We start from the raw sequence: 56,307 nt of genomic DNA on the forward strand, positions 1-56,307 counted from the left end.
GGCGGGGAGGGAGGCGGCCTGACGGGGCGGGGACCGGCCGGAGGGGGAGCGGAGCGGCCCTGGGACCGGTGCCCGAGACGGCCAGGGCCGCGTGCCCGAGAGGGCCAAGGGCCGGTGCCCGGTCGGGGTTTCGGAGCCGTGGCGGCAGCCGGCCGGTGTCCGTTCCCCGAAACCCAGTTCGCACCGGCGGCGTCCGCCTGGCACCATGGGGCGCTGCTGTGCGCGTGGGCGTGAGTCGAGCGTCCTTACCGAGGGGAGAGCCGTGGCGGACTGGATCTACATCCTCAATCCTCAACTGGACATGCTGGACGGTGAACCGACCGACCGGGAGGCGATACGCCGGCTGGCCGAGGAGGAGCCGGAACTGGAACTCTGGCTCAGCCGCCGCAACCGCATGGTGCGGGGCGACCGCCTGTGGTTTTTCTTCACCCAGCCCGACGCGGTGGTCTCCGCCGTGGCCGAGGTCGACGAGGAACCCTGGCAGGACCCCGACGACCCCGAGGTGTCCTACCTCGTCGCGGCCACGCTGCTGACCGAGGCGACCAAGGCGCTGCACCGGGACCCGGTGGGCCGCGACGACCTGGGGCTCGGGCAGGTGCGGACGGTGCAGAAGGTGAAGCCGCAGGCGCTGCCCGTCCTGCTGGAGAGAGCCGGCCTCTGACCCTCCCCGCCCGGATCACACGAAGGAGAGAGAGCCCCACGTGCCGCACGCCAAGGACGCGCAGCGGAGTCTGTTCGCCCGGCAGTCCCGCGTCCGCGGGCTGATGCTCGGCCTGGCGCTCGGCGACACCCTCGGTGCGGCCCGGGGCACCCTGCCCGCCACCGGGCCGCTGCCGGCCGGTGTCAGCACCCAACTGGCCTGCTTCACCGCCGAGGGCATCATCCGCGCCCAGGTCCGCGGCAACCACAAGGGCATCTGCTACGCCCCCGGCGTGGTCCTGCACGCGTACAGCCGCTGGGCCTACCTGCAGGGCATCGCGCCGGAGAAGATGCGGCAGCGCTGGAACCCGTACGACACCAAGGGCTGGCCGGACGGCTGGCTCGCGGGCGTGCCGGCGCTGGCGCAGCGGCGGGGCAGCGCGCCCGCGACGGTGACGGCCCTGTCCCGGATCGAGCAGGGCGAGCCGGACATGGCCACGCCGAGCCGGGGCTGCCACGCGCTGACCCGGGCGCTGCCGGTCGCGGTCACCGGCCCGGTGGGCGTCGGGCAGGCCGCCCCGCTCGCCGCCCTCACCCACGGTGACAAGGCCGCGCAGAACGCCACCGCGCAGGCGGCGTTCCTCGCCCACCACTGCCTGAGCCACCCTGCCCCCGGTTCCGCCGAGGCCGTCCGGGAAGCGCTGCACGCGGGCCTCGCCGCCCTCCCGGTCAAGGGCGTGCCGGTCACCGAGCAGGAGCAGGGGCGGCTGGCGGAGGCCCTGCGCTGCGCGGCCGCCGAACCGGCCCGGCCGGGCCACCTGATGCGCCTCGCCCCCGATCCCACGGCCCCCGCGGCCCTGCTCGGCGGCGTGTACGCGGCGGCGTCCTTCCCCGCCCGCGCCGACCTCCGCGCGGCGCTCGCCTTCGCCGCCGCCGCGCCGGACGGAGACTCCGTCGCGTGCGTGACCGGCGCCCTGCTGGGAGCGGTCCACGGCGTGGAGGCCCTCCCCGCGGACCTGATCAGCCGGCACGAACTGGCCTGGGTCCTGGACACGTTGGCCCGCGACATGACCCTGGAACTCGACGACTCCCCGAGCGGCATGGAGCATGTCGAGGCCTGGGACCCCCACTGGTGGGACCGCTACCCGGGCTGGTGAGACGGGTTTTCCTCGGATTTCCTCCGCGCCGTCCTCACCCTTGGTGTGAGGACGGCGCGCTGGTCTGTCCTCTCGAGCGGGACATGCGCTCTTTTGAAAATGAATGTCATGTGGCAGAGTGAGGGGCATGCTCACCGCCCCCACTCCTTCCGCGCCGTCCGGCCTCGGTGATCTTCTGGGCCGCCTTACTGCATATGATGTGCAAGTGCGACATCAAGGCAGCAATGAGTACCGCGTCCGGCCCGCCACCCCCGACGACCTAGACGGGGCGCGTTCCGTCATGCTCGACACCGTCTACCGGGACTTCGGGACCGGGTACGTGCCGCGCTGGCACGGCGACATCGTCGACCTGGCCGGCGCCTACCTCGTCCCGCCCCGCCACACCCTCCTCGTGGCCGTGGACCCCGAGGGGCAGGTCGTCGCCACCGGTGCGCTCGACTCCCGCGGTCCCGCGCACCCGCCCAACCCCCGCCCGCTCGCCGAGCGTTACCCCTCCGGCACCACCGCGCAGCTCCGCCGCGTCTACGTCCGCCCCGAGCACCGCAGGCGCGGTCTCGCCCGGCGGATCGTGCGCGACCTGCTCGCCTTCGCCGCCGCCGACGGCGGCTACCGTGCCGTCTATCTGCACACCGACCCGGCCGTCCCGGGCGCCGAGGCGTTCTGGCGGTCGCTCGGCACGGTCGTGCACGACGAGCGCGACCCCGCCCGGGGCGGGCAGGGCATCGTGCACTTCGAGGTGCCCCTCGCCGTTCCCGCCGAGGCGGTGAACCGGTGACCTCCATACGCTCCTTGGCCTCCGCGCGCCCCCTGGTCTCCGAGCGGTCCAGGACCCCGGTACGGGCCACTTCCCTCCCGCGCCGGCGCCGGCTGCTCGTCTCCCTCGCTCTCGTCCCGCTCCTCGCCGGCTGCTTCGCCGAGAAGGACGGGGGAGAGGGTGCCCGGGCCGCCGGTGGCGCCCGGCTGCGGGTCGCGCTCGCCTTCCCGCCCGCCGAGAACCTCTCCCCGTACGGCGCGGACGCCACCCTCCTCAGCCGGCTCGGCGTCACCGAGGGCCTGACCGCCCTCGACGCCAACGGCACCGCCATGCCCGCGCTCGCCGCGTCCTGGCGCCGTGAGGACGCCCGCAGCTGGCGCTTCACCCTGCGCGACGCCGTCTTCCAGGACGGCACCGAGGTGACCCCGGCCGCCGTCGCCGCCTCCCTCGGCCGTGCCACGCGAGCCAAGCCCGCCCCCGCAGCCCTGAACGGCGTCACCCTCACCGCCCGCGCGGACGGCGGCCACGACGTGCGCGTCACCACCGCCGCACCCGACCCGATCCTGCCGTTGCGGCTGGCGAGCCCCAGCCTCGCCGTGCTCTCCCCGAAGGCGTACGACCGCCACGGGCGCGTCGACCCGGTCGGCACCGGCACCGGGCCCTTCCGGCTCACCCGGGTCACCGGCACCACGTCCGCCACCCTCGAACGGCACGACGGCTACTGGGGCGGCCTCGCCCACGCCGCCGGCATCGACGTCCGCTTCATCGCCGACGGCACCGCCCGCGCCAACGCCCTGCGCACCGGCGAGGCCGACATCGCCGAGGCCGTCCCCGTCGCCCAGGCCGCCACCCTTCCCGCGGGCACCCGCCGCGAGACCGCCACCACCCGGACCACCAGCCTGCTGCTCAACGCCCGGCGCGGCCCCTTCGAGGACCCGGGGACCCGGGCCGCCGTCCGCGCCGCCGTCGACCCCGCCGCCCTCGCCCGAGGCGTCTACGAGGGACACGCGGACCCCGGCGCCGGCATCTACGGGCCCGCCGTCACCTGGGCCGCGGGCCGGCGCGTGCCGCCCGCGCACCCCGAGCCGGCCGCCGCCGACGGCACCGCCCTCACCCTCGCCACCTACGACAACCGGCCCGAACTCCCCGAAGTGGCCCAGGTGCTGAAGCAGCAACTGGAGAAGGCCGGGTTCCGGGTCACCCTCCAGGTGCGGGAGTACTCACGGCTGGAGAGCGACGCGCTCGCCGGGAAGTTCGACGCGTTCGTCCTCGCCCGCAACACCCTCGTCGACACGGGCGACCCCGTCGCCGTCCTCGCCGGCGACCACACCTGCCGGGGCAACTACAACATCGCCCAGCTGTGCGACCCGGACGTCGACCGGGCCGTCGCCCGGGCGGAGGCCACCGAGGACACCGGCGCCCGGCAGCAGGCCGTCATGGCCGCCGAAGCCACGATCCTCGGCACCGACGCCGTCGTCCCGCTCGTCCACCAGCGGATCGTCACCGGCGTCGCCACCTCCGTGCGGGGCGTCCTGCTCGACCCCTACGAGCGCACCCTCGTCGGTCCGGGGACCCGCCGCTGACCATGCGCACCACCCTCCGCTCCCTGCTGTGGCGCACCGCCCTCGCGGCCGGCCTGGTGTGCGCCGTCGGGCTGCTGCCCTGGCTGGCGCACACCGACCCGGCCCTCACCGTCCTCAAGGCGCGCTCCGCCGACCGCGACCCCGACCCGCGGGTACTGGCCGACATCCGCGCCCAACTAGGGCTCGACGAAGGACCGTTGACCCTCCTCGGGCGGTGGCTGGCCGGGCTGCCGCGCGGCGACGCCGGCCGGTCCTGGCTGAACGGCACCGACGTCACCCCCGCCGTGCTCGACGCCCTCGGCGCGTCCCTGTTGCTGATGACGGCGGCCCTCGCGGTCGCCGCCGTCACCGCCGCCCTGGTCACCGCCGGCACCCTGGGCGGCGGCCCGGCCGGACTGCGGCGCGCAGCCGCCGCGCACCGCCGCCGCGGCGGCAGCGGTACCGCCGTCCTCGCCGCGCTGCCGGAGTTCCTCACCGCGTCCCTGCTCGCCACCGTCGTCGGCGTCCAGCTCGGCTGGCTGCCCGCCCTCGGCTGGTACGGGCCGCGGTGGACGATCCTGCCCGCGCTCGCCCTCGGCCTGCCCGCCGGCGCCGTGCTCGGCCGGCTCCTCGACGACCTGCTGCCCGCCGCCCTCGCCGAGCCGTGGGCCCGGGCCGCCGCCGCCCGCGGACTGCCCCGCCGCCGCATCGCCCGCCAGGCCGTACGCCGCTGCCTGCCCGCGCTGCTGCCCAACACCAGCCTGTTCGTCGTCGGCATGACCGGCGGCGCGGTCGCCGTCGAGCAGGTCTTCGACATCCCCGGCCTCGGCCGGACGACCCTGCAGGCCGCCCTCGCCCAGGACCTGCCCGTCCTGCAGGCCGGCACGCTCGCGCTGCTGCTCCTCGCGGCCGCCGCCACCGCGCTCGCCCACCTCGCGAGCCGCCTGCTGACCGGCCCCGCCCTGCGCGACGGCGCCCTGCCCACCCTGCACCCGCCCGCGCCGCCCGCCCGGACCGCCCTGCCCCTCGTGTACGGCGGTGCCCTCGCCGCCGTCGTCGCGCTCGGCCTGCCGCGCGACCCGCTGGCCGTCGACACCGGCGCCCGCCTTCACCCCCCGTCCCTGCCGCATCCCTTCGGCACGGACGCGCTCGGCCGGGACGTGCTCGCCCGCGTCGCGCAGGGCGCCCTGGACACCCTGCTGCTCGCCGTCTCCATCGGCGCCGCCGCGCTGCTCGCCGGGGTGCTGCTCGGGCTGGCGCCCCGGCTGTCCGGGCCGCTCGCCGACACCGTCAACGCCGTCCCGCCCGTCCTCGTCGCCCTGCTGGTCACCGCCGTGCACGGCGGCGGCGCCACGACCCCCGCGCTCGCCGTGCTCGCCGTCGCCTGGGCGCCCCTCGCCACGCACACCTCGGCCCTGCTGCGGCAGGAACGCGCCACCACCCACCTGGCGGCCACCCGCGCGCTCGGCGCCGGCCGGGCGCACCTGCTGCGGCGCGTCCTGCTGCCCGCCGTCCTGCCGTCCGTCGCCCGGCACGCGCTGCTGCGGCTGCCCGGCACCGCGCTCGCCCTGGCCTCGCTGAGCTTCCTCGGCCTCGGCGCGCAGCCCCCGTCCCCCGAGTGGGGCCTGCTGCTGGCCGAGAACCAGCCCTACGCCGAACGCGCCCCCTGGACCGTCCTCGCCCCCGCCGCCGCCCTCGCCCTGCTCGGCGCGCTGGCCGTCGGCGCGGCGGCCGGAGTGCGCCTGCCGCGCCGCCGCCGGGCCCGCGCGCAACTCCCGCTGCCGCGAACCGAGTACGCCGCGTGACCCCGCTGCTCAGGCTGCTGATCCTCACCCAACTGGCCTTCAACATCGGCTTCTTCGCCGTGCTGCCGTTCCTCGCCGACCACCTCGGGCGCTCGGTGGGCATGGCGGGCTGGCTGGTCGGATTCGTGCTGGGGCTGCGCACCTTCAGCCAGCAGGGGCTGTTCGTGGTCGGCGGCGCGCTCACCGACCGCCACGGCATCCGTCCCGTCGTCCTGACCGGCTGCGCGCTCAGGATCGCCGGCTTCGTCTGGCTCGGGTACGCCGAGCACCCTGGGGCGGTGATCGGCGCAGTGCTGCTCATCGGGTTCGCCGCCGCGCTGTTCTCGCCCGCCGTCGAGTCGGAGGTGGCCCGGCAGGCCGTCGCCCGCGAGGAGGCCGGCGGGGGGCCGCGCACCCGGGTGCTGGCGCTGTTCACGGTCGCCGGGCAGGCGGGCGCGTTCCTCGGGCCGCTGCTCGGCGCGCTGCTGCTGGACGTCGACTTCCGCACGGTGTGCCTCGCCGGCGCCGGGATCTTCGTGCTCGTCCTCGCCGGGCACGCCTGGCTGCTGCCGCAGCGCGTTCCCGGGCGGACGCCCGTCCGGGTGCGCGGCGGTCTCGGCCCGCTGCTGCGCAACGGCCGTTTCCTCGGCCTGTGCTGCGCCTACGGCGCCTACCTGCTCGCCTACAACCAGCTCTACCTCGCGCTGCCCGCCGAGGTGGAGCGGGCGGCCGGCTCGCAGGCGCCGCTGGCCTGGCTGTTCGCGCTGTCCTCGCTGCTGGTGGTGGCCGCCCAGCTGCCGGTGACGCGGCTGGTGGGGGAGCGGCTCGCCCCGCGTCCGGCGATGGCGGCGGGACTGAGCCTGATCGCGGCCGGGTTCACGGTCGTCGCCGTCGCGCGTCCGTCCGGCACGAGCGGGGCGCGCGGGCTGCTGCCGGCCGCCGGGTTCGTCGTCCTGCTGACGCTCGGTCAGATGCTGGTCGCGCCCGCCGCCCGCGCCTGGGTGCCCGACCTCGCCGCCGAGGGCCGCCTCGGCCTCTACACGGGCGCCCTGTCCTCGGTGTCCGGCCTGATCGTGCTCGCCGGCAGCGCCGCGACCGGAACCCTGCTCGACTCCGGGCTGCCGCCGTCCGTGTCCTGGCTGGCCCTGGCCGCCGTCCCGCTCGCGGCCATCGCGCTGCTGCCGCGCGGAACGGGAACTCCGGCGGCGTGAACGTTTCCCCGGCCGGAGGATCAGCGGCGTGCACCTCAGCGGGCGGCCAGGTCCAGCTCCTCGGCGCACACCGGGGATATGTCCGGCAGGGTGTGCGCACGCCGCCACAGCCACACCACGTCCCGGCCGAAGGACCACGACAGCAGGGCCAGCGCCAGCAGCACCACGCCGGCCGTGGCGGCCCCCGGCAGCAGATGCGAGGAGGCCAGCAGCAACAGGACGCCCTGCAGCGCGGCCACCGTCTTGCGGGCGGTGCTCGGCGGGAGCGGCGCCGTCAGCCACGGCCACACCCGCGCGGCGGCGACGAACACGTAGCGCATCGAGCCGATCAGCAGCACCCACGGACCGAGGTCAAGCGCCACGTACACGCTGAGCACCAGGATCAGGAACGCGTCGACCTCCATGTCGAAGCGGGCGCCCAGCGCCGTCGAGGTGCCGGTGCGGCGGGCCACCTTGCCGTCCACGCCGTCCAGCAGCAGCGCCACCGCGGTCAGCGCCACGAACAGCGTCACCGGCGGCGCGCTCTCGAAGGAGTCCGCGACCAGGGCCGTCACGCCGCCGACGAGGGTCGCGCGGCCGAGGGTGACCCGGTTGGCGGGGCCGAAGGAGTCCAGGCCCGACCGGTGCAGCGCCCGGGACAGCACCGCCCAGCTGGCCAGTGCGAAGACGAGGCCGGTCAGCCAGCCCGCCGGGCCCAGCCCGATCACCGTGCCGAGCAGCGCCAGCAGCAGGAGCTGCACACCCGCTCCCACCGCCGGCTCCTGCTGGACGGGCCTCGCTGCGTACAGGTTGTTCAGGGCCACGCTCACCCTCCGGCCGAGTGACAGAGTCGATCAACGCCGCGTACTGTGCGCGGCCTGTGCGTATCCCCGTACGTGCACCACGTTCCGATCGTTCAGGAGGATGCCGATGAGCCGATCCGCACGCGCGTTCTGGCTGCGCTCGCCGGGACACGGCGAGATCCGCGAGGTGGCCCTGCCGGAACCCGCCGAGGGGGAGGCGGTGGTGCGCACGCTCTACACCGGCGTCAGCCGCGGCACCGAGACCCTCGTCTTCCGCGGCGGGGTGCCCCAGAGCCAGTACGCCGCGATGCGCGCCCCGTTCCAGGAGGGCGACTTCCCGGGCCCGGTGAAGTACGGCTATCTCAACGTCGGCGTGGTGGAGGAGGGTCCGCGGCAGCTGACCGGGCGGACCGTGTTCTGCCTGTACCCGCACCAGACGCGGTACGTCGTGCCCGCCGCCGCCCTCACCGTCGTCCCCGAGCACGTGCCGGCCGGGCGGGCCGTGCTGGCCGGCACCGTGGAGACCGCCGTGAACGCGCTGTGGGACGCCGCCCCGCTGGTCGGGGACCGCGTCGCCGTGGTCGGGGGCGGCATGGTCGGCTGCTCGGTGGCCGCGCTGCTCGCCCGCTTCCCCGGCGTCCGCGTCCAGCTGGTGGACACCGACCCGGCCCGGGCCCGCACCGCCGAGGCGCTCGGCGTCGGCTTCGCCGCACCCGAGGACGCCCTCGGCGGATGCGACCTCGTGATCCACGCCAGCGCCACCGAACAGGGACTCGCCCGCGCCCTGCAGCTCCTCGCCGCCGAGGGCACGGTCGTCGAACTGAGCTGGTACGGCGACCGCCGCGTGTCCCTGCCGCTCGGCGAAGCCTTCCACTCCCGCCGCCTGACCATCCGCGGCAGCCAGGTCGGCACCGTCTCCCCGGCCCGGGCCTCCCGCTCCTACGCCGACCGGCTCGCCCTCGCCCTCGACCTGCTGGCCGACCCCGCCCTGGACGCCCTGATCACCGGCGAGTCCGCCTTCGACGACCTGCCCGAGGTGCTGCCCCGTCTCGCGTCCGGCGACCTGCCCGCCCTGTGCCACCGGATCGCCCACCCGGACGCCTGACGCGCGACGGCGCCGGACGGGCCACGCCCGACGCCGGGCCGGCTCCCGGCCGCAACCGGTGCCTGACCCGCCGGCCGTGCTCGGGCCCCGCCCGGCGCGAGACCGGCTCTCTGCCCCGACCGGTGTCTGACCTGAGAAAAAGAGTGCGAAGGCACTGAACGCGGGGAAGCGAAGAGCCGTACTACACGGCATCCCCGGCGGTCATCGGCCGGGGAACCGACGCGCCGCACCTGGAGGGTCGTCCGTTGTTCAGTGTCACCGTCCGCGATCACATCATGATCGCCCACAGCTTCCGCGGCGAGGTCTTCGGCCCCGCGCAGCGACTGCACGGGGCGACGTTCCTGGTGGACGCCACCTTCCGGCGCGAGCAGCTGGACGACGACAACATCGTCGTCGACATCGGTCTGGCCACCCGTGAACTGGGCGCTGTCGTCGGCGAGTTGAACTACCGCAACCTCGACAACGAGCCGGACTTCGCCGGGGTCAACACCTCCACCGAGTACCTGGCCAAGGTCATCGCCGACCGCCTCGCCGAACGCGTCCACCAGGGCGCGCTGGGCGAGGGCGCCCGGGGCATCGCCGGGATCGCCGTCACGCTCCACGAGTCCCATGTGGCGTGGGCGAGTTACGAGCGTGCGCTGTGACCGGCACGACGACGCGCACCCGGCGGCTCGCCCACATACCGGCGCAGCCCGCGTCCCCGACCGACGGCGGGATCATCCCCATGTCCCTGCGCACCGCGCACTTCGTGATGCCGGCCGGCGTCGACGACCCGGCCGCGCCGAGCGGCGGCAACGCCTACGACCGGCGGGTCGGCCTGGACCTGCCCGGCTTCGGCTGGCAGCCGCACGCCCACCTGGTGGCCGGCGCCTGGCCCCGCCCGGACGCCGCCGCCCGCGCCGCCCTGGAGCGCACCCTGCGGGAGATCCCCGACGGCTCGGTCGTCCTCCTGGACGGCCTGGTCGCCTGCGGTGTCCCTGAGGTCGTCGTCCCGGCGGCGCGCCGGCTGTCCCTCGCCGTCCTCGTCCATCTGCCGCTCGGCGACGAGACCGGCCTCGACCCGGCCGTCGCCGCCGACCTGGACGCCCGCGAGCGGGCCGTCCTGCGGGCCGTCCCGGCGGTGATCGCGACCAGCGCCTGGGCCGGCCGCCGGCTCGTCGCCCACCACGGCCTCGCCCCCGACGCGGTGCACGTCGCCGCGCCCGGCGCCGACATCGCCCCCCTCGCGCCCGGCACCGACGGCGTCTCCCGCCTGCTGTGCGTCGCCGCCGTCACCCCGCGCAAGGGCCAGCACCGGCTCATCGAGGCGCTGGCCCAGGTGACGCATCTGCCCTTCACCTGCGAGCTGGTGGGCGGCGTGAGCCAGGACCCGGCGCACGTCGCCCGGGTCCGTGACGCGATCCGTTCGCACGGCCTCGGCGACCGCGTCCGCCTCGCGGGTCCGCGCACCGGCGCCGCCCTCGACGCCCATTACGCCGCCGCCGACCTGATGGTCCTCGCCTCCGCCGGCGAGACGTACGGCATGGCGGTCACGGAGGCCCTCGCCCGCGGCGTACCCGTGCTGGCCACCGACGTCGGCGGCCTGCCCGAGGCGCTCGGCCGCGCCCCCGACGGCACCCGGCCCGGCCTCCTCGTCCCGCCGGACGACCCCGCCGCCCTCGCCACCGCGCTGCGCGGCTGGTTCGGCGACCCGGACCTGCGGCGCCGGCTGCGCGGCGCCGCCCGCGCCCGCCGGGCCGCCCTGAGCGGCTGGGCCACCACCGCTCAGCGCCTCGCGGCCGTCCTCGGCCGACTTCCGGACCTCTCGGGGAGGACGGCATGACCGAGTCGACGACGACCCCCGCCGGCTGGCTGCCCGCCCCGCCCGCGCCGGACCGGGCGGCCGGCACGGTGATCCCCGGTGCCGGGCCCGTGGACCGGCCGGCCGGCCGGGACACCGTACGGCTGCGGCAGGACGCCCCCGAGGAGCCACCCCGGTACGCGCCCGAGTGGCTGCGGCTGCGGGAACCGGCCGACGCGGCGGCCCGGGCGGCCGAGCTGTTGGAGCCGTTGCGCGAGCGGCTCACCGGCGGCTCCCGCGGGCTGGTCGTGCACGACCTGGGCTGCGGCACCGGCTCCATGGGCCGCTGGCTCGCGCCCCGCCTGGACGGCGCCCAGCACTGGATCCTGCACGACCGCGACCCCTACCTGCTGCACTTCGCCGCGGTCGGCGCCCCCCAGGCCGCCGCCGACGGCAGCCGCGTCACCGTGGAGACCCGCCGCGGCGACCTCGCCCGGCTCACCCCCGACGCCTTCGCCGGCGCCGGACTGGTCACCGCCTCCGCGCTGCTGGACGTCCTGACCCGCGACGAGGTCGACGCCCTCGCCGCCGCGTGCGCCGGCGCCGGCTGCCCGGCGCTGCTCACCCTCTCCGTCGCCGGACGCGTGGAGCTCACCCCCGCCGATCCCCTGGACGCGGAGATCACGGCCGCCTTCAACGCCCACCAGCGGCGCACCGGCCTGCTCGGCCCCGACGCCGTCACCGCCGCCTGCGAGGCCTTCGCCGCGCACGGCGCCACCGTGCGGGTCCGGCCCAGCCCCTGGCGACTCGGCCCCGTGGACCCCGATCTGACGGAGCAGTGGCTGCGCGGCTGGGTCGGCGCCGCCGTCGAGCAGCGGCCCGAACTGGCCGAACGCGCCGAGGCCTACCTCACGGCCCGGCTCGCCTCCCTGGCGGCGGGCGCACTGCGCGCGGTGGTCCACCACAGCGACCTGCTCGCCCTGCCCCGCGTGGACGGGGGAACGGCATGAGCGGGGCGACGGCGGCCCCCCGCCGGCGCACCGCCGGACCGCGGGCGGCCCTGCGCCGGCGCGGACTCCTCCTCGGGGCCACCGTCCGGCGGTGCGTCCGGGGACCGGGGGCGGAGGCGGGAGCGGCCGGGCGACACCACGGCACGCGCGCGTCCACGGCCACGCACCCCCAGACGGAGAACCACACGGGGGACCCCGGGCAGGAAGCGCGCGGCACCGGGACGGCCCTGCGCCGGCACCTCGGCACGCTCGCCGGGGTGCTGATCCTCGGGGTGCTGCTCGCGCGGCTCGGCACCGGCGCGTTCCTCGACGGGCTGCGCCGCATCGACGCGCCCACCCTCCTCGCGGCCGTCGCCATCGGCGCGCTCACCACGGCGTGCAGTGCCTGGCGCTGGTCGCTGGTGGCCCGCGGGCTCGGCCTGCGGCTGCCCTTCGGCAGCGCGCTCACCGGCTACTACCGCGCGCTGTTCCTCAACGCCGCCCTGCCCGGCGGAGTCCTCGGCGACGTGCACCGCGCGGTGCGGCACGGGCGCGGCAGCGGGGACATGGGCCGGGGCGTGCGGGCGGTCGTCCTCGAACGCGCCGCCGGGCAGGCCGTGCTCGCCGTCTTCGCGCCGGCCGTGCTGCTCGTCGCGCCGTCCCCGGTCCGCGACGACGTACGGCACGCCCTCCCCCTCGTCGCGCTCGCGGGGGTCGGCGCGCTCGCCGTCGTCCTCGCCCTGCGCATGAACCGCGCGCCCGGGACGGCCTCCCGGCGGACGCGGGCACTGCGCGCGGCGCTCGCGGAGGCCCGCGAGGGCCTGCTGTCCCGGCGCAACGGGCCCGGCGTGCTCGTCTCCTCGGCCGTCGTGCTGGCGGGACATCTGGCGACGTTCGTGCTCGCCGCCCGGGTCGCCGGGGCGGGCGCCTCCGTGCCCGTGCTGCTGCCGCTCGCGGTGCTCGCCCTGCTCGCGATGGGGCTGCCCCTGAACGTCGGCGGGTTCGGGCCGCGCGAGGGCGTCACGGCCTGGGCGTTCGCCGCCACCGGGCTCGGCGCGGACACCGGCCTCGCGGTCGCGGTCGTCTACGGCGTGCTGTGCTTCGCGGCCGCCCTGCCCGGCGCCGTGGTGCTCCTGACCGGCCACCGCGCGCCGGACGCCGCCGGCCGCTCCTCGGGGGGCGCCGACCGGACGGCCGACCCGTCCGGTGCCGACGCCCCCGCTCACTCCCGCGCCGACGTCAGCAGGTCGAAGTACGGCGCGAAGGAGTCCGTGAGGCTCGCCAGCAGTTCCCCGCCCTTGTCCGCCGACCCCAGGGAAGGACGGCCGATGACTCCCGAAGCCGTATAGGCGGACATGCCCACGGTGAGCAGATGACGGCGGTCGTCCGCGACCACATCGGCGGACTCGTATCCGGGCCGGACCACTTCGGGGTGAGCGTGCAGCAGAACGGACGTCTCGATCTCGCCCGCGTGCATGTCGGTGAGCAGCGACGTGGCGACGCCCGCCCGCTCGCGCGCCGCCTCCCAGTCCTCCGCCGCGGGGAACAGCGCCATCCGCTCGCCGCGCGCGGACGCCTCCTGGACGACGTTGCCGAGCACGTAGTTGCCGCCGTGGCCGTTGACGACGACCAGGGCGCCGACGCCGGAGCGGCGCAGCGAGGCGGCGATGTCGTTCACCACCGCGTGCAGGGTGACCGCGGAGATGCTGACGGTCCCCGGCCAGCCGGCGTGCTCGTGCGAGCAGGAGATCGTCACCGGGGGCAGCAGCCGCACCGGGTACGCGGCGGCGATCTCCCGGGCGATCGCGCAGGCGACGAGCGTGTCCGTGGCCAGCGGCAGGTACGGGCCGTGCTGCTCGAAGCTGCCGACGGGAAGGACGGCGACCTGTGCTGAACCGTCCGCCGCCCGCATCCGTACGTCTTCGGTGGTGTCCCACGGCACCAGCCCGCGTCCCGCCGGCACCGGGCCGCGTCCCGCCACCGGACCCTGTTCCGCCGACCCCGAGCCCGAACCACTCATCTTTTCACGGCCTTTCGTACGGAGCTGAGGAATCAGATCATGACAGAGAACAGCACGGCGCCCCTCGGCGTCCTCGGCACGAAGCAGGACCGGCGCACGGGTGTCGAACGCGTCGTGACCGCCCCGCTGCCGACGGTGTACGGGATGTTCCAGGCGATCGGTTTCCTGGACCACGACGGCGGCGAGGAGCAGGTCGCCCTCGTGCACGGCGACCTCGGCACCGAGAACGTCCTGACCCGGCTGCACTCGGAGTGCCTGACCGGGGACGCCTTCGGCTCCCGGCACTGCGAGTGTGGCGACCAGCTGGCCGCCGCGCTGCGCGCGGTGGTCGCCGAGGGCAGCGGCGTCGTGCTGTATCTGCGCGGCCACGAGGGCCGGGGCATCGGGCTGCTGGCCAAGCTGCGGGCGATGGCGCTGCAGGCGGAGGGCCTGGACACCGTCGAGGCGAACCTGGCGCAGGGCCTGCCGGTGGACGCGCGGGACTACGGCGCCGCCGCCGGGATGCTGCGCGACCTGGGCGTGGAGTCGGTGCGGCTGATGTCCAACAACCCGCGCAAGCGGGAGGCGTTGCTGCGCCACGGCATCGGCGTCGCCGAGCAGGTGCCGCTGCTGATCCCGCCGTGCGAGAACAACATCACGTATCTGCGCACCAAGCGCGAGCGGATGGACCACCACCTGCCGCACCTGGACGCGGTGGCCCACTGGTCCTGACCGGCCGAGGGACGCGGTGGCGCACTGGTCCTGACCGGCCGCGGGACGCGGTGGTCCACGGGGCGCGGTCGGCCGCGGGACGCGGTGGACCACCGGTCCTGATCGGTCGCGGGAGGCCGGGGCGCAACGGTCCCGGTCCGGCCGCTGGATCCCGGGGCGCACCGGTTCCGGTCCGGCCGCGGGACGCCGTGGCGGGTCAGTCGGTGACCGCTTCGTGGACGAGCCGCCGCAGTTCCGGGAACAGGCGCAGGGACCGGCGGGGCCGCAGCTGGGTCATGAACTGCACGGTCAGGTCCCGGCCGGGGTCCACCCAGAAGGTCGTGGTCGCCACCCCGCTCCAGCCGAAGGTGCCGAGCCCGGCCGGCGCCTGGGTGCGGGCGGGGTCGACGACGACGGAGACGCCGAGGCCGAAGCCGACGCCGTCGTTGCCGGGTTCGTCGTGCGCCGGGCGGCTGCCGAACGCCCTGAGGTCGGCGCCGCCCGGCAGCTGGTTGCGGGTCATCTCCGCGACCGTCCGCGGCGCGAGCAGCCGTACGCCGTCGAGTTCGCCCCGGCGGCGCAGCATCTCCATGAAGCGGTGCCAGTCGGGCGCGGAGGACACCAGGCCGCCGCTGCCGGACAGGAAACGGGGCCGTCCGCGCAGCGGCAGCCCCGCGATCGGCGTGATCCCGCCGTCGTCCGCGTCGCCGTACAACTCGGCGAGCCGGCCGGTGTGTTCCCCGGGGACGCTGAAGCCGGTGTCGGTCATGCCGAGCGGGCGGAAGATCCGCTCGGCGAAGAACGCGTCGAGCGGCTGCCCGGAGACCACCTCGACGACCCGGCCGAGCACGTTGGAGGCGACCGAGTAGTTCCACTGGGTGCCCGGATCGAACTGCAGCGGCAGGCTCGCGTACGTCTCGATCGTCTCGGCCAGGTCGGCGCCCGGCCGCACCGAGGACGCCAGGCCCGCCTCGCGGTACAGGGCGTCCACCGGGTGGGTGTGGTAGAAGCCGAAGGTCAGACCGGCGGTGTGGGTCATCAGGTGCCGGATCAGGATCGGCCCCGAGGCGGGCCGGGTGCGCACGTCCGCGCCCTCCCCGCCGACGTACACGCGCGGTGCGGCGAAGGCCGGCAGATACCGCTCCAGGGGGTCGTCGAGGGCCAGCCGCCCCTCCTGCACCAGCAGCAGCGCGGCGACCGCGGTGACCGGCTTGGTCATCGAGTAGATCCGCCACAGCGTGTCCGGTGTGACCGGCAGGCCGGCGGCGAGGTCCCGCCGGCCGTGACAGGTCAGGTGCGCGACGCGCCCGCCGCGTGCGATCGCGATCAGGAACCCGGGCAGGCGGCCGTCGTCGACGAGCCGGACGACATGCCGGTCGAGCCGGTCCAGTGCCTTGGCGTCCAGGCCGGCCTCGTCCGGCTCGACCTCTTGTCGCAGCAGTGTCATCGCGTGTCCCCTGTCGCCGCAGTTCACCCCGTGGCATACCCCGCCGGTGCGCCGTCAGACGTCACCGCCGCGCGCGGACGGCGGACCGCGTACCCGCCTTCACCGGCGGCTCCCCGGCCTCCACGGGCGGCTCCCCGGCCTCCACGGGCGGCTCCCCGGCCTCCACGGGCGGCTCCCCGGCCTCCACGGGCGGCTCCTCGCCGTCCCGCCCCGGAAGGGCGCGCGCCGCTAGCGCCGCGGCGGCCACCACGGCGGCCAGGACCACCAGCGGCACCCGGGGACCCGCCAGGCCCCACAGCGTGGTCGCGGCCGCGACCCCCAGCACCGGGCCGATGTTCAGCGCCGTCTGCTGCAGACCGCCCGCCACGCCCGCCGAGCGCGCGGCGGCCTGCCGTACGACGACATGGGTGGCCGCCACCATCACCGTGCCGAAGCCCGCGCCGAGCAGAGCGAACCCGGCGCCGAAGGCGAGCGGGCCGGAGGCACGGGCGAGGACGGCCAGGCCCAGCGCGAGCACCGCCAGCGCGGCCGCCGTCGTCCGGCGCGCCCCGGCCCGGCGCAGCGCGACGGCGCACCCGGGCGCGGCCACGATCATCAGCGCGGCCAGCGGCAGGGCGGTCAGCGCACAGTGCAGCGGATCCAGGCCGAGGTCGCGCTGCAGGACGTACACGCAGGTGAACAGGGCGCCCTGCAAGGCGGCCGACGCGGCGACGAGCAGCGCGAGCGCGGCGGCGACCCCCGGCGCGGCGACCGCGCCGGCGGGCACCAGCGGCGCGGCGGCCCGCCGCTCGTGGCGGACGAAGGCCAGTGCCGCGCCGGCGGCCACCGCGAGCTCCAGCACGCGCGCCGGGGACCATCCGGACGCCGGGAGCGCGACGAGCGCGTGCACGAAGACGGCCAAGGCGAGGGCGAGCAGCAGGGCACCGGGCAGGTCGAGCCGGGCCACCTGGCGCTGCCGCCTCGGTGTGCGGTCGGCGGTCCGCCCGGACCCGGGGGCGTGACCGGCTCCGTCCCCTCCGGTCTCCTTCTCCTGCGCGTCCGTGCTCACGTCCCGCCCGGCCAGGGCCAGCCCGGCGAGTACGGCCGCCGGGACGACGTTCACCAGGAACACCGCACGCCAGCCCACCGCTGTCGTCAGGGCACCGCCCACCAGGGGCCCCGTCGCGGCCGCCAGGCCGATGACGGCGGTGCGGGCGGCGAGCGGTCCGCGCAGGCGCTCCGGCGGGTAGGCGGCGCGCAGCATGCCGAGCGTGGCCGGCTGGAGCAGCGCCCCGAAGACGCCCTGGACGATCCGCAGTCCGACGACCCAGCCGACGCCCGGCGCGAGGGCGATGCCCGCCGAGGCGGCACCGAAGCCGAGCAGACCGGCGGCGAAGGCGCGCCGGTGCCCGTACAGGTCGGCGAGGCGCCCGGCGAGCACCAGCAGCCCCGCCACCGCGATGAGATAGCCGGTGCTGGTCCACTGCACCTGCCCGACCGTCGCGTGCAGGTCCGCGCCGAGCGCGGGCTGCGCGACGGTGAGGACCGTGCCGTCCAGGGCGACGATCGCCGCGCCGCCGACGCTGCACGCCAGAGCGGCCGGCCGCTTCACCGGCCCGCCCCGGAACCGAGGTGGGCGTCCAGCACGGCCCGCAGCAGCGGGGCGAAGTCCTCACTGCCGGTGGCCAGTTGGAGGCTGCCCCAGCGCCACAGCTGGGCGACGCCGTGCAGGTTCGCCCACAGCGCGGCCGCCACCGTGCGCGCGTCGGCGTCCGGGCGGACCCGGCCCACGAGGTCCACGAGCACACCGAACAGCGGCAGGCTGGTCTCCCGCAGCCCCAGATGACCGCTGGCCAGCAGATCATGACGGAACATCAGCTCGTACATGCCGGCGTTGTCCCGGGCGAACTCCAGGTGGATACGGGCGAGGTCCTCGACGCGCTCGCGCGGTGCGGCCTCGGCGTCCACGGCCGCGACCCGCGCGCCCAGGTCGCCGAAGCCGCGCCGGGCGATGGCCGACAGCAGTTCGAGATGCGTGGGGAACCAGCGGCGCGGCGCCCCGTGCGAGACCCCGGCGCGCCGGGCGATCTCCCGCAGGGTCAGGGCCTGGACGCCCTCGCGGGCCACGAGCTCCACGCCCACGTCGACGAGACGGGTGCGCAGGTCGGCGGGGTCGGCGGCGGCCCAGGGCCGGGAATCGGCGGCTGAGGGCGAATCGGGTTCCGCGGGAGTGGTGGACGCGGACTCGTCGGAGGTCATAGACAGTGTCTACCAGGCGCGCGTAGACACTGTCTACTCGGCGTTGCGGACGTGGTGCTCCGCACGGGAATTCCGCTCGCGCCCCGGGAGTTGACCTGACATGACTCACGACTCGACTCAGGACGCGCTGCTCGCCCTCCTCGCCGAGCAGCGCGGCGGGGTGCTGGTCACCCTCAAGCGCGACGGACGTCCGCAGCTGTCGAACGTCAGCCACCACTACGACCCCGACGAGCGGGTCATCCGCGTCTCGATCACCGACGACCGCGCCAAGACCCGCAACCTGCGCCGGGACCCGCGTGCCTCGTACCACGTCACAAGCGGCGACCGGTGGGCCTACACGGTCGTCGAGGGGACCGCCGAGCTGACGCCGGTGGCGAAGGACCCGTACGACGAGACCGTGGAGGAGTTGGTGCGCCTGTACCGGGCCCTCGCGGGGGAGCACCCGGACTGGGACGACTACCGCGCCGCGATGGTCCGCGACGGCCGCCTGGTGCTCCGGCTGCCCGTGGAACGGGCGTACGGCATCCCCAAGGGCGACAACCGGGGCTGACCCGACCGCCCGACCGCGGCTGACCCGACCGGCCCCGTCACGGGCGGGCCGGCGCCGCCCCGGCCCGCGCGGCTGACTCCTCGGTGCAGGCCCGAGCGGTGTGCTCCTCGGCCCCGGCCCGCGCCGCGCGCTCGTCCGTCCCGGCGGCCGCGGCGGCGTGCTCCTCGTCCCCGGCCCTCCCGGTCCGTGCCTCGATGGCCCGCAGGACCGCGACCATGTCCGCGCCGCCGTGCCCGAGCGCCACCGTCTCCTCGAACAGCGCGTGGCAGGCGTCGAGGAGGGGTGAGGCGAGTCCCCGGGCGCGGGCGGCCTCGGCGATCAGCCGGTTGTTCTTCAGCACGTCCAGCGCGGCGGCCTGCACGCCGAAATCACCGGCCAGCAGCTTCGGCGCCTTCATCCGGGACACCGAACTGGCCATCGGCCCCGCGTCCAGCACGTCGAGGAACAGCGCCGGGTCCAGCCCCTGCCGCCCGGCGAAGTGGAACGCCTCGGTCAGACCCGTCACCTGAGTGATCAGGAAGAGGTTCACCGCCAGCTTCATCAGCAGCGCGTTCGGCGCGGCACCGCACACGAACGTCTGCCCGCACATCGGTGCCAGCAGCGGCCGTACCGCGGACACGGCCGCCTCCTCCCCGGCCAGCAGCGCCACGAGGCGCCCCTGCTCCGCCGGCACCCGCGACCCGGAGACCGGGGCCTCCACATAGCGGCCGCCCGCCGCGCGCACCTCGGCCTCCAGGGCGTGGGAGTACTGCGGCGCCGTGGTCCCCATGTGGACGACGATCCGCCCGGCGACCCGCGCGGCGAAGTCGGGGGTGTGCCGGGCGAGCACGGCGTCGACGGCCGTCTCGTCCGCGAGCATCAGCAGGACGGCGTCGGCCCCCGCGAACACCGCGGCCGCGTCGTCGGCCACCGTGGCACCGGCGGCGCGCAGCGGCTCGGCGCGGGACGGCGTGCGGTTCCACACCGTCAGCGGGGTCCCGGCGGCGGCCAGGCGGAGCGCCATGGGCTGTCCCATGACCCCGAGTCCGATGAAACCGACGTGCATGGGTCCGCCCTCCTCGGCCGGGACTATGACAGCGGTCATAGTAGCGCGCGCCTATGACCGTCGTCATAGCGACGATCCGGCCCTACGCTGGGCGCAGGCAGAAGAACAGCGCCCTGGGCGCAGGCAGCAGGAAAGCGGCGCGGGAGGTCGACGATGGCGGGGTCCGGACCGGGGCCGCGGGAGCGGATGGTCTTCAGCGCGGCCCAGCTCATCCGGCGCGACGGGGTGACGGCGACCGGCATGCGCGAGGTGGCCGCCCATGCCGAGGCGCCGCGCGGCTCGCTCCAGCACTACTTCCCCGGCGGCAAGGAGCAGCTCGTCAACGAGGCCGTGGGCTGGGCCGGCCGGTACGCCGCCCGGCGTGTCCCGCGCTTCCTCGCGCAGCTGGAGGACCCCACGCCGAGCGGGCTGTTCGCCGCGATGGCCCGCCAGTGGACCGACGAGTACGAGACGGGCGGGTTCACCACCGGCTGCCCGGTGGCCGCGGCCACCGTCGACTGCTCGGCCTCCGGGGAGTCCACCCGCGAGGCGACGGCCGGTGCGTTCGACGCCTGGACGGGCGCGGTGGCCGACGCGCTCACCGGCATGCGGGTGCCCGCGGACCGCGCCCGTTCCCTGGCCACGCTGATGATCAGCGCTCTGGAGGGGGCCATCCTGATGGCCCGCAGCGAACGCGACACACGGGCGCTGCGGACGGTGGTCGAGGAACTGGGCCCCCTGCTGGACGCGGCCGTGGCGCCGCGGTAGTCACCTCACCCGGGGCGGCACGGGAGAAGAGGGTCGACGGCCCCCTCCACCCGGGGCCGCCCGGGGTGAAGGGGGCCGATGGCCGAGATCCGGCACCGGCGGTCAGCGCAACGCTGCCAGCGCCTTCGCCGCGCCCGGCGCCCGCAGGTTCACGAAGACCGGCGTGACGTCGAGCGGTGTCGCATACGCCCGCAGCGTCACCGGCCCCTTGACGGCGCGCCCGCGCCGGACGTCGTACCAGGTGCCCGCCGGGAGGTGGATGTCACGGGCGGCGGACGCCGTCAGGTTGGGCGCCGCGAGGACCGCCGGACCGAGCATCCACTCGTCGGTCACCGTGTAGGACGCCCCGTCCCGCGGGAAGTCGAAGAACAGAGGCCGCATGATCGGGTCCCCGGTGCGCAGCGTCTGCCGCACCTGGTCCTGGATGTAGGGGGCGAGCCGCTCGTGGCGGGCGATCGCCGCCCGGTAGAGGTCGACCGTCTGCTGGTCGTAGTCGACCGTCCGGCCCGTCGTCGCGTCGATCGTGTCCACCGGCGAGGTGGAGGAGTACATCAGCGGCATGTACGCCGCCGCCTGCGCCCAGCGGACCAGGACCTCCTTGCTCGGCGGGGGCTCGCTGCTGGAGCCGCCGATCATGTCGGTCTCCACGAACGGGTAGCCGATCGTGGACAGGGCGAGGTTCTGCGAGACGGCCGCGCGCAGCGAGTTCCAGCCGGTGCCCTTGTCGATCTGCCGGGTGACGAAGCCGGCTTCGTGCGCGGCCCGGCCCCAGTGGACGCGGATGCCGGCGCCCTGGAGGTCGTAGGAATCGGCGAGTTCGGTGCCCAGGCGTTGGTAGTCGGTGCGGGTGTGGCCGGCGCGCGGGGCGCAGCGGTCGTCGAAGAAGCGGGTGTCGAACTTCAGGCCGTCCACCCGGTAGGTGTCCATCAGCTTCTTCAGGTTGCCCTGGTACCAGGCCTTCGCCTCGGGGTTGGCGAGGTCGACGATGCCGGCGGTGCCGTTCCACCAGGTGACGGTGCACGGCTTGGCGGGGTCGGCGGCGTCGTGCAGCAGGTAGTCGTGGTCGGCGGCGTACCGGTAGTTCGCCGAGTCGAGGTTGATCCAGAGCGTGACCCACAGGCCGAAGTCGTAGCCCAGGTCGTGGATCGTGTCCGACATGGCCCTCGGGTCGGGGTAGGCCTTCGGGTCGAAGGTCATGTTGCCGTAGTTCGACTCCCACTTGTCGTCGAGCTGGACGGTGTGGCCGTCGAGTCCGTTGTCGTGCAGGTCCCGCGCGTAGTCCAGCACCTTCTGCTGGTCGACGTGCGTGTAGAACTGCGCCCAGGAGTTCCACAGCGGCTTGGCGTACTGCGCGTCGGTCGCGTCGCTCTTGAGCGGCTTGCCGACGATGCCGACGTAGTCGCGGTAGACGTCCCGCGGGGTGTCCTCGACGAACACGGTCGCCCGGTAGGTGTCCCCGGAGTTCACCGTGAACCGCCCGAGGCCGTCGTGCCCGGCGTTGAGGGAGACGTCCATCGGGTCGCCGGTGTCGACGTACAGGCCGGCGGCGCTCTGCGTGTACCAGAACGGGTCGATCATCTGGTACGACGCCGGGCTGAACCCGGGGTGGACGACCTGGCCGGCGTCCAGCGGCCACGGCTGGTCGGTGTAGGGGCCGCCGGAGGGCGTGCTGGTCTCGCCGTGCCCGTACCAGTGGCCGGCGGAGGCCAGGTCGTAGGTGAGGCCGAGGCGGTCGGCGGCGGCGCCGCGGACCTCCCAGTCCAGGCGGTAGCGGTCGGCGGCCGGGGTGAGCCGGGCCTCGATCCGGGCGCCGGGCGCGGTGGTGTCCGCGGTGAGGGTGAGCACGCCGTCCTGCCAGCGCCAGCCGGTGAGCCCGGTGGCGTGCTGCCAGGTGCCGCCGGAGCGGAAGCGCAGCGCGTCGGCGCCGGTGGCGAGGACGGTGCGGCCGGAGCGGGCGGTGCTCAGGGAGAGGTCGCCCTTGGTGGGCACGGAGACGGTGTAGCCGCCGGCGTCGAGGACGACCCGGCCGCCGGACTCGTGCACGGCGGGGCCGGTGTCCGGGTCGGGGGAGCCGTGGGCGGTGGCGGGGAGGAGGGCGACCGCGAGGGCCGCGGTCAGCAGGGGGCCGAACGTGCGGGAAGGAATGCGCACCACTGATGTCCTTCTGCGTCAAAACGGGTGAGGCATGGGGTGGTTGAGTCGGGGCGCTGTTCTTTTCTGCTCGGTTCGGCCGATGTTCTTGCGCAAAACGTCATCTGTCAACGGGGCGGGGGGAGCGGCGCCGGGCCGCTACACGCGGTGAGGGAGCCGTCTCCGTCCGCTGTGCGGGGGCGCGGGAGCGGCGACGCGTGGCGCACGGTGCTTGTCGCGGGCGCGCGGGGCGCCTAGCCTCCCCGGCGTGATCAATGGGGCGCACGTGGTGCTGTACAGCCGGGACGCGGAGGCCGACCGGGCCTTCCTCCGGGACGTGCTGGGCTGGCCGCACGTCGATGCCGGCAACGGCTGGCTGATCTTCAAGATGCCGCCCGCCGAGGTGGCCTGCCACCCCGCGGACGGCGAGCCGGCGCACGAGCTGATGCTCATGTGCGACGACCTGACCGCGACCGTCGCCGAACTCACCGGCCGGGGCGTCGACTTCAGCCCCGTCGTCGAGGCGCCCTGGGGCCGGCTCACCGGTTTCCGGCTGCCGGGCGGCGGCGAGATCGGCCTGTACGAGCCACGGCACCCGCGACCCTGACCCGCCCGCGCGCACGCCGGGGCCAGGTCGCCCGCCGGGCCCCGCGCGTATGCCGGGCCCGGGGCGCCCGCGCGCAAGCCGGGCCCGGGGGCCCGCGCATTCTCCGGACCGCGGGGTGCCCGCGCATTCACCGGAACCCGGCGTGCCCGCGCGCACGCAGGGCCCGGGATGCCGTCGCACACGACTGAGCCCGGGATGCCCTCGCACACGACAGAGCCCGGGGTGCCGTCGCGTACGGCTCCCCGGGCCCCGGCGGGCGACCGTCAGGCCGTCACCGTCTCCTGCGCCGCGGCCCCGGGCCGGGAACGCTCGCCGAGCGCTTGGGTCGGCACCCGGTGCGTCTCGCGGGCCGACAGCGCGGCGATCACCGGCGGCACGCACAGCGCGGCCGTGAACAGCGCCACCGCCGCCCAGTCGTCACCGCCCGGCCCGGCGATCTCCGCCGCGAACGTCACCGCGAAACCGGAGATCGCGAACCCGATCTGGGTGCCGATCGCCATCCCCGACAGCCGCACCCGGGTGGAGAACATCTCGCCGTAGAACGCGGGCCACACCCCGTTGGCCGCGCTGTAGACGACCCCGAAGGCGAGGACGCCGCACACCAGGGTCAGCGGGTAGGAGCCGGTGGAGATCGCCCACAGGTACAGCGCCATGGTCACCGCGCTGCCCGCCGCGCCGGCCAGGTACACCGGCCGGCGCCCGATCCGGTCCGACAACCGCGCCCACAGCGGGATCGCGGCGAGCGCCACCAGGTTGGCGATCGCGCCCACCCACAGCATCGACGACCGGCTCATGCCCACCGCGTCGCTCGTGGCGTACGCCAGCGCCCACACCGTGAAGATCGTGGACACCGAGGCGACCATCGCGCCCGCGATCACCCGCAGCACGTCCGCCCAGTGCTCGCGCACCAGCACCACCAGCGGCAGCTTCGGCACGCCCTCGGTCGCCGCCTGCCGGGTGAAGGCCGGGGTCTCGGCGAGCCGGCGCCGCACCAGGTAGCCGGCCACGGCGACCGCGATGCTCATCCAGAACGGCACCCGCCAGCCCCAGGACAGCAGTTGGTCCTCCGGCAGTGCGGCGATCGGCAGGAACACGAGCGTGGCGATGAGCTGGCCGCCCTGGGTGCCGCCGAGCGTGAAGCTGGTGAAGAAGCCGCGCCGGTGCGGCGGGGCGTGCTCCAGCGTCATGGAACTGGCGCTGGCCTGCTCGCCGGCCGCCGAGATGCCCTGCAGCACCCGGCAGGCCACGAGCAGCACCGGGGCCAGGCCGCCGACCTGGGCGCGGGTGGGCAGACAGCCGATCAGGAACGTCGAGACGCCCATCAGGATCAGCGTGAACACCATGATCTTCTTGCGGCCGAGCCGGTCGCCGACATGTCCGAGGAAGAGCGCGCCGACCGGGCGGGCCGCGTAGGCGACACCGAACGTGGCGAGCGAGAGCAGGGTCGCGGTCGCCGGGTCGGAGGAGTCGAAGAAGACCTTCGGGAAGATCAGGGCGGCGGCGCTGCCGTAGATGAAGAAGTCGAAGTACTCCAGGGCGCTGCCGATCCAGGCGGCGGCGGCCGCCTTCCTGGCCTGGCTGGGCGGGGCGGGGGCGTCGGGCGATGCGGCGGGGACGGACACGGCGTGCTCCTTCGGGGGACTCCACCGTAGGCGGAACGGAGTGAGCGGGGAACGGCGCGCGAGGACGCGGGAAGCGTGGGGGAGAGCCGGATCCTCGGCTAATTAACCCACTGGGTAGTTAGTCGCGATGGCAAGCGATGTTGCGCCCGTGTTTCCGTGCTGTCAAGAGGTGCGCACGCCGCGGCGGCCCGCCGGCTCAGCCGGCGGCGCGCTCGGCGGTCAGATAGGCGATGACCATGTCGCCCAGCATGGTGCGGTAGCGCTCCCGCTCGGCCGGGGCCAGCAGGTCGCGGTCGAACAGCGCCCCGAAGGTGTGCCGGTTGGCGACCCGGAAGAAGCAGAACGCGCTGATCATCGCGTGCAGGTCGACGGCGTCGACATCGGCCGTGAACAGGCCCGACTCCTGCCCGGCGGCCAGGATGCGGCGGATGACGTCCAGTGCCGGGGAGCCGATCCGGCCCAGCTCCTCGGAGGCCGCGATGTGCTCGGCCTCGTGGATGTTCTCGATGCTGACGAGCCGGATGAAGTCCGGGTGCTGTTCGTGGTGGTCGAAGGTCAGCTGGGCCAGCCGCCGGATGGCAGCGACCGGGTCCAGATGCTCCACGTCCAGCTGCTGCTCGGCCTCCCGGATCACCGCGTACGCCCGCTCCAGCACGGCCGTGAACAGCTGCTCCTTGCCGCCGAAGTAGTAGTAGATCATCCGCTTCGTGGTGCGGGTGCGGGCGGCGATCTCGTCGACGCGGGCCCCGTCGTAGCCGGCCCGGGCGAACTCCTGGGTCGCCACGTCGAGGATCTCGGCCTTCGTGCGGGCGGCGTCGCGGGTGCGCGCGCCGGTGCGTGCCGGTTCGTCGACGCTGGTCATGGGCTTCCCCCGGTGCGTTGGGCCAGTGCCGCAGATTGTAGAAGGCGGCGGGTCGGGTGCGGGGAGGGGCTTTTCGCGGGCCCGTCCGGCTGATATAGCTAACGTACTGGTTCGTACATTAGCTCCGGAGGTCTCCCGTGCCCGGTGACTCGTTTCTCGTCGGACTGATCGGTTCCGGCATCGGTCCGTCCCTCAGCCCGGCGCTGCACCAGCGGGAGGCCGACCGCCAGGGCCTGCGCTACCTGTACCGCCTCCTCGACCTCGACACGCTCGGCATGCGGCCCGAGGCCGTCGGCGACCTGGTGCGCTCCGCGCGCGACCTCGGCTACGACGGGCTCAACATCACCCACCCCTGCAAGCAGCTCGTGATCGGCCACCTGGACGCACTCGACCCGCAGGCCGAGGCGCTCGGCGCGGTCAACACCGTCGTCTTCGACGGCGGGCGGGCCGTCGGCCACAACACCGACGTCACCGGCTTCGCCGCCTCCTTCGCGCGTGGCCTGCCCGACGCCCCGCTGGAGCGGGTCGTGCAGCTCGGCGCGGGCGGCGCCGGCGCGGCCGTCGCCCACGCGGCGCTCACCCTCGGCGCCGGAAGGATCACCCTCGTCGACGCCCGGCCCGAACGGGCCGCCGCCCTCGCCTCCTCCCTGACCGCCCACTTCGGTGCCGGCCGCGCGGCCGCCGCCGGCCCCCGGGAGCTGCCCGCGCTCCTGGAGCGCGCCGACGGCGTCATCCACGCCACCCCCACCGGCATGGCCGCCCACCCCGGCCTGCCGCTCGCCGCGGAACTGCTGCACCCCGGCCTGTGGGTCGCCGAGGTGGTCTACCGCCCGCTGCAGACCGAACTGCTGCGCACCGCGCGGGCCCTCGGCTGCGCCACCCTCGACGGCGGCGGCATGGCCGCCTTCCAGGCCGCCGACGCGTTCCGCCTGTTCACCGGGCGGGAACCCGACAGCACGGCCATGCTCGCCGACCTCGCCGCCCTGACCGGCGCCGCCGCGACCACCACCCCGTGAGGCCCCCCATGCGCACCGCCATCGCCACCGTCTGCCTCAGCGGCTCCCTCACCGAGAAGCTCACCGCCGCCGCCCGGGCCGGCTTCGACGGCGTAGAGATCTTCGAGAACGACCTGCTCGCCAGCCCCCTCACCCCCGAGGAGATCCGCGCCCGCTGCGCCGACCTCGGCCTCACCATCGACCTCTACCAGCCGATGCGGGACCTGGAGGCGCTGCCCGAGGACGAGTTCGCCCGCGCACTGCGCCGCGCCCGCCACAAGTTCGAGCTGATGCGCCGGCTCGGCGCGGACACCGTCCTCGTCTGCTCCAGCGTCCACCCGCTCGCCGTCGACGACGACGCCCTCGCCGCCGAGCAGCTCGCCCGGCTCGCCGGCCTCGCGCACGAGCACGGGATCCGCGTCGCCTACGAGGCCCTCGCCTGGGGCCGGCACGTGTCCACGTACGACCACGCCTGGCGGATCGTCGAGGCCGCGGACCATCCGGCACTCGGCACCTGCCTGGACAGCTTCCACATCCTCTCGCGCGGCTCGGACCCCAAGGGCATCGAGGACATCCCCGGCGAGAAGATCTTCTTCCTCCAGCTCGCCGACGCCCCCCGCCTGGCCATGGACGTCCTGCAGTGGAGCCGCCACTACCGCTGCTTCCCCGGCCAGGGCGGCTTCGACGTGGCCGGACTGGTCCGGCACGTGCTGGCCACCGGCTACACCGGCCCGCTCTCCCTGGAGGTCTTCAACGACGTCTTCCGGCAGGCCGACCCCGGCCCCACCGCCGTCGACGGGCGGCGCTCCCTGCTGGTCCTGCAGGAGCAGACGGGCGCGGCCACCCCGCCCGAGCCCGTCGTGCCCACCGGCATCGCCTTCGCCGAACTCGTCACCCCCGACCCCGCGCCCCTCGCGGCGGTGCTCGGCGCGCTCGGCTTCACCCGCACCGCCCGCCACCGCGGCAAACCCGTCGACCTGTGGGAACAGGGCGACGCGCGGATCCTGGTCAACACCGGCCCGGCCGCCCGCCGCGACGGCACCCGGCTCGCCGCGATCGGCCTGCAGTCACCCGACCCGGCCGGCGCCGCCCGCCGCGCCGAGGCCCTCCTCGCGCCCGTGCTGCCGCGCCGCCGCGCCCCCGAGGACGCCCCGCTGGACGCGGTCGCCGCACCCGACGGCACGGAACTGTTCTTCTGCGGCGGCCGCACGCCCCGACAGCCCGACTGGCGGGCCGACTTCACCGACCTCGCCCCGAGCGCGCCGGACACCGGCACCGGGCGCATCGACCACCTCGCGCTCACCCAGCCCTGGCACCACTTCGACGAGGCCGCCCTCTTCCACCGCGCCGTCCTCGGCCTGGACGCCCAGGAGAGCGTGGACCTCGCCGACCCCTACGGCCTGCTGCGCAGCCGCGCCGTGGCGAACGCCGACGGCAGCGTCCGCCTCGCCCTGACCGTGGGCGCGGCCCCCGGCGACGCCACCGTGCACGCCCGGCACATCGCCCTGGCCTGCGACGACGTCGTCGCCGCGGCGCGCCGCTTCCGCGCGGCGGGCGGGCGGCTGCTGCCGGTCCCGGCGAACTACCACGACGACCTCGCCGCCCGCTTCGACCTGCCCGAGGAGGAGCTGGCCGCCTACCGCGAGCTCGGCATCCTCTACGACCGCGACCCGGACGGCGGCGAGTTCCGCCACTGCTACACCCGCACGACCGGCCACGTCTTCTTCGAACTCGTCCAGCGCGACGGCGGCTACCAGGGCTACGGCGCGGCGAACGCACCGGTGCGGCTCGCCGCGCAGCACACGGCGGGCGACCTCACTGGCGGCTGACGGTGCGGGTGACGCCGGCGATCACGGTGGACGCCAGGATCCAGCCGGTGAGGACGAGCGCGTAGGCGAGGGCCTGGTACCCGCCGCGCGGCGCGTACGCCGACTCCTGCCCGAAGGAGAGCACCGGCAGCAGCAGGTCGAGGGTGTAGAACACCGGGTTGAACGGCGGTGCCTCGCCCGCCTTCAGCGGCTGCGGGTGGTGCAGCGCGAAGGCGGCCGAGCCGATCGCGAGCAGCGACAGCAGCCAGACGGCGGCCCGCAGCGGCCGGAAGCCGTAGCCGACGGTGACGTCCTGGACCAGGCCCCACATCCGGCCGAACCAGGGCAGGGTCCGCCGGTGCCGGCGCTGCTTGGCGAGCTGCACGAGCCGGACGGCGTGGTCGTCGCCGATGCGCCGGTAGGCGGCGGTGAGCTGTTCGTAGGCGTGCGGGACATAGCCGTCGCGGTCGCGCTCCAGCATGGGCAGCCGGTGCTCGGCGGGGATGTGCGGGGCGAGCGCGGCATAGGTGAGGTCGCTCAGGTGGACGGAGTCCGGCACCACCTCCGGATCCACGAACAGGGCCTCCAGCTGGCTCCGGCGCAGGTTGAGGGTGCCCTCCACGGCGGGACCGCGGCGCAGCCACAGCTCGCCCAGCGAACAGCTGCTCGCCTGCAGCGCCGTGCCGCCCGGATGGGACAGCAGGGTGTACGACAGGTCGAGCCGGCCGGCGATGCGGGCGCCGCGCAGGCCCACCCCGCCGCGCACTTCCGCGTGCCGGATCTGGACGTCGCCCTCGACGGTGAGTGTCTCGGCGTCGAGCGCCGTCCGCCCGGGGTGGGTGAGCCGGGACTCGTTGAGGTTGACCGAGCCGGCGACGGACGCGCCGGTGGCCCGTATCTCCCCGCGGGTTCGCAGGCCGGGGGCCCACAGGTCGTCGCCGATGGCGGTCTGGTTGAGCTGGAGCACGGGCGCGTCGTCCTCCGCACCGAGTTCGGCCCGCTCCAGGAAGACGGCGCCCCCGATCTCGGTTCCCGCGAGCATCAGCCGGCCCGCCCGGCAGCCGCTCATCAGCACCGAGCCGTCGACACGGGCGCTGGCCAGACGCAGCCCGGGCAGCACGGAGCCGCGCAGATTGAGGCGCGGCAGCCGGGTGCCGTAGAACTCCAGATGCCCGTCGAAGTGGCAGTGGCTCATGCGGACCGGCCGGTCGAGCACCGCGTAGGTGAGATCGAGCGGGCCGGTGATGCGGGCCCCGGTGATCCGCAGCGCGGATATCTCGCCGTCCTCGGCGGGCGCGCCGACCAGCAGCGCGCGCAGGACCGAGGCCCGCAGGGTCCGCTCCGGGCCCCAGTCCCCTCCGGTGGCGGCGTCCTCGTCGGGTGTGTCGCGGAAGTCCACGTTCTCGCCCCGCGGGAACGCGCGCCACACCCGCTCCTCGGCCGGTGTCAGGTCGTTGATCTCCATCAGCGGGGACTCTGACCCGGCGGGGAGCGGGTGTCAACCACGCCTCTACGCCGACGTGTTCCACTCCGCGACCACCGGTCGCCCGTGTTCCGTGGACAGGCGGCTCAGCGTGCCCGTCGCCAGCTGGAACAGCCGTCCCTCGCGGGCCGGCAGGCCCAGGCGGCGGGCGGTCAGCACGCGCAGGAAGTGCGCGTGGGCGACCAGGACGACATCGCCGGCGTCGAGCGCGGGGACCACGCGGGACAGCACCCGGTCCGCCCGGGCGCCCACCTGGTCCGGCGATTCGCCGGGGCTGTCGCCGGGCGGCACGCCGTCGGTCCACAGGTCCCACTCGGGGCGCGTGCGGTGGATGTCGACGGTGGTGACACCCTCGTACGCCCCGTAGTCCCACTCGTGCAGATCGGGGTCGGGTACGGCCCCCATGACGCCCGCCAGTTCGGCCGTGCGGACGGCCCGCCGCAGCGGGCTCGTGAGAGCCAGCGCGAAGGGCCGTCCGGACAGCAGCGGAGCCAGGGACTTGGCCTGCTCCTCACCGTGCGTGGTGAGGGGCAGGTCGGTGAAGCTGGTGTGCCGTCCCGTCAGGCTCCACTCGGTCTCTCCGTGGCGGACCAGGAAGAGGTCCCCCACGGCGCTCAGTCCTTCTTCGCGGACTCGACGGCGTGGCCGCCGAACTGGTTGCGCAGCGCCGCGATCATCTTCATCTGCGGCGAGTCCTCCTGCCGGGAGGCGAACCGGGCGAAGAGGGAGGCCGTGATCGCGGGCAGCGGCACCGCGTTGTCGATGGCCGCCTCGACCGTCCAGCGGCCCTCGCCGGAGTCCTCGGCGTAGCCGCGCAGCTTGTTCAGGTGCTCGTCCTCGTCGAGGGCGTTGACGGCGAGGTCCAGCAGCCAGGAGCGGATGACGGTGCCCTCCTGCCAGGAGCGGAAGACCTCGCGGACGTTGTCCACGGAGTCGACCTTCTCCAGCAGCTCCCAGCCCTCGGCGTAGGCCTGCATCATCGCGTACTCGATGCCGTTGTGGACCATCTTCGCGAAGTGGCCGGCGCCGACCCTGCCCGCGTGGACGTAGCCGTAGGGGCCTTCCGGCTTGAGGGCGTCGAAGATCGGCTTGAGCCGGTCGACGTGCTCCTTCTCGCCGCCGACCATCAGCGCGTAGCCGTTCTGCAGGCCCCACACGCCGCCGGAGACGCCCGCGTCGACGAAGCCGATGCCGCGCTTGGCGAGCTCCTCGGCGTGCTTCTCGTCGTCGGTCCAGCGGGAGTTGCCGCCGTCGATGACCGTGTCGCCGGGCTTGAGGATGCCCGACAGCTGGTCGATGACGTTCTGGGTGGCGGCGCCGGCCGGGACCATGACCCACACCGCGCGCGGCGCGGCGAGCCGGTCGGCGAGCTCGACGAGGTTGTCGACGTCGGAGATCTCGGGGTTGGTGTCGTACCCGACGACCTCGTGGCCGGCGTTGCGCAGGCGTTCGCGCATGTTGCCGCCCATCTTGCCGAGACCAACAAGACCGATCTGCATGGTTACTTCACTTCCTTGAGGTCGCGGTAGGCCGCGACGAGCGCTGCGGTGGACGGGTCGAGGCCGGGTACGTCCGCGCCTTCGGTGAGGGCGGGTTCGACGCGCTTGGCGAGGACCTTGCCCAGTTCCACGCCCCACTGGTCGAAGGAGTCGATGTTCCAGATCGCGCCCTGCACGAACACCTTGTGCTCGTAGAGGGCGACCAGCTGACCGAGCACGGACGGGGTCAGCTCGGGGGCCAGGACGGTGGTGGTCGGGTGGTTGCCCTGGAAGGTGCGGGCGGTGACCTGCTCCTCGGGCGCGCCCTCGGCACGTACCTCGTCGCCGGTCTTGCCGAAGGCGAGGGCCTGCGTCTGGGCGAAGAAGTTGGCCATCAGCAGGTCGTGCTGGGCCTTGAGCCGGTCGTCGAGCTCGGCCACCGGGCGGGCGAAGCCGATGAAGTCGGCCGGGATGAGCTTGGTGCCCTGGTGGATGAGCTGGTAGTAGGCGTGCTGCCCGTTGGTGCCGGGCGTGCCCCACACGACGGGGCCGGTCTGCCAGTCCACCGGGCGGCCGTCGCGCTGGACCGACTTGCCGTTGGACTCCATGTCCAGCTGCTGCAGGTAGGCGGTGAACTTGGACAGGTAGTGGCTGTAGGGGAGCACGGCGTGCGACTGGGCGTCGAAGAAGTTGCCGTACCAGATGCCGAGCAGGCCCAGCAGGAGCGGGGCGTTGGCCTCGGCGGGCGCGGTGCGGAAGTGCTCGTCGATGATGTGGAAGCCGTCGAGCATCTCCCGGAAGCGGTCCGGGCCGATCGCGATCATCAGGGACAGGCCGATCGCGGAGTCGTAGGAGTAGCGTCCGCCGACCCAGTCCCAGAACTCGAACATGTTCTCGGTGTCGATGCCGAACTCGGCGACCTTCTCGCCGTTCGTCGACAGCGCGACGAAGTGCTGCGCGACGGCCTTCTCGTCACCGCCCAGGCCCTCCAGGAGCCATGCGCGCGCCGAGGTGGCGTTGGTGATCGTCTCGATCGTCGTGAACGTCTTCGACGCCACGATGAACAGCGTCTCCGCCGGGTCCAGGCCCTGCAGCGCCTCGTGCAGGTCGGCGCCGTCCACGTTGGAGACGAAACGGAACGTCAACTCCCGTGCCGTGTAGGCGCGCAGGGCCTCGTACGCCATCGCCGGGCCCAGATCGGAGCCGCCGATGCCGATGTTGACGACGTTGCGGATGCGCTTGCCGGTGTGACCGGTCCACTCCCCGGAGCGCACCCGCTGCGCGAAGTCGCTCATCTTGTCGAGGACGGCGTGCACCTTGGGCACCACGTTCTCGCCGTCGACCTCGACGACCGCGTCACGCGGGGCGCGCAGCGCGGTGTGCAGCACGGCCCGCCGCTCGGTGACGTTGATCTTCTCGCCGCGGAACATCGCGTCCCGCAGACCGAACACATCGGTCGCGGCGGCCAGTTCCTGCAGCAGGGCGAGCGTCTCGTCCGTCACCAGGTGCTTGGAGTAGTCGATGCGCAGGTCGCCGGCCGTGACGACGTACCGCTCGGCGCGCCCGGGATCGTTCGCGAACAGATCCCGCAGATGCGACTGCCACGCGGCGCGGTGGTCCTCCAGCGCGGTCCACTCGGGCCGGCGGTTCAGCGACGGGGTCTCAGACATGGGCGGACGTCTCCTTGCTGCCCTCGCCGCGCAGGGCGACGGCGTACATCTCGTCGGCGTCGAGGCGGCGCAGCTCCTCGGCGATGAGTTCGGAGGTGGCGCGGACCTTCAGCGCCAGGGTGCGCGGGGGCTGGCCGGGCAGCGTCAGCGTGGCCAGCGGGCCCTCGGGGCGGTCGATGACGATCTCGCCCTCGGCGGTGCCCAGGCGCACCGCGGTGACGACCGGGCCCGCGGTGACCACACGGTCCACGCTCACGCCGAGGCGGGCCTCCAGCCAGCGGGCGAGCAGCTCGGCGGCCGGGTTCTCGGCCTCGGCCTCCACGGCCGCCGAGATCACCTTGGCGCGGGCCTGGTCCAGCGCCGCGGCCAGCATCGAGCGCCACGGGGTGAGCCGGGTCCAGGCGAGGTCGGTGTCGCCGGGGGCGTAGGTGCGCTCGCGGGTCTCCAGCATCCGCAGCGGGTCCTCGACCGCGTACAGGTCGGTGATCCGGCGCTGGGCGAGCGCCCCGAGCGGGTCCTTGGAGGGGTTCTCCGGCGCGTCCACCGGCCACCACACGACGACCGGGGCGTCGGGCAGCAGCAGCGGCAGCACGACGGAGTCGGCGTGGTCGGACACCTCGCCGTAGGTGCGCAGCACGACCGTCTCGCCGGTGCCGGCCTCCGAGCCCACCCGGACCTCGGCGTCCAGGCGGGAAGCCTGGCGGTCGCGGGGGGTGCGGGCGTGCCGCTTGATGACGACCAGGGTGCGCGAGGGATGCTCGTGCGAGGCCTCCTCGGCCGCCTTGATCGCGTCGTAGGCGTTCTCCTCGTCGGTGACGATCACCATCGTCAGGACCATGCCCACGGCCGGGGTGCCGATGGCCCGGCGGCCCTGGACGAGCGCCTTGTTGACCTTGCTTGCCGTGGTGTCGGTCAGGTCGATCCTCATGGCCTGCGCCAGCTCCGTCCGTCTCGTGCGAGCATCTCGTCCGCTTCCTTGGGTCCCCAGCTGCCCGACGGGTACTGCGCCGGCCTGCCGTGGGTGGCCCAGTAGCCCTCGATCGGGTCGAGGATCTTCCAGGACTCTTCCACTTCCTGGTGGCGCGGGAACAGGTTGGCGTCGCCGAGCAGCACGTCCAGGATGAGGCGCTCGTACGCCTCCGGGCTGGACTCCGTGAACGACTCGCCGTAGGCGAAGTCCATCGTCACGTCCCGGATCTCCATGGAGGTGCCCGGCACCTTGGAACCGAAGCGGACCGTCACGCCCTCGTCGGGCTGGACGCGGATGACGATCGCGTTCTGGCCGAGCTCCTCGGTCGCCGTGGAGTCGAACGGGGAGTGCGGGGCGCGCTGGAAGACGACCGCGATCTCGGTGACCCGGCGGCCCAGCCGCTTGCCGGTGCGCAGATAGAACGGGACGCCCGCCCAGCGGCGGTTGTCGATGCCGAGCTTGATCGCCGCGTAGGTGTCGGTGGTGGAGTCCGGGTCGATGCCGTCCTCCTCCAGGTAGCCGCGCACCTTCGCGCCGCCCTGCCAGGCGGGGGCGTACTGGCCGCGCACGGTGTGCCTGCCGAGGTCGTCGGGGAGCCGGACGGCCTTGAGAACCTTCAGCTTCTCGGTGAGCAGCGACTCGGCGTCGAACGCGGCCGGCTCCTCCATGGCGGTGAGGGCCAACAGCTGCAGCAGGTGGTTCTGGATGACGTCCCGGGCCGAGCCGATGCCGTCGTAGTAGCCGGCGCGGCCGCCGATGCCGATGTCCTCGGCCATGGTGATCTGGATGTGGTCGACGTACGACCGGTTCCAGATCGGCTCGAACATCTGGTTGGCGAAGCGCAGCGCCAGGATGTTCTGGACGGTCTCCTTGCCCAGGTAGTGGTCGATGCGGAACACCTGGTCCGGCTCGAACACCTCGTGCACGATCGCGTTCAGCTCGCGGGCGCTCGCGAGATCGTGGCCGAACGGCTTCTCGATCACCGCGCGGCGCCAGGAGCCCTCCGGTCCGTCCGCCAGGCCGTGCTTCTTCAGCTGCTGGACGACCTTCGGGAAGAACTTCGGCGGCACGGAGAGGTAGAAGGCGTAGTTGCCGCTGGTGCCGCGGGCCGCGTCGAGCTCGTCGACGGTCTGGCGCAGCTGGTCGAAGGCGGTGTCGTCGTCGAAGTCGCCGGGGATGAAGCGCATGCCCTCCGACAGCTGCTGCCACACCTCCTCACGGAACGGGGTGCGGGCGTGCTCCTTGACCGCGTCGTGCACGACCTGCGCGAAGTCCTGGTCCTCCCAGTCCCGGCGGGCGAAGCCCACCAGCGAGAAGCCCGGCGGCAGCAGGCCGCGGTTGGCGAGGTCGTACACGGCCGGCATCAGCTTCTTGCGGGACAGGTCGCCGGTCACGCCGAAGATGACCAGCCCCGAGGGGCCCGCGATCCGCGGCAGCCGGCGGTCGCGCGCGTCGCGCAGCGGATTGGCCCAGCCGGCGGCCGGCGCCGTCAGCTCCATCAGTGGTGTCGCGGTCATTTACGCTGCCACCCCCTTGCTGTCCAGGGCCTTCGCCACGGCGTTCAGCAGGTCCTGCCACGCCGTCTCGAACTTGGCGACGCCCTCGTCCTCCAGCTTCTGCACCACCGCGTCGTAGGAGATGCCGAGCTTCTCCACCGCGGCGAGGTCGGCGCGGGCCTGGGCGTAGCCGCCGGTGACCGTGTCGCCGGTGATCTCGCCGTGGTCGGCGACGGCGTTCAGGGTGCCCTCGGGCATGGTGTTGACGGTGCCCGGGGCGACCAGCTCGTCCACGTACAGGGTGTCCTTGTACGCCGGGTCCTTCACCCCGGTCGACGCCCACAGCGGGCGCTGCTTGTTCGCCCGCGCGCCGGCCAGGGCGAGCCAGCGCTCACCGGCGAAGACCTCCTCATAGGCCGCGTAGGCGAGGCGGGCGTTGGCGAGCGCCGCACGGCCCTTGAGGCCGAGCGCCTCGTCGGTGCCGAGGACGGACAGCCGCTTGTCGATCTCGGCGTCCACGCGGGAGACGAAGAAGGAGGCCACGGAGTGGATCGCGGAGAGGTCCAGGCCCTTGGCGGCGGCCTTCTCCAGGCCCGCCAGGTAGGCGTCCATCACCGCGCGGTAGCGCTCCAGGGAGAAGATCAGCGTCACGTTCACGCTGATGCCCTCGGCGATCACCTCGGTGATCGCGGGCAGGCCGGCCTTGGTCGCCGGGATCTTGATCATCCCGTTGGGGCGGTCCACCAGCCAGGCGAGCTGCTTGGCCTCGGCGATCGTCGCCGCCGTGTGGTGCGCGAGACGCGGGTCGACCTCGATGGAGACCCGGCCGTCACGGCCGCCGCTCGCCTCGTACACCGGGCGCAGCACGTCGGCCGCGGCCCGCACGTCGGCGGTGGTCATCATCCGTACGGCCTCGTCGACCGTGACCCCGCGCACGGCCAGCTCGGCGAGCTGGGCCTCGTAGCCCTCGCCGGAGCCGATGGCGGCCTGGAAGATCGACGGGTTGGTGGTGACGCCGACGACGTGCTTCGTGGCGACGAGCTCGGCGAGGTTGCCGCTGTCGATGCGGGTGCGCGAGAGGTCGTCCAGCCAGATCGACACGCCCGCGTCGGACAGGCGCTTGAGGGCTACCGCGGGTGCGGTTGCTTCGGTCACTGTGATCATCTTCCTTCTGGCGATCGGATCAACCGCGCACGGCAGCCAGCGATTCCCGGGCTGCTGCGGCGACGTTCTCGGGGGTGAAGCCGTACTCGGCGAACAGGGTGGCGGCATCGGCGGAGGCGCCGAAGTGTTCGAGGGACACGATGCGTCCTGCGTCACCTGTGAAGCGGTACCACGTCAGACCGATCCCGGCCTCCACGGCGACCCGGGCCCGCACCTCGGGCGGCAGGACGCTGTCGCGGTACGCGCGGGGCTGCTCCTCGAACCACTCCACGGACGGCATCGACACCACGCGGGTGCCGATCCCCTCGGCCTCCAGCCGCTCCCGCGCGGCCACGGCGAGCTGCACCTCGGAGCCGGTGGCGATGATGATCACCTCCGGGGTGTCGGTGGACGACTCGCGCAGCACGTAGCCGCCCTTCGCCGCGTCCGGGTTCGGCGCGTACGTCGGCACGCCCTGGCGGGTGAGCGCGAGCCCGTGCGGGGCGGGACGGGTGGCGTGCCTCTTCAGGATCTCGGCCCAGGCGGCCGCGGTCTCGTTGGCATCGGCCGGGCGGACGACGTTCAGCCCCGGGATGGCCCGCAGCGCGGCCAGGTGCTCCACCGGCTGGTGGGTCGGGCCGTCCTCGCCGAGGCCGATGGAGTCGTGCGTCCACACATACGTCACCGGGAGCTGCATCAGCGCCGACATGCGCACGGCGTTGCGCATGTAGTCGGAGAACACCAGGAAGGTGCCGCCGTAGACGCGGGTGTTGCCGTGCAGGGCGATGCCGTTCATCTCCGCGGCCATGGCGAACTCGCGGATGCCGAAGTGGACGGTACGGCCGTACGGGTTCGCACCGGGCAGCGGATTGCCCTCCGGCAGGAACGACGACGTCTTGTCGATGGTGGTGTTGTTGGAGCCGGCCAGGTCGGCGGAACCGCCCCACAGCTCGGGGACGACCGCGCCGAGCGACTGCAGCACCTTGCCGGAGGCGGCCCGGGTGGCGACGGACTTGCCCTCCTCGAAGACCGGCAGCGCCTCCTCCCAGCCCTCCGGGAGCCGGCCGGCGACGATCCGGTCGAACAGCTCGGCGCGCTCCGGCCGCTCCGCGCGCCAGACGGTGATCTGCTTGTCCCAGGCGGCGTGCGCCTCGGCGCCGCGGTCCAGGGCGGCGCGGGTGTGGGCGAGCACGTCGGCGTCGACCTGGAAGGACTTCCCGGGGTCGAAGCCGAGGACGCGCTTGGTGGCGGCGACCTCGTCCTCGCCGAGCGCGGAACCGTGGGCGGCCTCGGTGTTCTGCGCGTTCGGGGCGGGCCAGGCGATGATCGTGCGCATCGCGATGATGGAGGGCCGCCCGGTCTCGGCCTGCGCGGCCCTCAGGGCGGCGTACAGGGCGTGCACGTCGACGTCGCCGTTCTCGGCGGGCTCGATGCGCTGGGTGTGCCAGCCGTAGGCCTCGTACCGCTTGAGCACGTCCTCGGAGAACGCGGTGGCGGTGTCGCCCTCGATGGAGATGTGGTTGTCGTCGTAGAGGAAGACCAGGTTGCCGAGCTTCTGGTGCCCGGCCAGCGAGGAGGCCTCGGCGGAGACGCCCTCCTGCAGGTCGCCGTCGGAGACGATCGCCCAGATGGTGTGGTCGAAGGGGGACGCGCCGGCCGGGGCGTCCGGGTCGAACAGGCCGCGCTCGTAGCGGGCGGCCATCGCCATGCCGACGGCGTTCGCCACACCCTGGCCGAGCGGACCGGTGGTGGTCTCCACGCCGGCGGTGTGACCGTACTCGGGGTGACCGGGGGTCTTGGAGCCCTGCGTGCGGAACGCCTTCAGATCGTCCAGCTCCAGCTCGTACCCGGCGAGGTACAGCTGGGTGTACAGGGTCAGCGAGGTGTGGCCGGGGGAGAGGACGAAGCGGTCGCGGCCGGTCCACTCCGGGTCCGCCGGATCGTGCCGCATCACCTTCTGAAAGATCGTGTAGGCCGCGGGGGCCAGGGCCATCGCGGTGCCGGGGTGGCCATTGCCGACCTTCTGCACGGCATCCGCGGCCAGCAGCCGCGCGGTGTCGACGGCACGCCGGTCGAGGTCGGTCCACTCGAGGGTGTCGGGTGTCTGCGTGCTCATCTTCAAGAAGTCCTCGCAAGAAGCGCTGCTTATGCTCTGACGCGTTCAAACTTAAAAGTCTGACTTATTCGCCGGAAGGTCTGCGTGTGTCAGCCTGTGGTGAAAGTGGGACACCGAGCGCACGACCGGGACGGCACGAGAAGGACATGGCGGACACAACCAGGCAAGACGGCGACGACGAGGGTGCTGACGCGATCAGAACGTTCCCCTTCCCGGTCGATCTCAGCGTCGGCGGTGTGGGCATGCAGGTCGGCCCCATGGGCGCCGGCCGCACCTGGCACGCCGAAGCACCGCTCGAACGCGTCCACCGCATCGACTTCCACGTCGTCCTGTTCTTCACCGACGGTCCCGTGCGCCACATGGTCGACTTCGCCGAGTACGAGGCGAACGCCGGTGACGTGCTGTGGATCCGCCCCGGCCAGGTCCACCGCTTCTCGAAGGGGAGCGGGTACCGCGGAACCGTCCTGACCATGCAACCCGGCTTCCTGCCCCGCGCCACCGTCGAGGCCACCGGCCTGTACCGCTACGACCTGCCGCCGCTGCTCCATCCCGGCCCCGCCCAACTCGCCGGACTGCGCGCCTCCCTCGACCAGCTGCAACGCGAGTACGAGGACACCGACACCCTCCCGGCCGGCCTGCACACGGCGGTCCTGCGGCACAGCCTGACCGCGTTCCTGCTGCGCCTCGCGCACCTGGCCGCCAGCGCGCCCGAGGCCGCACGGCACCAGGCCGACACCACCTTCACCCGCTTCCGGGACGCCGTCGAGCAGGGCTTCGCCACCAACCACAGCGTCAGCGCCTACGCCGACGCCCTCGGTTACTCCCGCCGCACCCTGGTCCGCGCCGTGCGCGCCGCCACCGGCGAGACCCCCAAGGGATTCATCGACAAACGGGTCGTCCTGGAGGCCAAACGCCTCCTGGCCCACACCGACCTGCCCATCGGCCGGGTCGGCGTGGCGGTCGGCTTCCCGGACGCGGCGAACTTCTCCAAGTTCTTCCACCAGCACACCGACCAGACCCCGGCGGCCTTCCGGGCGGACCTGCGGTAAAGGCCGCCGTGCGGGCGCGAGGCGATCGCCCGTAGGGCACCGCCGGTCAGGCGTCGGCCGTCAGACGCCGGCCGCCAGGGCGAGAGCCGCCAGGGCCTGCGGGGCGCCGGGCTGGTCGCGAACGCCCGGGAAGGCGTTGATGTCCACGATCAGCGGGACGCCGCCACCCGTGTCGAGGACGTCCACCCCGTAGACGTCCAGGCCGAAGACCTCGCCGACCCGGTGCACCAGGGCGGCCCAGCCGGGCGGCAGGCTTCCGAGGCCGAGCGGCACGGTCGGGCCGCGCCCCTCGGGGGACAGCTCGGAGCGGCGCAGTGCCGCGAAGACGCGGTCCCCGATCGCCCACAGTTTGTGGTCCCAGCCGCTGTTGGGGACGAAGTCCTGCACCACCACGGCCTCCCGGGGGTGCGCGGCGGCCAGTTCGGCCAGTCGCCCCTCACTGTCCACCCGGGCCACCAGATCGTGCTTGCGGCTGTGCCGGCTCTTGACCACCAGCGGCCCGCGAAGCCCCGGCCCGTCGGCGAGCCGGGCGAGCGTGGCATGGAACCGGGTGGGCGCGAACGGCAGGCCGGCCCGCCGGGCGTGCTCCGCCATCGCCACGCGGTCCTGGCACAACGCGGTCGCGGCAGCCGAGTTCAACACCCGAGCCCCGCGTCCCTCCAGCGCGCGGGCGAGCGAAATCGCCCGCGGCGTACGCGCCTTGAGCAGATACACGTCGGCCAGGGGCTCGGACCGTCCGGGCACTCCCGCCGTCTCCGGATCCAGAACCCGCACCGTGTGCCCGTCGGCGAGCAGCGCGGTGGCGGCGGCCAGCAGGGGATGCCCGGGAGCGGAGGTGATCAGGCCGATCCTCATCCGGTCTTGCCCACCGCCAGCGGAACCTGCGCCGGCCCGGAACGCGGCCCTGGCGCGGCCGGGAACACGGGCGGTCCGGCCGGCGGCACGGTGCCCTGAGCCCGCTGCTCGGGCATCCGCGGGACGGTCCCCTCGGGCGCGTCGGCCCGGCTCCCGGCGGCCGCCAGCGCGAGCACCGCCCGCGCCACCCGTGCGGCCGCGTCGGGGACCTGGCGGAAGCTCGGGAAATCGTTCACGTCGACGACCACGGGGCCGTCCGGCCCCAGCACCACGTCCACGCCGTACAGGTCGAGGCCGTAGACCGCCCCGGCGCGGGCGGCGATGGCGGCCACCTCGGCCGTCAGCGGCACCCGGCGCTCGGGCACCGCGTGCTCGGGGTGCAGCGGGGAGCGGCGCTCGGTCGCGTACAACTCGCCGCCCACGCAGTACACCTTGATGTCGACCCCCGAGTTGGGGATGTACGGCTGGGCGATGAGCATGCCCTGAGCCGCCAGTTCACCGGTCATCGCCGTGAGGTGGCCGGGTGACGTCACCAGGTGCACCGCTCGCCCGGAACTGCCGTCGGCGGGCTTCACCACGATCGGGTACTCCGACTCCGGTATCTGCGCCAGCATCTCGGGCCGGGCGGCCGCGTAGGTGGGCGGCAGCGGCAGCCCGCTGCCGCGGCCGATCGACGCGGCCAGCGCCTTGTCCCGGACGCCGCGGATCGAGCGGGCGTCGTTGATCGTGGTCGTCCCGGCCGCGGCGGCGGCCTCCAGCAGGGTCAGTCCCGGCCCGCCGGAGACCGTCTTGAGGATCCAGGCGTCGTGCCCCGCGCCGTGCAGCGCCTCCGTCATGTGCAGCAGCGAGCCGCCCGGCCGCACCACGTCCACCTGGTGTCCCCAGGACGTCAGTTGGCGGATCACCTCGACCGGCATGCCGTCGTGGCGGTACTGCTCCTCCACCAGAAAGCAGAGTTTCATCGATCTACCCCGACCCCCCGGACGCCCGCCCTCGTCGTCGGGCATCCTGTGACGTCCTGTGCCGACACAGGATGCCATGTCCGTCTCGGCGGGCATCGGGGGGCAAAGCGGGGTGCGTGGCGCGGGGAGCCGGTACATGCCGCCTCCCCGGCGCCGTACGGGCCGTTCAGTGCCCGAAGTCGAACCAGTTCACGTTGACGAAGTCCGCGGGCTGGCCGCTGGAGAACGTCAGATAGACGTCGTGGACGCCCGTGACGGCGCTGATGTTCGCCGGGACGGTCCGCCAGGACTGCCAGCCACCGGTGTTGGCCAGGGCGAAGCTGCCGATCGGGGCGTTGCTCCGGCTGTCGAGACGCACCTCGACCAGCCCGCTCACCCCGGCCGCCGCGCCGCTCGCGACCCGCGCGTAGAACTGCCGGGCGGCCGTGGACCCGAAGTCGACGCCCTTGTACAGGGCCCAGTCACCGTTCGCCACGGCACCGATGTTCTGCCCGCCGCCGCTGTCGGAGGTCGCCTCGGTGATGGTGCCCGACTGACCGTCGTAGGACTCGGCTTGGATGGGGCTGTAGGCGTCGCGGTTGCCGGTGGGCGGGGGAGTGGTACCGCTCCCACCGGCCGTCAGCACCTGGACGTAGTCCACGACCATCGGATGCCCGGGCTGGGTGTCGCCGTCGAGGCCTCCGCCGAAGGCGTCCGGGAAGCCGCCGCCCATGGCCACGTTGAGGATGACGAAGAATCCGTGGTTGGTGGCGTTGGCCCAGGTGGTCGCGTCCATCTGGTTCGCGGTGACGGTGTGGTAGACGACGCCGTCGACCGAGAAGCGGATGGCCTCAGGGCTGACCGAGCGGTCCCACTCCATCGCGTAGGTGTGGAAGCCGGACTGGCAGGTGCTGCCGGGACAGGCGGTGGAGTTGCCGATGCCGGTGGTCTCGTTGCAGGGGCCGCCGGGGCTGGTGCCGCAGTGCATCGTGGCCCACACCGTGTTCAGGCCCTGCACGTTCTCCATGATGTCCAGCTCGCCGACGCCGGGCCAGTTCTGGTAGTTGCCCCGGTACGGCGCGCCCAGCGCCCAGAACGCCGGCCAGTAGCCCTCGGCGGCGGTCCCGGTGACGTTCGGCATCTGGATGCGGCCCTCGACCCGCAGCTTCCCGCCGGCCGGCGGCTGGAAGTCGGTCCGCTTGGTCTCGATCCGGCCCGACGTCCAGCGCCCGGAGGAGTCCCTGAGCGGGGTGATGCGCAGATTGCCGCTGCCGTCGAGCGAGACGTTGCCGGTGCTGCTGGTCATCGTCTCGACCTCACCGGTACCCCAGTTGGCGGGGCCGCCGGGGTACGACGTCCCGGTGTCGTACTGCCAGTTGGAGGTGTTGACACCGGAGCCGGCCGGACCGTCGAAGTCGTCGAGGAAGACCCGCGTCCAGCCGGACGGCGGCGTGGGCGCGGCGGCACCGGCGGACGGAGCGAGGACACCGGCCGCGGCGGCGGCCAGCCCCAGGGTGCCGAGAACAGCGACCAGAGCCCGCCGCAGCGGGCGTCTGGCAGGGGATGTGGACATGGAATGCCTCTCACGAGCGGGTATGGGGGGAGCGCTTGAGAGCGCTCTCAGAATGTGCTCCCACCCGCGAACCCCGTCAAGAGGTTGAACACGCGAAAGTCCTTCAAGACCAGGGGAGTTCACCTCATGAATGCCGCGAAGGGGGTGAAGAACGCGGCGAACCCCGACCCCGCGAGCCACGATGGCGCGGTAGCCGCCGACGGCGGGAAGGGGACGCGGCGGGGGGTGTCCGCCCGCAGCGGACGGCATTGCCTTCGGGTGCCCTCTTGGAAAGAGGTAAGGCCGTACCGAGGACGGACACCCCCCCCGCCGCGGCCCCGACCCACCCACCCGCAGGACGCGCTACATCAGCCCCCACCGGACAGGAACGGGCCGCCGCAGGCACCCAGGGGCGCGGGGAACTGCGCGACCAGCCACGACGAGCCCCGCACCCGGCAACGAAACCGCACCCACCCGCACAGCCGCCGCAGGCACCCGCACCCACCCGCACAGCCGCCGCAGGCACACCGCAGGCACCCCGCGACAACTCACGACGAGCCCCGCACCCGGCACCGAAACCGCACCCACCCGCAAAGCCGCCGCACCCCAGCTCACCCGCGGAGCGTTAGGCTGGCACCCCGTGACGCAAGAGGCAGGAGCGCCATGAGGCTCACAATTCTCGGCGGCGGCGGATTCCGCGTCCCCCTGGTGTACGGCGCGCTGCTGACGGACCGCGCGGAGGGCCGCGTGACGGACGTCGTCCTGCACGACGTCGACCCCGACCGGCTGTCCGCGATCTCCCGCGTCCTGGCCGAGCAGGCGACCGGCGTGGCCGACGCACCCCGCGTCACGACGACCACCGACCTCGACGACGCCCTGCGCGGCGCCGACTTCGTCTTCTCCGCGATCCGCGTCGGCGGCCTCCAGGGCCGCGCCGACGACGAACGGGTCGCGCTCGCCGAGGGAGTCCTCGGCCAGGAGACGGTCGGCGCGGGCGGCATCGCCTACGGCCTGCGCACGGTCCCGGTCGCCGTCGACATCGCGGCCCGCGTCGCCCGGCTGGCCCCCGACGCCTGGGTCATCAACTTCACCAACCCCGCCGGACTGGTCACCGAGGCCATGTCCCGCCACCTCGGCGACCGGGTCATCGGCATCTGCGACTCACCGGTCGGCCTCGGCCGCCGTATCGCCCGGGTGCTGGGCGCCGATCCGGGCCGGGCGTGGATCGACTACGTCGGCCTCAACCACCTCGGCTGGGTCCGCGGCCTGCGCGTCGAAGGCCGCGACGAACTGCCGCGCCTGCTCGCCGACCCAGGCCTGCTCGGGTCGTTCGAGGAGGGCAGGCTGTTCGGCGCCGAGTGGCTGTGGTCGCTGGGCGCGATCCCGAACGAGTATCTGCACTACTACTACTTCAACCGCGAGACGGTCCGCGCCTACCGGGAGGCGGAGCTGACCCGCGGCGCGTTCCTGCGCCAGCAGCAGGCCCGCTTCTACGACGAGGCGCGCGACGCGGCCACGCCCGCCCTGGCCGCCTGGAACCGCACCCGGGCCGAGCGCGAGGCGACGTACATGGCCGAGAACCGGGAGGCCGCCGGCGCGGGCGAGCGCGAGGCGGACGACCTGTCCGGCGGCTACGAGAAGGTGGCGCTGGCGCTGATGCGGGCCATCGCGCGGGACGAGCGCACCACGCTGATCCTCAATGTGCGCAACCGCTCCACGCTGTCGGTGCTGGACGCCGAGGCCGTCATCGAGGTGCCGTGCCTGGTCGACGCGAACGGCGCCCACCCGGTCGCGGTCGATCCGCTGCCCGGTCACGCCACCGGGCTGGTCTGCGCGGTGAAGGCGGTCGAGCGGGAGGTGCTCGCCGCGGCGGAGTCGGGCTCGTACGCGACGGCGGTGAAGGCGTTCGCGCTGCACCCGCTGGTGGACTCGGTGACGGTGGCCCGGCGTCTGGTGGACGGGTACCGGGCGGTGCACCCGGGGCTGGCGTATCTGAGGTAGCGGGGTGTCCCGGTCCGGCCGGCCGCTCCCCCGTGAAGCGGCCGGCCGGCACGGTCCCCCGTGCTTCCCCCGTCCCCCGTACTTCCCCCGTGCTTTCCCCCGCAGGACCCCGGGTCCGTACTTCCCCCGTGCTTCCCCCGTCCGGGATCCCGTCGTGCTTCCCCCGTTCCCTCGATAGCAGGAGCACCGGGGCCGCCGTCTGATACACCCCTGCCGGAAAAAGTTCCCCCCGGCGCCGGAAGCCGGGGGGAACGCGGGGAAGGGAGGGAGGTAGGGGCCGGGTGTCAGCCCGTGAACCCGGCGGTGATGGACGTGAACTGCCAGTTCGTCTGGCTGGTGCCGGAGCAGTTCTCCGCGACGCCGCCGCCCGGGCAGGGCCGGTCACGGTTGACGGACCAGAAGGCGAGCCGGGCGATGTGGTGGGAGTTGGCCCAGTCGCGGATCTGGGTCCAGATCTGCGGGGTGGTGTTCTCCTGCTGGTCGGAGAGCCCGTTCATGCCGGAGATGCCGATGTGCGCGTAGGCGGTGGCGTCGTCCCAGCCGAAGGTGGACTTCAGCTTGGCCTTCAGCCCCTCGGCCGCGTTCACGGTGTTGCCGTACATGTCCGAGCCGCCGCCGAAGTCGAACGGCATGATGGTGAAGACGTCGATGTCGGCGCCCAGCGACTTGGCCTGCTCGATGAGCCGGTTGCCGTAGTACGTGGGTCCGGTGGTGGACGTCCCGAAGGTCACGATGGTCTTCAGGCCGGGGTTGTTCGCCTTGACCGTCTTCAGCGCGGTGAGGATCTTCGCCTGGACGGCCTCGTTCTCGAACTCGTCGGTGTTCTCGATGTCCATGTCGATCGCCTTCAGGCCGTAGGCGTCGATCACCTTCTGGATGGCCCCGGCCAGCGCGCTCGCGGAGGAGCAGTTGGCGCCGAGCTTGCTGCCCTGCCAGCCGCCGAAGGAGGGGACGATGTCGCCGCCGGCCGCGCGGATGGCGTTGATGGCGGACTGGTCGACCCCGCCGGTCAGCGCCCGCTGTCCGTCCCAGGCCGGGGTGCAGCCGCCGGAGTCCAGCACGAAGGCCATCGTGAACCACTTGATGCCGGTCGCGCTCATCACCGTCGTCGGGCTCGGCGGGTCGCCCCAGCCCTCGTACAGGTAGGGCGCGGCCTGCTTGAAGCCGCCGCCTCCGCCGCCGCTGCCCGCGTCGGTGGTGACGGTGACCGCGTTGGAGGCGCCGGAGACGTTCCCGGCCGCGTCCCGTGCCTTCACGGTGAAGGTGTAACTCGTGCTCGCCGACAGGCCGCTGACCGTGGCGCTGGTGCCGGAGGCGCTCGCCACCTTGCTCGCGCCGCTGTAGACGTCGTAGCCGGTGACGCCGACGTTGTCGCTGGAGGCGTTCCACTTCAGCGACACGCTCGAGGACGTCTTGCCGGTGGAGGCCAGGCCCGTCGGCGCGGTCGGCGCCTGGGTGTCGGAGCCGCCGCCACCGCCGCCCGGGCCGTCGAGGTTGATGTCGTCGGCGTAGTAGGTGCCCTGGGCGTACCAGCCGTGGACGTAGATGGTGGCGCTGGTCTGGGAGGCGCCGGTGGTGAAGGACACCGACAGCTGGCTGTACGCCGACGGCGACGACGTCCAGGTGGAGGCGCCGCCGTCCACGCCGAGGTAGACGTAGGAGCCGCGCACCCAACCGGAGAGCGAGTACGTGGTGTTGGGCTGGACGGCGACGGTCTGGCTGCACCGGGCGATGTCGCTCGACGTCACCGCGCCGGCGAGGGCCTTGGTGCCGCCGTGCACGGGGGAGGAGACGACCGAGCCGAGGTTGCCGGTGCAGGACCAGGGGGAGAGGGAGCCGGACTCGAAGCCGGCGTTGCCGAGGATGTTGGCGGCCTCGGCGGTCCCCGGCAGGGCGATGGCCCCGGCCAGGGCGAGGGCGCCGGAGCCGAGCAGAGCGAGGAGCCGACGCACGGGGCGTCTGGGGGGTGTGGTGCGCACGCGATCTCCCTGAAGGAATGGGGGTGTTCGGGAGTGCACGGATGTGCGGTGTGATGCGCCACCAATTTGGTATGGACCAATCCGTCCGTCAAGGGATCCGACGGGATTGGTCCATACCGGTGAGGGTTATGTCCCTAAAGGGGTACGACGATCCCCTCGCGGGCGACGGCGGACTCGGCCCGCTGCGCCGGCAACGTCACCGAGCGCAGGGCGCGCGGTCCCGCGACCACCGTGTAGTCCGCGCCCAGGAACGGCGGTTCGATCACCCCGGGGTCCTCGCCCAGGGCCAGCTTCACCGCCGCCCACGGCACGTTCACCCCGCACAGCGACAGCTGGTGCAGACCGCCGGCGGGGCGGGAGTTGACGTCCATCAGCACCGGGTGGTCGCCGAACATGCGGAACTGCACGTTGGACAGGTGGTGCAGCCCGAAGCCCTCGGCGATGCGGCGGGCCGGCTCCAGCCACCGCTCGTGCAGTGTGAAGCCGCGGCGGCGGCCGTTCTTGGTGCGGCCGACGGCCAGCCGGATCCGGTTGTCCGGGCCGGTGAGGCAGTCCACCGACACCTCCGGCTGCTCCAGCCGCGGCATCACCAGCCAGTCCACCGGCTCCTCGGCCCGCCGCAGCGCGTCCACGACCAGATCGAGATTGACGTAGGGGCTGGGGAAGCCGCTGAGCTGGACCAGGGAGAAGGGGGCCCGGGTGATCACGCGGAAGCCGACCCCGCCCGCGCCGGAGGCCGGTTTGAAGCACGCCGTGTGCCCGGCGGCCTCCAACTCCTGCACGGCGGCGAGGAGTTCGTCCGCGTTGCGGACCCGCCACCAGGGCGGTACCGGCACCCCGATGGCCCGTACGGCCTCGTAGGCGACCACCTTGTCCTCGAAGACGGCGATCGCCTCCGGCGTCGGTGCGAGCAGCGCCGTGCCGGCCGCGGCGAACTCCGCGCGGTGCGCGGCGATCGCGGCCTGGTGCAGCCGGGGCACGAACACGTCGATGCCGCGCCGCCGGCACTGGTCGAGCGCGTACTCGACGTACGCCGACGACGACAGGCCCTCCGGCTCCAGCTCGGCCGTGTCCGCGGCGGCCAGCACCGGGGAGTCGGGGTCGCCGTGCGTGGCATGGATCTCCACGGCCCGGTCGTCGGGATTTCGCCGCAGCTGATCCATGAAGAACACGTTCTCCGCGTACGTGCGGTTGAGCCAGACGCGTACGCGAGAGACCATGCAGGCCGCCTTTCACGGTCGGCGGGCAGGGCGAAGCGGCCCGTGCCCGGGCAGGAGAGAGGGAGGGACACCGAACCGCCCTGCAATCAGGGGAGCTTCGGCGGTGGTGTCGGGGGGATCATACGGCTTCCCGGCACCCCCGCGTGCAACGCGTGTGTTACGCCTTCCCCACCCCCACGAACAACGCCCCCACCACCCCACCCGGACCGCCCCGTGGCCCCGCCCGCTGCCACCCCGGCGACCTGCTGTGGCGGACCCCCGACCGGCCCGGGCAGGGGGCCGGACGGCGCGCGGGGGCCCGGCCAACACGGCGGGCCCCGGCCAGCACGCGGGCCAGCGACCCGGCGCCGGTCCGGCGCCCGGCGCCCGGCGGTCCGGGGACCCGCGCAGGGTCGGTCGGGCCGTCTCCTCACGCCAGGCGCCGACCCGTTCACGTGCCACGGCCCGTACGCCGCCCGCGCCGCTGCTCGGGATCCGTGCATCGCCGGCCCGGCGATCTCCCGAGGGGGCGCCCCGCTGCGCTGCCCGCCAGGGGTCTGGGGCGCCTGCCGGCTCGTGTGGTGGCACCCCGCCACGGTCTGCGTGCCACCGGTCCGGGCCCCGCGGCTGCCTGTTCGAGGCCTGCAGCCGCCGGCGCGGCAGCCCACGCGACACCGGCCTGATAGCCCCCTGCAACCGTGCTCAGCCCAGCCTGCGCGCCACCGACCCCGCGCTCTGCGTGCCGGCGATCCGACCCCTCGCGCACCGCGAGCCCGTGCCTCGCGCGCCGCGACCCCGCCCCCGCCGGCCCGGGCCGCCGGCCTCGGCCGGGGATGGTCTTGTTCGGGGCGGGGGGATGTGTTCTGGTGGGGGCGTCGGGGACTGGGAGGGGGAGGGCGTGGGATCGAGGGACCGGGGCGGCGGCCGGCTGCTCGGCATCAGTGACCTGCACATCGGCTATCCCGAGAACCGGGCCCTGGTGGAGGAGATGCGCCCGCACACCGACGACGACTGGCTGCTGGTGGCCGGGGACGTCTCGGAGTCCGTGGCCGACGTCCGCTGGGCCCTGAAGACTCTCGCGGGCCGCTTCCGCCAGGTCGTGTGGGCGCCGGGCAACCACGAGCTGTGGACCCATCCGAAGGACCCGGTGACGCTGCGCGGCGTCGCCCGCTACGAGCACCTGGTGAGCGTCTGCCGCGACCTCGGCGTCCTCACGCCCGAGGACGACTACGCCGTGTGGGAGGGCCCGGGCGGCCCCGTCGCGATCGCCCCGCTCTTCCTGCTGTACGACTACTCCTTCCTGCCGGCCGGCTGCACCACCAAGGAGGAGGGTCTGGCCTACGCGCGGGGCACCGGCGTCGTCTGCACCGACGAGCACCTGCTGCACCCCGACCCCTATCCGAGCCGCGAGGCATGGTGCCGGGCGCGGGTGACCGAGACCGAGCGCCGGCTGGCCGCGCTGCCCGACGGCCTTCCCGTGGTGCTGGTCAACCACTACCCGCTGCACCGCCATCCGACCGAGGTGCTGTGGTACCCGGAGTTCGCGATGTGGTGCGGCACCACGCTCACCGCCGACTGGCACCGCCGTTTCGACGTCGCCGCGATGGTCTACGGCCATCTGCACATCCCGCGCACCACGCACCAGGACGGGGTCCGCTTCGAGGAGGTCTCGGTGGGCTACCCGCGCGAGTGGCGCAAGCGGTCCGCACCGCCGGGGCGGCTGCGGCGCATCCTGCCGGCGGAGGTGACCGGGGCGTGATCGAGGAGCTGCTGCCGACCGGCGTCGTCGCCGTCGAGACCCACGACCTGGACGGCGCCGACGAGTCCCTGCTGTCCCCGCAGGAGGCGGCCGTCGTGGCGCAGGCGGTGCCCAAGCGGCGCCGCGAGTTCGCCGCCGTACGGGCGTGCGCCCGGCGCGCGATGGAGAAGCTCGGCGTGGAACCGCAGCCCCTGCTGCCCGGGGAGCGCGGCGCGCCGCGCTGGCCCGCGGGCCTGACCGGCAGCATGACGCACTGCGACGGCTACGCGGCCGCCGCACTGGTCGCCGCCGCCGATCTGGCCTCCCTCGGCATCGACGCCGAGCCGCACGCGCCGCTGCCGGACGGGGTCCTGCCCACGGTGGCCCTGCCCACGGAGCGGCGGCGGCTGGCGGAACTGGCCGCCGCGCGGCCCGGACTGTGCGGGGACCGGCTGCTGTTCAGCGCCAAGGAGTCCGTCTACAAGGCGTGGTTCCCGCTGACCGGGCTGTGGCTGGACTTCACCGAGGCCGACATCGACCTGCGGCCGGACCCGGACGGCGGTCCGCACGGCACCCTGCACGCCGAACTGCTCGTCCCCGGGCCCTCGGTGGGCGGCCGCGTCGTCCAGCACTTCGAGGGCCGCTGGACGGCCCGCCACGGGCTGCTCGCCACGGCCGTCACCGTCCCGCACGCCTGACGGCCACCCCCTTGCGCGGTCAGCGGCACCAGCTGTGCAGCAGCCGGAAGAACGCCTCCTCGTTGCCCGCGAGCCCCGCCTCGCTCAGCGCCTGCTCGGCCTCCGCCAGCACGGCGGGCACCACCGCGGGCGGTCCGGGCTCGCCCGGCGGTTCGGCCCCGTCGTCGCAGACGGCCCGGACGGTGTGCAGCAGCCGCAGATAGGCCTGTACGGCGACGCGCTCGCGGTCGGTCAGTACGGTGGTCGGCATCAAGGCACCCCTCCCCGTGTCGGCATGATGCCCCCAGCTTGCCGCCCCCCACTGACAATCGCCGGTACCCGCTCCGCCGACGCGCACGGCCACCGGCCGAAGACCCACCGCACGGAGCCACCGCACAGAGCCCCCGCGCACAGCCATCCCACGGCGCCCGCCGCGCGGCACCCGTACCCCGCGCTCCGGCCATATCGCCGTACCGCTCAGCCCTGCGGCCCCGGATAGCCCAGCGACGCCTCGATGCGGCCCGCCAGCCGGTCCCGCTGGATCGGCGCCCGCCGGGCCGTGCACGCGAGCCACGTGCGGCACCGGCTGGCCAGCAGCAGGCCGAAGGTCTCGGCCTCCCGTTCCTCGGCCTCGTCGAAGCGGGTGCGCGCGGCCACCGAGCGGACCGTCGCCTGCAGGTCGACGCCGTCGCCCAGCAGCCGGGCCCCGACCGAGGCGCCGTCGACGTGGTGACCGCTGTGCCCGGCCTGCATGTGCCACAGCTCGTGCCCGAGGATCACCAACTGGTGGTCGGGCGTGGTGCGTTCCTCCAGCACGACCAGGTCCTGGTCGGCCATGTCGAGCCACAGCCCGCTGGCCGTGCCGGGCGGGAAGGCCGACGTGCGCAGCCGCACCGGCCGTCCCCGGCGCCGCCCCATCGCGTCGCACAGCGCGGTGTACAGCTCGACGGGCGGCGCCGGTGCCGGCAGGTCGAGTTCGGTGACCAGTTCGCCGCACAGACGGCGCATGTCCCTGGCGATGCCCACGGTCCTCCCCCGGCTCACGACTCGGGCCGCTTGACGCTCTCCAGAAGCATGTCCAGCCATTCGGCGACCTTGTCGCGATGCTGGTCGGTGGGCAGTTGCGCGGCCCGCCAGGCGATGCCCCGCACGCCGTGGTCCTGCAGCAGCCGCTCCAGCGGGTCGTCGGCGGCCGCGGCCGCCGCCCGTTCCCGGTCGGCGAGCTTCTGCAGCAGCTCCTGCTCGGTGCGCTGCAGGGCGCCCGCGAGCGCCTCGGGGTCCTCGGCGGTCAGGAAGCCGGCGTGCACCCGGAAGAAGCGCTGCAGCGCGTCGCAGTGCTCCATCGTGGGGCGCCGGTCGCCGTTGATGAGGGCGCCCGCCTGCTGCCGCGACATGCCCGCGCCGTCGGCGATCTCCTGCTGGGTGTAGCGGCGGCCGTTGGGCTTGAGCCGGGTGCGGCGCAGCAGGTCCAGGCGTTGCAGGAAGCGCGCCTGGACGTCCGGTTCGCCCGCCGGGCAGCCGCTGAGCAGGGCCTTGACGACCGGCTCGGGGACCCCGCAGGACACGGACAGGCGCGCGGTGTCGAACACCTCGGAGTGCGGCACGCCGAGCCGGTCGGCGAGCGCGGTGACCCGGGTGACGACGGCGGACAGCACAGCGGACGGAGTGGCGTCCGGAACCTCGAAGCCATCCGTCACCGACAGGTCTCCCACGTCTCTCACAGCCCTCTCACAGGCGTGTCGCGCCGCACCGGCAGTCGTGAACTGCCCGGAGATTATCCGCTGGTTCGAACTTCCATCCAGGTCTCGCCACAACTGTGGCCAATTTCAGCCGTCAACGAGCGCGGAATGCCACGATAGTTGACACGGCAAGTGTCCGGGCAGCAGGATCGGGGCGCCGCGAGAAGGCCGCAGAGTCATAAGGGGTGACCTCCCGATGGCATATCAGGCAGGTGGGCAGCGGCCGGCGCCGCGGCCCGTCCCCGACTCTCCCGAGGCCCAGGCCTACCTCCAGGACTGCGCCACGCTGATGGCGGCGCTCCCGCTGCCGTCCCTGGTGGTGGACCACCGCTGGGACGTGGTGCTGGCGAACAACGCCTTTCAGACACTTTTCCGGGCGGTCGCCCCGCATCCGACGGCGATGCCGGGTGACAACTTCCTGCGGTTCGTGCTCTTCCACCCCGACGCCGGCTCCGTCCTCGGCGACCACGAGACCAGCTGGTGCCTGCCGATGCTGGCGCAGTTCCGCAGCGCCCTGGAGCGGCACGCGCACGACCCGGTGCTCCAGGCGGTGCGCCAGGACATCGCCCAGGACCCGATCATGGAGGCCGCGTTCCGGCAGGGGCTGCCGCACTGGATGCGCGCGGTGGGGGAGGAGGCCCTGCGCCACGACGGCGCGGTACGGCCCCTGCTGCACCCCGATCCGCGCCGGGGCGCCACCGAGTGCCGGCTGATCGACGAGACCACCCCGCTGCTGCGGGAGATGGGCTGCACCCGGCTGACCCTGGTGCTGCGCGAGCCCCGCCGCACGGCCCCACCCCCACGCGGCCGCCGCCGGGTCCGCTCGGCGGCCCACCTCACGGTGGTCCCCACCCCCGGTTCCTGACCGGACACCGCCGGCGTTCAGGTCGCCGACGGCGCCGGCCACCGGGGGAGGGGCGGCCGCGACGCCCACGAGCCGGGCCGCGACCCGACCGCCCGGGCCGCGGCGCACCGCGCTCTTCGTCACGCCCGCGGCAGTACGAGGTCACGCCCGCGGCAGCACCAGCAGCAACGGCACGTCCCCGCACGGCAGCAGCCGCATCCCCGGCAGGTCCACGGGCCGCCCGCGCTCCAGCGCCCCCGCGAAGTCGGTCCCCTTGGTGAGGGATCCGGCGAGGTGGGCGGGGTCGGCCGAGGCGGCCACCCGGCCGCGGGCGTTGACCAGCCGGGCCGGCACCGGCAGCGCCCGCAGCAGCGGCAGGACCGCCGCCTCGAAGTGCCGCAGGTACACGTCCGCCGCGGCCACCCCGACGAACCGGCCGTCGCTGCGGACCGGCGCGGACAGGGTGAGGCTGTACTCGTCGGAGCAGAGGTAGTCGACGTACGGACCGGCCACCGCGCGGCGCCCGGTGTCGCGGGGCAGCGCGAACCAGTCCCAGTGCGTGTAGTCCGAGTAGGCCGACTGCTCGGGATCCAGGTCCGGCAGCAGCGGCCGTACGTCCCCCTCGGGCCCGCACTGCCACCACTCCAGCCACGCCGGTACGTCCGCCAGCAGCCCGGGGGCCGCGACGAAGCCGACGCCGGAGACCAACTCCTGCCGCCGCAGCCGCAGATGCAGGCCCGGTCGCAGGGCGGCGAGGTCGGCGCTGGCGGGCCGCCGGCCGGCGGCGGTCACGGCGCCCAGCAGGGCCGCGGTGTCGTCCGCGGTCGCGGCGACGGCCGCGAACACCGCCTCCAGGGCGCCGCCCACCTCCCGTGCGACCTGCCGGGCGTCCCGGGCGGGTGCCGTGGCGACGAGGCCGGGGCTCGAGCTCATGGCACCCTCCAGCGGCCGGGGCCGTGACAGGCCTACAGGGCGAGCCGTACGGCGATCAGCCGTGCCGTCGACTCCCGTACGCACCGCTCGGCCAGTGCGCCGGCCGAGTCGTGGGCCCCATCTTGCACCGCCGAGATCACGGCGCGATGACGGTCCGCGACTTCTTCACGATATGCGCAGGCGTCCTCACCGAGGACCAGGCACAGCAGCGCCCCGACCTCCGTCTGCAGCACGACCTGCTCCCGGGTGAGCCGGGCCGACTGGGCGGCGGCGGCCAGCTCCACGTGGAAGCGGCCGTACATCCGGGCGCGGGCGGCCGCGTCCTCGGCGGCGGTGAACTCCTCGACCGTGCGCCGCAGCGGGGTCAGGTCCCCCGGCTCGGTGCGCTCGGCGGCCAGCCGGGCCGCCGCCCCCGACAGCGCCGCCCAGTGGTCGCCGAGGTCGCGCAGCTCCTCGGTGCTCCAGCCGCGCAGCCGGGAGCGCAGGCGCTCCTCGGCGGGCACGTCGGGCAGGGAGACGAAGCTGCCGCCGCCCCGGCCGCGCCGGGTGGTGACCAGGCCCTGCTGGCGCAGGGCCATGAGCGCCTCCCGCAGGGTCACGGTGGACACGCCGAGCTGCCCGGCCAGCTCGCTCTCGCCGGGCAGTTGCTCCCCGTCGGCGAGCAGGCCCAGCTCTATGGCGTCGCCGAGCCGGCGGACCACCGTCTCCACCCGGGCCCGGCTGTCGACGGGGGCGAAGACGGCTGCCCGGGCGCCGCCGGTCGTCTGCTGCTGCTTCACGGCCACCACCTTGTGCGTTGACTCAAGCTTTACCCTAAGGGGGCCTTGAGCTTTGAAGTATGACTTCATATGTTTTCGTTCCATCGGTCAACGCTCGAAGGCGTCAGAAAGGTTCCCGCCCATGGAGGGGAAGCTTGAGGGGAAGGCCGGCGGGACTCCCGGGGAGCTCGCCGCAGGAACGGCCATCCGCCTGCAGGACCTGCACAAGTCGTTCGGTGACACGACCGCCGTGGGCGGGGTCGACCTGGAGATCCGCGACGGGGAGTTCTTCTCGATGCTCGGCCCGTCCGGCTCGGGCAAGACCACCGTCCTGCGGATGATCGCCGGGTTCGAGACCCCCACCGCGGGCCGGATCGAACTCGCCGGGCGGGAGGTCACACGCCTCGCGCCCTTCGAGCGCGACGTGCACACCGTCTTCCAGGACTACGCCCTCTTCCCGCACATGACGGTCGAGCAGAACGTCGCCTACCCCCTGAAGATCCGCAAGGTCCCGAAGCCCGAACGCCTGGTCCGCGCCCGCAAGGCCCTCGCCGAGGTCCGGCTGGACGGCTACGGCAAGCGCCGCCCCGCCCAGCTCTCCGGCGGCCAGCGCCAGCGCGTCGCCCTCGCCCGCGCCCTCGTCGGCCGCCCCCGGGTGCTGCTGCTCGACGAACCGCTCGGCGCGCTCGACCTGCGCCTGCGCGAACAGATGCAGATCGAGCTCAAGGCGATCCAGCGCGAGGTCGGCATCACCTTCGTCTTCGTCACCCACGACCAGGAGGAGGCCCTGACGATGAGCGACCGCATCGCCGTCTTCCACCAGGGCCGCGTCGAACAGGTCGGCACCCCCGCCGAGATCTACGAACGCCCCGCCACCCCGTTCGTGGCCTCCTTCGTCGGCACCTCCAACCTGCTCCACGGCGAGTCCGCCCACCGCATCGTCGGAGAGCCCGGCACCTACAGCATCCGCCCCGAGAAGATCCGCGTGCTGAAGGAGGCCGACGGCGCCGACGAGCCGGAGCACTCCTCCACCACCGGCACCGTCGCCGAGGTCGTCTACCTCGGCGACGCCACCCGCTTCCTCGTCGACCTCGACACCGGCGGCCGGCTCACCGCGCTCCAGCAGAACCTCGAGACGTCCTCCGAGGACGTCGCCGCCTAC

At 74.1% G+C, this 56,307-nt stretch carries 50 protein-coding genes and 1 pseudogene (2 of these 51 cut by a window edge); 24 read left to right on the forward strand and 27 right to left on the reverse strand.

The window, feature by feature from the left end; all coding sequences use genetic code 11:
* From ACF1AL_RS07920 to ACF1AL_RS07950, 7 genes are all read left to right on the forward strand, one after another.
* Window positions 1-22 carry the final stretch of a GH1 family beta-glucosidase gene (locus ACF1AL_RS07920; RefSeq protein WP_391779843.1) on the forward strand. Its footprint begins 1,343 nt before the window's first position, so 22 of the gene's 1,365 nt are visible here — the last part of the coding sequence; its start codon lies beyond the left edge, outside the window; the stop codon is at window positions 20-22.
* Window positions 23-262: 240 nt separating this feature from the next.
* On the forward strand, window positions 263-661 hold the full coding sequence (locus tag ACF1AL_RS07925; protein ID WP_366836818.1) for a hypothetical protein: 399 nt from the start codon (window positions 263-265) through the stop codon (window positions 659-661).
* A 40-nt stretch (window positions 662-701) separates the two neighbouring features.
* A complete protein-coding gene (locus ACF1AL_RS07930) occupies window positions 702-1,796 on the forward strand; it encodes an ADP-ribosylglycohydrolase family protein (protein WP_391695550.1) in 1,095 nt (364 codons plus the stop codon).
* A gap of 280 nt (window positions 1,797-2,076) precedes the next feature.
* On the forward strand, window positions 2,077-2,571 hold the full coding sequence (locus ACF1AL_RS07935; protein ID WP_391825716.1) for a GNAT family N-acetyltransferase: 495 nt from the start codon (window positions 2,077-2,079) through the stop codon (window positions 2,569-2,571).
* Between the two features lie 32 nt (window positions 2,572-2,603).
* Window positions 2,604-4,133 carry an ABC transporter substrate-binding protein gene (locus tag ACF1AL_RS07940; protein WP_391825717.1) on the forward strand — a complete coding sequence of 510 codons (1,530 nt, stop codon included), beginning with the start codon at window positions 2,604-2,606 and terminating at the stop codon, window positions 4,131-4,133.
* A gap of 2 nt (window positions 4,134-4,135) precedes the next feature.
* Window positions 4,136-5,917, forward strand: coding sequence for an ABC transporter permease subunit (locus ACF1AL_RS07945; protein WP_391825571.1), 1,782 nt, complete (start codon window positions 4,136-4,138; stop codon window positions 5,915-5,917).
* Window positions 5,914-7,107 carry an MDR family MFS transporter gene (locus ACF1AL_RS07950; protein WP_391825572.1) on the forward strand — a complete coding sequence of 398 codons (1,194 nt, stop codon included), beginning with the start codon at window positions 5,914-5,916 and terminating at the stop codon, window positions 7,105-7,107. Before ACF1AL_RS07945 ends, ACF1AL_RS07950 begins: the two co-directional genes overlap by 4 nt.
* A gap of 35 nt (window positions 7,108-7,142) precedes the next feature.
* Here ACF1AL_RS07950 and ACF1AL_RS07955 read toward each other — a convergent pair whose 3' ends face one another.
* Window positions 7,143-7,910, reverse strand: a complete 768-nt coding sequence (locus tag ACF1AL_RS07955) for a CDP-alcohol phosphatidyltransferase family protein (protein ID WP_384205709.1) — start codon at window positions 7,908-7,910, stop codon at window positions 7,143-7,145.
* Between the two features lie 106 nt (window positions 7,911-8,016).
* On the opposite strand from ACF1AL_RS07955, the gene ACF1AL_RS07960 reads away from it, so the two are divergent.
* The 5 genes and pseudogenes from ACF1AL_RS07960 to ACF1AL_RS07980 form a co-directional block, all read left to right on the forward strand.
* A complete protein-coding gene (locus ACF1AL_RS07960; protein WP_366836823.1) occupies window positions 8,017-8,994 on the forward strand; it encodes a zinc-binding alcohol dehydrogenase in 978 nt (325 codons plus the stop codon).
* Between the two features lie 245 nt (window positions 8,995-9,239).
* On the forward strand, window positions 9,240-9,638 hold the full coding sequence (locus ACF1AL_RS07965; RefSeq protein ID WP_366836824.1) for a 6-carboxytetrahydropterin synthase: 399 nt from the start codon (window positions 9,240-9,242) through the stop codon (window positions 9,636-9,638).
* On the forward strand, window positions 9,635-10,816 hold the full coding sequence (locus ACF1AL_RS07970; RefSeq protein WP_391825573.1) for a glycosyltransferase family 4 protein: 1,182 nt from the start codon (window positions 9,635-9,637) through the stop codon (window positions 10,814-10,816). The genes ACF1AL_RS07965 and ACF1AL_RS07970 overlap by 4 nt, the downstream gene beginning before the upstream one ends.
* The gene (locus ACF1AL_RS07975) at window positions 10,813-11,784 is read left to right on the forward strand and encodes a trans-aconitate methyltransferase (protein ID WP_391825574.1); all 972 of its coding nucleotides are present in this window, start codon (window positions 10,813-10,815) and stop codon (window positions 11,782-11,784) included. The genes ACF1AL_RS07970 and ACF1AL_RS07975 overlap by 4 nt, the downstream gene beginning before the upstream one ends.
* A pseudogene (locus tag ACF1AL_RS07980) lies at window positions 11,781-12,806 on the forward strand (lysylphosphatidylglycerol synthase transmembrane domain-containing protein); the annotation flags it as partial. The gene ACF1AL_RS07975 and the pseudogene ACF1AL_RS07980, both read left to right, overlap by 4 nt.
* Before the next feature lie 179 nt (window positions 12,807-12,985).
* Here the strand turns inward: ACF1AL_RS07980 and ACF1AL_RS07985 are convergent.
* The gene (locus ACF1AL_RS07985) at window positions 12,986-13,675 is read right to left on the reverse strand and encodes a creatininase family protein (RefSeq protein ID WP_391779882.1); all 690 of its coding nucleotides are present in this window, start codon (window positions 13,673-13,675) and stop codon (window positions 12,986-12,988) included.
* A 147-nt stretch (window positions 13,676-13,822) separates the two neighbouring features.
* Here ACF1AL_RS07985 and ribA point away from each other — a divergent pair, with 147 nt between their 5' ends.
* The gene (gene ribA, locus ACF1AL_RS07990) at window positions 13,823-14,494 is read left to right on the forward strand and encodes a GTP cyclohydrolase II (RefSeq protein WP_384205702.1); all 672 of its coding nucleotides are present in this window, start codon (window positions 13,823-13,825) and stop codon (window positions 14,492-14,494) included.
* A gap of 196 nt (window positions 14,495-14,690) precedes the next feature.
* Here the strand turns inward: ribA and ACF1AL_RS07995 are convergent, their stop codons facing one another.
* From ACF1AL_RS07995 to ACF1AL_RS08005, 3 genes are all read right to left on the reverse strand, one after another.
* Window positions 14,691-15,920, reverse strand: a complete 1,230-nt coding sequence (locus ACF1AL_RS07995; protein WP_386419786.1) for a serine hydrolase domain-containing protein — start codon at window positions 15,918-15,920, stop codon at window positions 14,691-14,693.
* A 61-nt stretch (window positions 15,921-15,981) separates the two neighbouring features.
* Window positions 15,982-17,511: an MFS transporter gene (locus ACF1AL_RS08000; protein ID WP_391825575.1), complete on the reverse strand. Its 1,530-nt coding sequence runs from the start codon at window positions 17,509-17,511 to the stop codon at window positions 15,982-15,984.
* Window positions 17,508-18,158 (reverse strand): TetR/AcrR family transcriptional regulator, encoded by a 651-nt coding sequence (locus ACF1AL_RS08005; protein ID WP_391825576.1) that lies wholly within the window; start codon window positions 18,156-18,158, stop codon window positions 17,508-17,510. Before ACF1AL_RS08005 ends, ACF1AL_RS08000 begins: the two co-directional genes overlap by 4 nt.
* A gap of 100 nt (window positions 18,159-18,258) precedes the next feature.
* Here ACF1AL_RS08005 and ACF1AL_RS08010 point away from each other — a divergent pair, with 100 nt between their 5' ends.
* Window positions 18,259-18,708, forward strand: coding sequence for a PPOX class F420-dependent oxidoreductase (locus ACF1AL_RS08010; RefSeq protein ID WP_391825577.1), 450 nt, complete (start codon window positions 18,259-18,261; stop codon window positions 18,706-18,708).
* Window positions 18,709-18,745: 37 nt separating this feature from the next.
* On the opposite strand, the gene ACF1AL_RS08015 is transcribed toward ACF1AL_RS08010, so the two are convergent.
* Window positions 18,746-19,753 (reverse strand): NAD(P)-dependent oxidoreductase, encoded by a 1,008-nt coding sequence (locus ACF1AL_RS08015; protein WP_391825578.1) that lies wholly within the window; start codon window positions 19,751-19,753, stop codon window positions 18,746-18,748.
* Between the two features lie 153 nt (window positions 19,754-19,906).
* Between ACF1AL_RS08015 and ACF1AL_RS08020 the strand changes: the two genes are divergently transcribed.
* Window positions 19,907-20,500: a TetR/AcrR family transcriptional regulator gene (locus ACF1AL_RS08020; protein WP_391825579.1), complete on the forward strand. Its 594-nt coding sequence runs from the start codon at window positions 19,907-19,909 to the stop codon at window positions 20,498-20,500.
* A gap of 102 nt (window positions 20,501-20,602) precedes the next feature.
* Here the strand turns inward: ACF1AL_RS08020 and ACF1AL_RS08025 are convergent, their stop codons facing one another.
* Window positions 20,603-22,651: a glycoside hydrolase family 31 protein gene (locus ACF1AL_RS08025; protein ID WP_391825580.1), complete on the reverse strand. Its 2,049-nt coding sequence runs from the start codon at window positions 22,649-22,651 to the stop codon at window positions 20,603-20,605.
* A 247-nt stretch (window positions 22,652-22,898) separates the two neighbouring features.
* Between ACF1AL_RS08025 and ACF1AL_RS08030 the strand changes: the two genes are divergently transcribed.
* Window positions 22,899-23,237, forward strand: coding sequence for an extradiol dioxygenase (locus ACF1AL_RS08030; protein WP_366836835.1), 339 nt, complete (start codon window positions 22,899-22,901; stop codon window positions 23,235-23,237).
* Window positions 23,238-23,500: 263 nt separating this feature from the next.
* On the opposite strand, the gene ACF1AL_RS08035 is transcribed toward ACF1AL_RS08030, so the two are convergent.
* Both ACF1AL_RS08035 and ACF1AL_RS08040 read right to left on the reverse strand, forming a co-directional pair.
* Window positions 23,501-24,859, reverse strand: coding sequence for an MFS transporter (locus ACF1AL_RS08035; protein ID WP_391825581.1), 1,359 nt, complete (start codon window positions 24,857-24,859; stop codon window positions 23,501-23,503).
* A 196-nt stretch (window positions 24,860-25,055) separates the two neighbouring features.
* On the reverse strand, window positions 25,056-25,721 hold the full coding sequence (locus ACF1AL_RS08040) for a TetR family transcriptional regulator (protein ID WP_391825582.1): 666 nt from the start codon (window positions 25,719-25,721) through the stop codon (window positions 25,056-25,058).
* 137 nt (window positions 25,722-25,858) lie between these two features.
* Here ACF1AL_RS08040 and ACF1AL_RS08045 point away from each other — a divergent pair, with 137 nt between their 5' ends.
* Together ACF1AL_RS08045 and ACF1AL_RS08050 are read left to right on the forward strand one after the other, a co-directional pair.
* A complete protein-coding gene (locus ACF1AL_RS08045) occupies window positions 25,859-26,737 on the forward strand; it encodes a shikimate dehydrogenase (RefSeq protein WP_391779854.1) in 879 nt (292 codons plus the stop codon).
* Between the two features lie 8 nt (window positions 26,738-26,745).
* The gene (locus ACF1AL_RS08050) at window positions 26,746-28,545 is read left to right on the forward strand and encodes a TIM barrel protein (RefSeq protein WP_366836839.1); all 1,800 of its coding nucleotides are present in this window, start codon (window positions 26,746-26,748) and stop codon (window positions 28,543-28,545) included.
* Here the strand turns inward: ACF1AL_RS08050 and ACF1AL_RS08055 are convergent.
* From ACF1AL_RS08055 to tkt, 8 genes are read right to left on the reverse strand one after another with little or no spacing between them, the layout of a single operon-like run.
* Complete coding sequence (locus ACF1AL_RS08055; protein WP_391825583.1) at window positions 28,532-29,989, reverse strand: membrane-associated oxidoreductase; 1,458 nt, start codon at window positions 29,987-29,989, stop codon at window positions 28,532-28,534. The genes ACF1AL_RS08050 and ACF1AL_RS08055 overlap by 14 nt on opposite strands.
* A gap of 45 nt (window positions 29,990-30,034) precedes the next feature.
* Window positions 30,035-30,616, reverse strand: coding sequence for a histidine phosphatase family protein (locus tag ACF1AL_RS08060; RefSeq protein WP_386419778.1), 582 nt, complete (start codon window positions 30,614-30,616; stop codon window positions 30,035-30,037).
* Window positions 30,617-30,621: 5 nt separating this feature from the next.
* Complete coding sequence (gnd, locus tag ACF1AL_RS08065) at window positions 30,622-31,506, reverse strand: phosphogluconate dehydrogenase (NAD(+)-dependent, decarboxylating) (RefSeq protein ID WP_366836842.1); 885 nt, start codon at window positions 31,504-31,506, stop codon at window positions 30,622-30,624.
* Between the two features lie 2 nt (window positions 31,507-31,508).
* A complete protein-coding gene (gene pgi, locus ACF1AL_RS08070; protein WP_391825584.1) occupies window positions 31,509-33,155 on the reverse strand; it encodes a glucose-6-phosphate isomerase in 1,647 nt (548 codons plus the stop codon).
* The gene (opcA, locus tag ACF1AL_RS08075; protein ID WP_391658207.1) at window positions 33,148-34,083 is read right to left on the reverse strand and encodes a glucose-6-phosphate dehydrogenase assembly protein OpcA; all 936 of its coding nucleotides are present in this window, start codon (window positions 34,081-34,083) and stop codon (window positions 33,148-33,150) included. Before opcA ends, pgi begins: the two co-directional genes overlap by 8 nt.
* On the reverse strand, window positions 34,080-35,642 hold the full coding sequence (gene zwf / locus ACF1AL_RS08080) for a glucose-6-phosphate dehydrogenase (protein ID WP_391695599.1): 1,563 nt from the start codon (window positions 35,640-35,642) through the stop codon (window positions 34,080-34,082). The genes opcA and zwf overlap by 4 nt, the downstream gene beginning before the upstream one ends.
* A complete protein-coding gene (tal, locus tag ACF1AL_RS08085; RefSeq protein WP_391825585.1) occupies window positions 35,643-36,785 on the reverse strand; it encodes a transaldolase in 1,143 nt (380 codons plus the stop codon).
* A gap of 19 nt (window positions 36,786-36,804) precedes the next feature.
* Window positions 36,805-38,880: a transketolase gene (gene tkt, locus ACF1AL_RS08090; RefSeq protein WP_391825586.1), complete on the reverse strand. Its 2,076-nt coding sequence runs from the start codon at window positions 38,878-38,880 to the stop codon at window positions 36,805-36,807.
* Window positions 38,881-39,026: 146 nt separating this feature from the next.
* Between tkt and ACF1AL_RS08095 the strand changes: the two genes are divergently transcribed.
* A complete protein-coding gene (locus ACF1AL_RS08095; RefSeq protein WP_386911554.1) occupies window positions 39,027-39,929 on the forward strand; it encodes a helix-turn-helix domain-containing protein in 903 nt (300 codons plus the stop codon).
* Window positions 39,930-39,989: 60 nt separating this feature from the next.
* Here the strand turns inward: ACF1AL_RS08095 and ACF1AL_RS08100 are convergent, their stop codons facing one another.
* From ACF1AL_RS08100 to ACF1AL_RS08110, 3 genes are all read right to left on the reverse strand, one after another.
* The gene (locus tag ACF1AL_RS08100; RefSeq protein WP_391825587.1) at window positions 39,990-40,784 is read right to left on the reverse strand and encodes a RimK family alpha-L-glutamate ligase; all 795 of its coding nucleotides are present in this window, start codon (window positions 40,782-40,784) and stop codon (window positions 39,990-39,992) included.
* The gene (locus tag ACF1AL_RS08105; RefSeq protein WP_391825588.1) at window positions 40,781-41,746 is read right to left on the reverse strand and encodes a RimK family alpha-L-glutamate ligase; all 966 of its coding nucleotides are present in this window, start codon (window positions 41,744-41,746) and stop codon (window positions 40,781-40,783) included. Before ACF1AL_RS08105 ends, ACF1AL_RS08100 begins: the two co-directional genes overlap by 4 nt.
* 166 nt (window positions 41,747-41,912) lie before the next feature.
* Entirely contained in the window at window positions 41,913-43,298 is a 1,386-nt protein-coding gene (locus tag ACF1AL_RS08110; protein ID WP_391825589.1) for a glycoside hydrolase family 16 protein, read from the reverse strand.
* Window positions 43,299-43,940: 642 nt separating this feature from the next.
* On the opposite strand from ACF1AL_RS08110, the gene ACF1AL_RS08115 reads away from it, so the two are divergent.
* Window positions 43,941-45,278, forward strand: a complete 1,338-nt coding sequence (locus tag ACF1AL_RS08115; protein WP_391825590.1) for a 6-phospho-beta-glucosidase — start codon at window positions 43,941-43,943, stop codon at window positions 45,276-45,278.
* Between the two features lie 284 nt (window positions 45,279-45,562).
* Here ACF1AL_RS08115 and ACF1AL_RS08120 read toward each other — a convergent pair whose 3' ends face one another.
* Complete coding sequence (locus ACF1AL_RS08120) at window positions 45,563-47,257, reverse strand: carbohydrate binding domain-containing protein (protein ID WP_391825591.1); 1,695 nt, start codon at window positions 47,255-47,257, stop codon at window positions 45,563-45,565.
* A gap of 134 nt (window positions 47,258-47,391) precedes the next feature.
* Complete coding sequence (locus ACF1AL_RS08125) at window positions 47,392-48,477, reverse strand: ATP-grasp domain-containing protein (RefSeq protein ID WP_391658216.1); 1,086 nt, start codon at window positions 48,475-48,477, stop codon at window positions 47,392-47,394.
* A gap of 877 nt (window positions 48,478-49,354) precedes the next feature.
* On the opposite strand from ACF1AL_RS08125, the gene ACF1AL_RS08130 reads away from it, so the two are divergent.
* Together ACF1AL_RS08130 and ACF1AL_RS08135 are read left to right on the forward strand one after the other, a co-directional pair.
* Window positions 49,355-50,215, forward strand: coding sequence for a metallophosphoesterase family protein (locus ACF1AL_RS08130; RefSeq protein ID WP_391825592.1), 861 nt, complete (start codon window positions 49,355-49,357; stop codon window positions 50,213-50,215).
* A complete protein-coding gene (locus ACF1AL_RS08135) occupies window positions 50,212-50,892 on the forward strand; it encodes a 4'-phosphopantetheinyl transferase (protein ID WP_391825593.1) in 681 nt (226 codons plus the stop codon). The genes ACF1AL_RS08130 and ACF1AL_RS08135 overlap by 4 nt, the downstream gene beginning before the upstream one ends.
* Before the next feature lie 19 nt (window positions 50,893-50,911).
* Here ACF1AL_RS08135 and ACF1AL_RS08140 read toward each other — a convergent pair whose 3' ends face one another.
* The 3 genes from ACF1AL_RS08140 to ACF1AL_RS08150 form a co-directional block, all read right to left on the reverse strand.
* A complete protein-coding gene (locus ACF1AL_RS08140) occupies window positions 50,912-51,142 on the reverse strand; it encodes a hypothetical protein (protein WP_391825594.1) in 231 nt (76 codons plus the stop codon).
* Between the two features lie 206 nt (window positions 51,143-51,348).
* Complete coding sequence (locus tag ACF1AL_RS08145) at window positions 51,349-51,879, reverse strand: toxin-antitoxin system, toxin component (RefSeq protein ID WP_366835049.1); 531 nt, start codon at window positions 51,877-51,879, stop codon at window positions 51,349-51,351.
* Window positions 51,880-51,911: 32 nt separating this feature from the next.
* Window positions 51,912-52,568 (reverse strand): helix-turn-helix transcriptional regulator, encoded by a 657-nt coding sequence (locus ACF1AL_RS08150; RefSeq protein ID WP_366835050.1) that lies wholly within the window; start codon window positions 52,566-52,568, stop codon window positions 51,912-51,914.
* 238 nt (window positions 52,569-52,806) lie between these two features.
* On the opposite strand from ACF1AL_RS08150, the gene ACF1AL_RS08155 reads away from it, so the two are divergent.
* Window positions 52,807-53,475 carry a hypothetical protein gene (locus ACF1AL_RS08155; RefSeq protein ID WP_386416699.1) on the forward strand — a complete coding sequence of 223 codons (669 nt, stop codon included), beginning with the start codon at window positions 52,807-52,809 and terminating at the stop codon, window positions 53,473-53,475.
* A gap of 141 nt (window positions 53,476-53,616) precedes the next feature.
* Here ACF1AL_RS08155 and ACF1AL_RS08160 read toward each other — a convergent pair whose 3' ends face one another.
* Both ACF1AL_RS08160 and ACF1AL_RS08165 read right to left on the reverse strand, forming a co-directional pair.
* Complete coding sequence (locus ACF1AL_RS08160; protein ID WP_391825595.1) at window positions 53,617-54,387, reverse strand: cache domain-containing protein; 771 nt, start codon at window positions 54,385-54,387, stop codon at window positions 53,617-53,619.
* Window positions 54,388-54,419: 32 nt separating this feature from the next.
* Window positions 54,420-55,166: a FadR/GntR family transcriptional regulator gene (locus tag ACF1AL_RS08165; RefSeq protein WP_391658219.1), complete on the reverse strand. Its 747-nt coding sequence runs from the start codon at window positions 55,164-55,166 to the stop codon at window positions 54,420-54,422.
* A gap of 121 nt (window positions 55,167-55,287) precedes the next feature.
* Between ACF1AL_RS08165 and ACF1AL_RS08170 the strand changes: the two genes are divergently transcribed.
* Window positions 55,288-56,307, forward strand: the 5' portion of a protein-coding gene (locus ACF1AL_RS08170; protein ID WP_391825596.1) for an ABC transporter ATP-binding protein. The gene runs 60 nt beyond the window's last position; the window shows 1,020 of its 1,080 coding nt (coding positions 1-1,020); it begins with the start codon at window positions 55,288-55,290; the stop codon falls past the right edge of the window.

This window comes from Streptomyces sp. NPDC014801 (genome assembly GCF_043082085.1).
Lineage (GTDB): Bacteria > Actinomycetota > Actinomycetes > Streptomycetales > Streptomycetaceae > Streptomyces.

Excerpts from the sequence above, each read along its gene's own strand:
- ribA (WP_384205702.1), top strand. The coding sequence starts at position 13,823 with ATGACAGAGAACAGCACGGCGCCCCTCGGCGTCCTCGGCACGAAGCAG.
- ACF1AL_RS08125 (WP_391658216.1), bottom strand. The coding sequence starts at position 48,477 with ATGGTCTCTCGCGTACGCGTCTGGCTCAACCGCACGTACGCGGAGAAC.
- ACF1AL_RS08155 (WP_386416699.1), top strand. The coding sequence starts at position 52,807 with ATGGCATATCAGGCAGGTGGGCAGCGGCCGGCGCCGCGGCCCGTCCCC.
- gnd (WP_366836842.1), bottom strand. The coding sequence starts at position 31,506 with ATGCAGATCGGTCTTGTTGGTCTCGGCAAGATGGGCGGCAACATGCGC.
- ACF1AL_RS08100 (WP_391825587.1), bottom strand. The coding sequence starts at position 40,784 with ATGAGGATCGGCCTGATCACCTCCGCTCCCGGGCATCCCCTGCTGGCC.
- pgi (WP_391825584.1), bottom strand. The coding sequence starts at position 33,155 with ATGTCTGAGACCCCGTCGCTGAACCGCCGGCCCGAGTGGACCGCGCTG.
- opcA (WP_391658207.1), bottom strand. The coding sequence starts at position 34,083 with ATGAGGATCGACCTGACCGACACCACGGCAAGCAAGGTCAACAAGGCG.
- ACF1AL_RS07985 (WP_391779882.1), bottom strand. The coding sequence starts at position 13,675 with ATGCGGGCGGCGGACGGTTCAGCACAGGTCGCCGTCCTTCCCGTCGGC.
- ACF1AL_RS08010 (WP_391825577.1), top strand. The coding sequence starts at position 18,259 with ATGACTCACGACTCGACTCAGGACGCGCTGCTCGCCCTCCTCGCCGAG.
- ACF1AL_RS08110 (WP_391825589.1), bottom strand. The coding sequence starts at position 43,298 with ATGTCCACATCCCCTGCCAGACGCCCGCTGCGGCGGGCTCTGGTCGCT.
- zwf (WP_391695599.1), bottom strand. The coding sequence starts at position 35,642 with ATGACCGCGACACCACTGATGGAGCTGACGGCGCCGGCCGCCGGCTGG.
- tkt (WP_391825586.1), bottom strand. The coding sequence starts at position 38,880 with ATGAGCACGCAGACACCCGACACCCTCGAGTGGACCGACCTCGACCGG.
- ACF1AL_RS08005 (WP_391825576.1), bottom strand. The coding sequence starts at position 18,158 with ATGACCTCCGACGAGTCCGCGTCCACCACTCCCGCGGAACCCGATTCG.
- ACF1AL_RS08020 (WP_391825579.1), top strand. The coding sequence starts at position 19,907 with ATGGCGGGGTCCGGACCGGGGCCGCGGGAGCGGATGGTCTTCAGCGCG.
- ACF1AL_RS08015 (WP_391825578.1), bottom strand. The coding sequence starts at position 19,753 with ATGCACGTCGGTTTCATCGGACTCGGGGTCATGGGACAGCCCATGGCG.
- ACF1AL_RS07935 (WP_391825716.1), top strand. The coding sequence starts at position 2,077 with ATGCTCGACACCGTCTACCGGGACTTCGGGACCGGGTACGTGCCGCGC.
- ACF1AL_RS08055 (WP_391825583.1), bottom strand. The coding sequence starts at position 29,989 with ATGGAGATCAACGACCTGACACCGGCCGAGGAGCGGGTGTGGCGCGCG.
- ACF1AL_RS07960 (WP_366836823.1), top strand. The coding sequence starts at position 8,017 with ATGAGCCGATCCGCACGCGCGTTCTGGCTGCGCTCGCCGGGACACGGC.
- tal (WP_391825585.1), bottom strand. The coding sequence starts at position 36,785 with ATGATCACAGTGACCGAAGCAACCGCACCCGCGGTAGCCCTCAAGCGC.
- ACF1AL_RS08095 (WP_386911554.1), top strand. The coding sequence starts at position 39,027 with ATGGCGGACACAACCAGGCAAGACGGCGACGACGAGGGTGCTGACGCG.
- ACF1AL_RS07975 (WP_391825574.1), top strand. The coding sequence starts at position 10,813 with ATGACCGAGTCGACGACGACCCCCGCCGGCTGGCTGCCCGCCCCGCCC.
- ACF1AL_RS07945 (WP_391825571.1), top strand. The coding sequence starts at position 4,136 with ATGCGCACCACCCTCCGCTCCCTGCTGTGGCGCACCGCCCTCGCGGCC.
- ACF1AL_RS07995 (WP_386419786.1), bottom strand. The coding sequence starts at position 15,920 with ATGACACTGCTGCGACAAGAGGTCGAGCCGGACGAGGCCGGCCTGGAC.
- ACF1AL_RS08145 (WP_366835049.1), bottom strand. The coding sequence starts at position 51,879 with ATGCGCCGTCTGTGCGGCGAACTGGTCACCGAACTCGACCTGCCGGCA.
- ACF1AL_RS08115 (WP_391825590.1), top strand. The coding sequence starts at position 43,941 with ATGAGGCTCACAATTCTCGGCGGCGGCGGATTCCGCGTCCCCCTGGTG.
- ACF1AL_RS08140 (WP_391825594.1), bottom strand. The coding sequence starts at position 51,142 with ATGCCGACCACCGTACTGACCGACCGCGAGCGCGTCGCCGTACAGGCC.
- ACF1AL_RS08050 (WP_366836839.1), top strand. The coding sequence starts at position 26,746 with ATGCGCACCGCCATCGCCACCGTCTGCCTCAGCGGCTCCCTCACCGAG.
- ACF1AL_RS08040 (WP_391825582.1), bottom strand. The coding sequence starts at position 25,721 with ATGACCAGCGTCGACGAACCGGCACGCACCGGCGCGCGCACCCGCGAC.
- ACF1AL_RS08105 (WP_391825588.1), bottom strand. The coding sequence starts at position 41,746 with ATGAAACTCTGCTTTCTGGTGGAGGAGCAGTACCGCCACGACGGCATG.
- ACF1AL_RS08160 (WP_391825595.1), bottom strand. The coding sequence starts at position 54,387 with ATGAGCTCGAGCCCCGGCCTCGTCGCCACGGCACCCGCCCGGGACGCC.